Source organism: Ruminococcus sp. 8Y-12, from assembly GCF_058119865.1.
In genome coordinates, this window is sequence record NZ_CM176623.1 from 57,672 (window position 1) to 115,342 (window position 57,671).

Annotated in this window: 51 protein-coding genes (2 of these 51 cut by a window edge); 4 read left to right on the forward strand and 47 right to left on the reverse strand. The window is 46.9% G+C overall.

Annotated features, from left to right (window positions below; all coding sequences use genetic code 11):
- The 24 genes from rplO to proC all read right to left on the reverse strand — a co-directional run.
- Positions 1 to 374, reverse strand: the 5' portion of a protein-coding gene (gene rplO, locus AC0THY_RS00225; protein WP_489992465.1) for a 50S ribosomal protein L15. It extends 67 nt beyond the left edge of the window; the window shows 374 of its 441 coding nt (coding positions 1-374); its start codon is at positions 372 to 374; its stop codon lies off the left edge, out of view.
- 24 nt (positions 375 to 398) lie between these two features.
- Positions 399 to 581, reverse strand: coding sequence for a 50S ribosomal protein L30 (rpmD, locus tag AC0THY_RS00230; protein ID WP_489992466.1), 183 nt, complete (start codon positions 579 to 581; stop codon positions 399 to 401).
- Between the two features lie 14 nt (positions 582 to 595).
- The gene (gene rpsE / locus AC0THY_RS00235) at positions 596 to 1,105 is read right to left on the reverse strand and encodes a 30S ribosomal protein S5 (protein ID WP_489992467.1); all 510 of its coding nucleotides are present in this window, start codon (positions 1,103 to 1,105) and stop codon (positions 596 to 598) included.
- Between the two features lie 17 nt (positions 1,106 to 1,122).
- Entirely contained in the window at positions 1,123 to 1,491 is a 369-nt protein-coding gene (rplR, locus tag AC0THY_RS00240) for a 50S ribosomal protein L18 (protein WP_489992468.1), read from the reverse strand.
- 17 nt (positions 1,492 to 1,508) lie between these two features.
- Positions 1,509 to 2,048, reverse strand: coding sequence for a 50S ribosomal protein L6 (gene rplF / locus AC0THY_RS00245; RefSeq protein WP_489992469.1), 540 nt, complete (start codon positions 2,046 to 2,048; stop codon positions 1,509 to 1,511).
- A 199-nt stretch (positions 2,049 to 2,247) separates the two neighbouring features.
- Positions 2,248 to 2,649 carry a 30S ribosomal protein S8 gene (rpsH, locus tag AC0THY_RS00250; RefSeq protein ID WP_489992470.1) on the reverse strand — a complete coding sequence of 134 codons (402 nt, stop codon included), beginning with the start codon at positions 2,647 to 2,649 and terminating at the stop codon, positions 2,248 to 2,250.
- 145 nt (positions 2,650 to 2,794) lie between these two features.
- Complete coding sequence (locus AC0THY_RS00255; RefSeq protein WP_489992471.1) at positions 2,795 to 2,980, reverse strand: type Z 30S ribosomal protein S14; 186 nt, start codon at positions 2,978 to 2,980, stop codon at positions 2,795 to 2,797.
- A gap of 17 nt (positions 2,981 to 2,997) precedes the next feature.
- Complete coding sequence (rplE, locus tag AC0THY_RS00260; protein ID WP_489992472.1) at positions 2,998 to 3,537, reverse strand: 50S ribosomal protein L5; 540 nt, start codon at positions 3,535 to 3,537, stop codon at positions 2,998 to 3,000.
- Positions 3,538 to 3,563: 26 nt separating this feature from the next.
- Positions 3,564 to 3,875, reverse strand: coding sequence for a 50S ribosomal protein L24 (gene rplX, locus AC0THY_RS00265; RefSeq protein WP_489992473.1), 312 nt, complete (start codon positions 3,873 to 3,875; stop codon positions 3,564 to 3,566).
- Between the two features lie 12 nt (positions 3,876 to 3,887).
- On the reverse strand, positions 3,888 to 4,256 hold the full coding sequence (gene rplN / locus AC0THY_RS00270) for a 50S ribosomal protein L14 (protein ID WP_022350144.1): 369 nt from the start codon (positions 4,254 to 4,256) through the stop codon (positions 3,888 to 3,890).
- A gap of 18 nt (positions 4,257 to 4,274) precedes the next feature.
- Positions 4,275 to 4,529, reverse strand: coding sequence for a 30S ribosomal protein S17 (rpsQ, locus tag AC0THY_RS00275; RefSeq protein ID WP_489992474.1), 255 nt, complete (start codon positions 4,527 to 4,529; stop codon positions 4,275 to 4,277).
- A 76-nt stretch (positions 4,530 to 4,605) separates the two neighbouring features.
- Positions 4,606 to 4,812 (reverse strand): 50S ribosomal protein L29, encoded by a 207-nt coding sequence (gene rpmC / locus AC0THY_RS00280; protein WP_489992475.1) that lies wholly within the window; start codon positions 4,810 to 4,812, stop codon positions 4,606 to 4,608.
- Complete coding sequence (rplP, locus tag AC0THY_RS00285; protein WP_489992476.1) at positions 4,802 to 5,239, reverse strand: 50S ribosomal protein L16; 438 nt, start codon at positions 5,237 to 5,239, stop codon at positions 4,802 to 4,804. Before rplP ends, rpmC begins: the two co-directional genes overlap by 11 nt.
- Positions 5,239 to 5,895, reverse strand: a complete 657-nt coding sequence (gene rpsC, locus AC0THY_RS00290) for a 30S ribosomal protein S3 (RefSeq protein ID WP_489992477.1) — start codon at positions 5,893 to 5,895, stop codon at positions 5,239 to 5,241. Before rpsC ends, rplP begins: the two co-directional genes overlap by 1 nt.
- Before the next feature lie 10 nt (positions 5,896 to 5,905).
- The gene (rplV, locus tag AC0THY_RS00295; RefSeq protein WP_489992478.1) at positions 5,906 to 6,292 is read right to left on the reverse strand and encodes a 50S ribosomal protein L22; all 387 of its coding nucleotides are present in this window, start codon (positions 6,290 to 6,292) and stop codon (positions 5,906 to 5,908) included.
- A 78-nt stretch (positions 6,293 to 6,370) separates the two neighbouring features.
- Positions 6,371 to 6,652 (reverse strand): 30S ribosomal protein S19, encoded by a 282-nt coding sequence (gene rpsS, locus AC0THY_RS00300; RefSeq protein ID WP_489992479.1) that lies wholly within the window; start codon positions 6,650 to 6,652, stop codon positions 6,371 to 6,373.
- Positions 6,653 to 6,692: 40 nt separating this feature from the next.
- Positions 6,693 to 7,532, reverse strand: a complete 840-nt coding sequence (gene rplB / locus AC0THY_RS00305) for a 50S ribosomal protein L2 (RefSeq protein WP_489992480.1) — start codon at positions 7,530 to 7,532, stop codon at positions 6,693 to 6,695.
- A 132-nt stretch (positions 7,533 to 7,664) separates the two neighbouring features.
- Positions 7,665 to 7,964 (reverse strand): 50S ribosomal protein L23, encoded by a 300-nt coding sequence (rplW, locus tag AC0THY_RS00310; protein WP_489992481.1) that lies wholly within the window; start codon positions 7,962 to 7,964, stop codon positions 7,665 to 7,667.
- The gene (gene rplD, locus AC0THY_RS00315) at positions 7,964 to 8,584 is read right to left on the reverse strand and encodes a 50S ribosomal protein L4 (protein WP_489992482.1); all 621 of its coding nucleotides are present in this window, start codon (positions 8,582 to 8,584) and stop codon (positions 7,964 to 7,966) included. Before rplD ends, rplW begins: the two co-directional genes overlap by 1 nt.
- A gap of 26 nt (positions 8,585 to 8,610) precedes the next feature.
- Positions 8,611 to 9,246: a 50S ribosomal protein L3 gene (rplC, locus tag AC0THY_RS00320; RefSeq protein WP_489992483.1), complete on the reverse strand. Its 636-nt coding sequence runs from the start codon at positions 9,244 to 9,246 to the stop codon at positions 8,611 to 8,613.
- 131 nt (positions 9,247 to 9,377) lie between these two features.
- Positions 9,378 to 9,695 (reverse strand): 30S ribosomal protein S10, encoded by a 318-nt coding sequence (gene rpsJ, locus AC0THY_RS00325; protein ID WP_489992484.1) that lies wholly within the window; start codon positions 9,693 to 9,695, stop codon positions 9,378 to 9,380.
- 679 nt (positions 9,696 to 10,374) lie between these two features.
- Positions 10,375 to 11,925: a sodium/proline symporter PutP gene (putP, locus tag AC0THY_RS00330; RefSeq protein ID WP_489992485.1), complete on the reverse strand. Its 1,551-nt coding sequence runs from the start codon at positions 11,923 to 11,925 to the stop codon at positions 10,375 to 10,377.
- 215 nt (positions 11,926 to 12,140) lie between these two features.
- Positions 12,141 to 13,520 carry an aminopeptidase gene (locus tag AC0THY_RS00335; RefSeq protein ID WP_489992486.1) on the reverse strand — a complete coding sequence of 460 codons (1,380 nt, stop codon included), beginning with the start codon at positions 13,518 to 13,520 and terminating at the stop codon, positions 12,141 to 12,143.
- A gap of 12 nt (positions 13,521 to 13,532) precedes the next feature.
- Positions 13,533 to 14,327, reverse strand: a complete 795-nt coding sequence (proC, locus tag AC0THY_RS00340) for a pyrroline-5-carboxylate reductase (RefSeq protein ID WP_489992487.1) — start codon at positions 14,325 to 14,327, stop codon at positions 13,533 to 13,535.
- A gap of 184 nt (positions 14,328 to 14,511) precedes the next feature.
- Here proC and AC0THY_RS00345 point away from each other — a divergent pair, with 184 nt between their 5' ends.
- Together AC0THY_RS00345 and AC0THY_RS00350 are read left to right on the forward strand one after the other, a co-directional pair.
- A complete protein-coding gene (locus AC0THY_RS00345; protein ID WP_489992488.1) occupies positions 14,512 to 15,345 on the forward strand; it encodes a GNAT family N-acetyltransferase in 834 nt (277 codons plus the stop codon).
- A 7-nt stretch (positions 15,346 to 15,352) separates the two neighbouring features.
- Positions 15,353 to 16,213: a class I SAM-dependent methyltransferase gene (locus AC0THY_RS00350; RefSeq protein WP_489992489.1), complete on the forward strand. Its 861-nt coding sequence runs from the start codon at positions 15,353 to 15,355 to the stop codon at positions 16,211 to 16,213.
- Positions 16,214 to 16,327: 114 nt separating this feature from the next.
- Here AC0THY_RS00350 and AC0THY_RS00355 read toward each other — a convergent pair whose 3' ends face one another.
- The 12 genes from AC0THY_RS00355 to AC0THY_RS00410 all read right to left on the reverse strand — a co-directional run bounded on the left by AC0THY_RS00355 (position 16,328) and on the right by AC0THY_RS00410 (position 42,202).
- The gene (locus tag AC0THY_RS00355) at positions 16,328 to 23,176 is read right to left on the reverse strand and encodes a beta-L-arabinofuranosidase domain-containing protein (protein ID WP_489992490.1); all 6,849 of its coding nucleotides are present in this window, start codon (positions 23,174 to 23,176) and stop codon (positions 16,328 to 16,330) included.
- 96 nt (positions 23,177 to 23,272) lie between these two features.
- A complete protein-coding gene (locus AC0THY_RS00360; protein WP_489992491.1) occupies positions 23,273 to 25,372 on the reverse strand; it encodes a glycoside hydrolase family 36 protein in 2,100 nt (699 codons plus the stop codon).
- Between the two features lie 10 nt (positions 25,373 to 25,382).
- Positions 25,383 to 26,252: a carbohydrate ABC transporter permease gene (locus AC0THY_RS00365; RefSeq protein WP_489992492.1), complete on the reverse strand. Its 870-nt coding sequence runs from the start codon at positions 26,250 to 26,252 to the stop codon at positions 25,383 to 25,385.
- On the reverse strand, positions 26,252 to 27,118 hold the full coding sequence (locus AC0THY_RS00370; protein WP_489992493.1) for a carbohydrate ABC transporter permease: 867 nt from the start codon (positions 27,116 to 27,118) through the stop codon (positions 26,252 to 26,254). Before AC0THY_RS00370 ends, AC0THY_RS00365 begins: the two co-directional genes overlap by 1 nt.
- Positions 27,119 to 27,254: 136 nt before the next feature.
- Positions 27,255 to 32,471, reverse strand: coding sequence for a bacterial Ig-like domain-containing protein (locus AC0THY_RS00375; protein WP_489992494.1), 5,217 nt, complete (start codon positions 32,469 to 32,471; stop codon positions 27,255 to 27,257).
- A gap of 23 nt (positions 32,472 to 32,494) precedes the next feature.
- A complete protein-coding gene (locus tag AC0THY_RS00380) occupies positions 32,495 to 33,823 on the reverse strand; it encodes an ABC transporter substrate-binding protein (protein WP_489992495.1) in 1,329 nt (442 codons plus the stop codon).
- A 128-nt stretch (positions 33,824 to 33,951) separates the two neighbouring features.
- Positions 33,952 to 35,214 carry an ABC transporter substrate-binding protein gene (locus AC0THY_RS00385; protein ID WP_489992496.1) on the reverse strand — a complete coding sequence of 421 codons (1,263 nt, stop codon included), beginning with the start codon at positions 35,212 to 35,214 and terminating at the stop codon, positions 33,952 to 33,954.
- The gene (locus tag AC0THY_RS00390) at positions 35,211 to 36,827 is read right to left on the reverse strand and encodes a response regulator transcription factor (RefSeq protein ID WP_489992497.1); all 1,617 of its coding nucleotides are present in this window, start codon (positions 36,825 to 36,827) and stop codon (positions 35,211 to 35,213) included. The genes AC0THY_RS00385 and AC0THY_RS00390 overlap by 4 nt, the downstream gene beginning before the upstream one ends.
- Positions 36,815 to 38,614, reverse strand: coding sequence for a sensor histidine kinase (locus AC0THY_RS00395; RefSeq protein WP_489992498.1), 1,800 nt, complete (start codon positions 38,612 to 38,614; stop codon positions 36,815 to 36,817). The genes AC0THY_RS00390 and AC0THY_RS00395 overlap by 13 nt, the downstream gene beginning before the upstream one ends.
- Before the next feature lie 160 nt (positions 38,615 to 38,774).
- Positions 38,775 to 40,484 (reverse strand): Na/Pi cotransporter family protein, encoded by a 1,710-nt coding sequence (locus tag AC0THY_RS00400; protein WP_489992499.1) that lies wholly within the window; start codon positions 40,482 to 40,484, stop codon positions 38,775 to 38,777.
- 138 nt (positions 40,485 to 40,622) lie between these two features.
- The gene (locus AC0THY_RS00405) at positions 40,623 to 41,273 is read right to left on the reverse strand and encodes a GTP pyrophosphokinase (RefSeq protein ID WP_489992500.1); all 651 of its coding nucleotides are present in this window, start codon (positions 41,271 to 41,273) and stop codon (positions 40,623 to 40,625) included.
- A gap of 80 nt (positions 41,274 to 41,353) precedes the next feature.
- Positions 41,354 to 42,202, reverse strand: coding sequence for a putative manganese transporter (locus AC0THY_RS00410; protein ID WP_489992501.1), 849 nt, complete (start codon positions 42,200 to 42,202; stop codon positions 41,354 to 41,356).
- A gap of 147 nt (positions 42,203 to 42,349) precedes the next feature.
- Between AC0THY_RS00410 and AC0THY_RS00415 the strand changes: the two genes are divergently transcribed.
- Positions 42,350 to 42,889, forward strand: a complete 540-nt coding sequence (locus AC0THY_RS00415) for a manganese efflux pump MntP (protein WP_489992502.1) — start codon at positions 42,350 to 42,352, stop codon at positions 42,887 to 42,889.
- A 29-nt stretch (positions 42,890 to 42,918) separates the two neighbouring features.
- Here AC0THY_RS00415 and AC0THY_RS00420 read toward each other — a convergent pair whose 3' ends face one another.
- Complete coding sequence (locus AC0THY_RS00420; RefSeq protein WP_489992503.1) at positions 42,919 to 43,506, reverse strand: GTP pyrophosphokinase; 588 nt, start codon at positions 43,504 to 43,506, stop codon at positions 42,919 to 42,921.
- 100 nt (positions 43,507 to 43,606) lie between these two features.
- Positions 43,607 to 45,604 (reverse strand): fibronectin type III domain-containing protein, encoded by a 1,998-nt coding sequence (locus AC0THY_RS00425; protein ID WP_489992504.1) that lies wholly within the window; start codon positions 45,602 to 45,604, stop codon positions 43,607 to 43,609.
- A gap of 249 nt (positions 45,605 to 45,853) precedes the next feature.
- Between AC0THY_RS00425 and AC0THY_RS00430 the strand changes: the two genes are divergently transcribed.
- Entirely contained in the window at positions 45,854 to 46,348 is a 495-nt protein-coding gene (locus AC0THY_RS00430; protein ID WP_489992505.1) for an HD domain-containing protein, read from the forward strand.
- An 89-nt stretch (positions 46,349 to 46,437) separates the two neighbouring features.
- Here AC0THY_RS00430 and AC0THY_RS00435 read toward each other — a convergent pair whose 3' ends face one another.
- From AC0THY_RS00435 to AC0THY_RS00475, 9 genes are all read right to left on the reverse strand, one after another.
- Complete coding sequence (locus AC0THY_RS00435) at positions 46,438 to 47,589, reverse strand: KamA family radical SAM protein (RefSeq protein ID WP_489992506.1); 1,152 nt, start codon at positions 47,587 to 47,589, stop codon at positions 46,438 to 46,440.
- A gap of 42 nt (positions 47,590 to 47,631) precedes the next feature.
- Positions 47,632 to 48,456, reverse strand: a complete 825-nt coding sequence (locus AC0THY_RS00440; protein ID WP_489992507.1) for a 4Fe-4S dicluster domain-containing protein — start codon at positions 48,454 to 48,456, stop codon at positions 47,632 to 47,634.
- Between the two features lie 10 nt (positions 48,457 to 48,466).
- Positions 48,467 to 50,392, reverse strand: coding sequence for an endonuclease MutS2 (locus AC0THY_RS00445; RefSeq protein WP_489992508.1), 1,926 nt, complete (start codon positions 50,390 to 50,392; stop codon positions 48,467 to 48,469).
- Between the two features lie 414 nt (positions 50,393 to 50,806).
- Positions 50,807 to 52,012 (reverse strand): erythromycin esterase family protein, encoded by a 1,206-nt coding sequence (locus AC0THY_RS00450; protein WP_489992509.1) that lies wholly within the window; start codon positions 52,010 to 52,012, stop codon positions 50,807 to 50,809.
- Between the two features lie 419 nt (positions 52,013 to 52,431).
- On the reverse strand, positions 52,432 to 53,625 hold the full coding sequence (tuf, locus tag AC0THY_RS00455; protein WP_489992510.1) for an elongation factor Tu: 1,194 nt from the start codon (positions 53,623 to 53,625) through the stop codon (positions 52,432 to 52,434).
- A gap of 138 nt (positions 53,626 to 53,763) precedes the next feature.
- Positions 53,764 to 55,881, reverse strand: a complete 2,118-nt coding sequence (gene fusA / locus AC0THY_RS00460) for an elongation factor G (RefSeq protein ID WP_489992511.1) — start codon at positions 55,879 to 55,881, stop codon at positions 53,764 to 53,766.
- A 41-nt stretch (positions 55,882 to 55,922) separates the two neighbouring features.
- Positions 55,923 to 56,393, reverse strand: coding sequence for a 30S ribosomal protein S7 (rpsG, locus tag AC0THY_RS00465; protein WP_489992512.1), 471 nt, complete (start codon positions 56,391 to 56,393; stop codon positions 55,923 to 55,925).
- Between the two features lie 200 nt (positions 56,394 to 56,593).
- Positions 56,594 to 57,013, reverse strand: a complete 420-nt coding sequence (gene rpsL / locus AC0THY_RS00470) for a 30S ribosomal protein S12 (RefSeq protein WP_489992513.1) — start codon at positions 57,011 to 57,013, stop codon at positions 56,594 to 56,596.
- Between the two features lie 305 nt (positions 57,014 to 57,318).
- On the reverse strand, positions 57,319 to 57,671 hold the 3' portion of the coding sequence (locus AC0THY_RS00475) for a hypothetical protein (protein WP_489992514.1). Its footprint extends 922 nt past the window's final position; the window shows 353 of its 1,275 coding nt (coding positions 923-1,275); the start codon falls outside the window, past its right edge — the gene reads right to left on this strand; its stop codon occupies positions 57,319 to 57,321.

Consider the following 57,671-nt stretch of genomic DNA (forward strand, 5'->3'; position numbering starts at 1 on the left):
GCTTTAACAGTAAGCTTCTTCGTAAGTTCTCCGTTTCCAAGAATCTTTACACCGTCTTTTGGTGCCTTAATTACACCAGTCTCCAGCAGCAGTTCAATGGTAACCTCTGTGTCATTGTCAAACCGCTCCAGAGCGCTTACATTGATTGCCTCAATTTCCAGAGAGTTTCTGTTTGTGAAGCCTCTCTTGGGAAGACGTCTGTATAAAGGCATCTGTCCACCTTCAAAGCCTACTCTTGGTAACCCTGAACGTGCTTTCTGTCCTTTATGTCCTTTACCTGCAGTCTTGCCGTTTCCTGAACCGTGTCCACGTCCTCTTCTGAAATTATCACTGTGCTTTGAGCCTGCAGCCGGCTGTAAATTCGATAAATCCATGTCGACACCTCCTTATCAAATAATTTAGATTTCTTCTACTTTTACTAAATGCTGTACCTGTTTGATCATACCTGTGGTTGCAGCATTGTTGGGAAGCTCAACAGACTTATTCAGCTTCTTCAAACCCAGTGCCTTAACCGTTGCACGATGTTTGGGGATGGCACCGATTGTAGATTTTACTAATGTTACTTTTAATTTATCTGCCATTTTTCAAATCCTCCTTACGCACGGATCTCTTCAACAGATTTTCCACGAAGTCTTGCAACTTCCTCCGGAGATTTGATCTGCTTTAATGCTTCGATTGTTGCGAGAACTACATTCTGCTTGTTGTTAGAGCCCAGAGACTTTGTACGGATATTTTTGATACCAGCCAGCTCACATACGTTACGTGCGGGGCCGCCGGCAATCACTCCGGTACCTTCCGGGGATCTCTTTAACAGTACGCTTGCACCGCCGAATTTTCCGATAAAATCATGAGGGATACTAGCGTTCTCATCTAATGCTACATGGACCAGTCTCTTGGCAGCGTCTTCTTTTCCCTTGCGGATTGCTTCAGGAATTTCTGCAGCTTTGCCAAGGCCTGCGCCAACGTGTCCGTTGCCGTCGCCAACAACGACTAAAGCTGTAAAGCGGAAGTTACGACCACCTTTAACAACCTTTGTTACACGCTTAATTGATACTACTTTTTCATTCAGTTCGAGCTGACTAGCATCAATGATTGAATGTTTCATGTGTTCTTCCTCCTTGTCTAGAATTCAAGACCAGCTTCTCTAGCTGCATCTGCTAATGCTTTAACTTTACCCTGATATATGAAGCCGCCTCTATCAAAGACAACAGTGGTAATACCTTTTTCTAAAGCTTTCTTTGCGATAACTGTTCCTAAATATGCTGCTGCATCAACGTTATTGGTTTTTTCCAGCTCTGCCTTTACATCCTTCTGAAGAGTGCTTGCAGAAACAAGAGTGTTGCCAACTGTATCGTCAATAATTTGAGCATACATATGATTATTACTTCTAAACACAGCCAAGCGGGGTCTTTCAGTAGTGCCACTGAAACGGTTACGCTGTTTTCTGTGCTTATTCACACGAATTTTCGATCTGGATTCTTTTCTAACCATTTTCACACTCTCCTTAATTATTTCTTACCAGTCTTACCAACTTTACGTCTGATCACTTCATCAGCATACTTAATACCCTTGCCCTTGTAAGGCTCCGGTTTTCTCTTCTCTCTGATTTCAGCTGCGTATTGGCCAACTTTTTCTTTACTGATACCCTTTACGGTGATCTTGTTACCATCTACTGAAGTCTCCAGACCTTCCGGATCTGTCATCTCCACTGGATGAGAATAACCAAGAGATAATACTAATTTCTTACCCTGTTTTGCTGCTTTATAACCTACACCGTTTACTTCCAGAACTTTCTGATATCCTTCGCTGACACCAACAACCATGTTGTGGATCAGGGTTCTGGTCAAACCGTGAAGAGATTTCATTTTCTTTAAATCATTCGGTCTTGTGACAATTACCTGGTTGTCTTCTAACTTGATTTCCATTTCAACCGGCAGAGCTCTCTCCAGAGTTCCCTTGCCGCCTTTTACGGTAACTACATTGCCATCCGCAATCGTAACAGTTACACCTGCTGGGATTGCTACCGGCATTCTTCCGATACGTGACATTTTCATGTCCTCCTTACTTAAATTTTCGGAAAGGGGCCTTGCCCTCTCTGTTTTCAGTAACGCTTAACTTTGCTATGTGGGTATGTTCGCTCAACTAAATTCATGCTGCGCTTTCAGCTTGCATTCATTAAGGTTCGCGAACGACCTCGCACTAAGTTCAAACTTCGTCTGCGACTCGTTTTCACTAAGTTGCTTTCGGTCACCATACAAATGCTAGTACTTCTCCGCCGACCTGAAGCTTGCGTGCATCTTTGTCGGTGATTACACCCTGGTTTGTAGAGATGATCGCCACACCCAGTCCACCCAGTACTCTGGGGAGCTCTTCCTTGCTTGCGTATACACGTAAACCTGGTTTAGAGATTCTTTTAAGACCTGTGATGATCTTCTCGTTTTTGTCCGCACCGTATTTCAGTTCAATGCGGATGGTCGTAAAGTTTCCGTCCTCAACGAGATCGTATTTTTTGATGTAACCTTCATTCAAAAGGATATCTGCAATAGCAATTTTCATTTTAGAAGCGGGTACATCTACTGTATCATGTTTAGCAGTATTTGCATTACGAATTCTTGTAAGCATATCTGCGATTGGATCGCTCATTGTCATTTAGGTTGCCTCCTTTTTTCTATGATTCCTTGCTGCGGCTTGCCTTTGGCTTAACGAAATGAAGTTCTGTTCACTTCGTTCACAGAACGGCCTTCTCACTAAATTCAGCCTTCGCTTACGCTCGACTTCATTAAGTGTTCAGTGCCTACCAAGAAGCCTTCTTCACTCCTGGAATCTGTCCTTTATATGCTAACTCACGGAAGCAGATTCTGCAGATTCCGTATTTTCTCAAATATGCATGTGGACGACCACAAATTCTGCAGCGGTTGTATTCTCTTGTGGAGAACTTCTGCGGACGCTGCTGTTTGATTTTCATTGCTGTCTTAGCCATGAAATTTCCCTCCTATACTATTTCGCAAACGGCATGTTGAACTGTGCCAGTAATTCACGTGCTTCTTCGTCGGTGTTGGCAGTGGTAACGAAAATCACGTCCATACCTCTCACCTTGTCTACTTTGTCGTACTCGATTTCAGGGAAAATCAGCTGTTCTTTGATACCCAGAGCATAGTTTCCTCTTCCGTCGAATGCGTTCGGGTTTACACCCCTGAAGTCACGTACACGGGGCAGTGCCAGATTGATCAGACGATCAACAAACTCATACATTCTCTCACCGCGCAGGGTAACTTTACATCCGATTGCCATACCTTCTCTGATTTTGAAGTTAGCCACAGAGTTCTTTGCTTTTGTCAGGACAGCCTTCTGGCCAGCAATGATTTCCATATCCTTTACAGCAGTCTCCAGGGCCTTTGCGTTGTCTTTCGCTTCGCCAACACCCATGTTGATAACCACTTTGTCAATCTTCGGAACCTGCATTACATTTTTATATTCAAATTTCTTCATCATAGCATCTACGATTTCATTCTTGTAAATCTCTTTCAGTCTACTCAACTTGTGCGACCTCCTCTCTTTAATAATTAATCGATCACTTCACCGCTTGCCTTGGCAACGCGGACTTTCTTATCTCCGTCCATCTTGAAGCCTACTCTGGTCACTTTGCCTTTGCAGAGCATCATAACATTGGATATGTCGATATAAGCTTCCTTGTTCACAATTCCGCCCTGCTGATTTCCAGCAGATGGTTTTGTGTGCTTGGTAACCATGTTCACACCTTCCACCAGAACTCGGTGGTTCTTTGTGTCAACAGCGATTACCTTGCCCTCTTTGTCTTTATCTTTTCCGGTGATTACCTTAACTGTATCACCCTTTTTTATCTTCATAGCTGACATTGTAGAACCTCCTTATAATACTTCCGGAGCAAGTGAAACAATTTTCATAAACTGTTTTTCACGAAGCTCTCTGGCTACTGGTCCAAAAATACGAGTTCCTCTCGGAGTCTTGTCATCTTTAATAATTACAGCAGCGTTTTCATCGAACTTGATATAAGAACCGTCTTTACGACGAGCGCCTTTTACTGTACGAACTACTACAGCCTTTACAACATCACCTTTTTTAACAACACCGCCTGGTGTTGCATCTTTAACCGTAGCTACGATCACATCACCGATATTTGCATATCTTCTGGTAGAACCGCCCATAACCCTGATACAGAGGATTTCTTTCGCACCAGTGTTATCAGCTACTTTCAGTCTACTCTCTTGCTGTATCATGCTGATATACCTCCTATACTATCTTGCTTTCTCAACAACTTCAACAAGTCTCCATCTCTTATCCTTGGATAATGGTCTTGTCTCCATCACTTTAACGGTATCGCCCTTGCGGCACTCATTGTTCTCGTCATGTGCTTTTAATTTATATGTCTTCTTTACGATCTTTTTGTAAAGTGGATGTTTTACATGGTCTTCGATTGCAACAACAATTGTCTTATCCATCTTGTCGCTTACGACTTTACCGGTACGGGTTTTTCTAAGATTTCTTTCCACGTCCATTTACTCCTTTCATGGGTTTCCTAGGAATTCCTTGGGTCTTAGGGATCATCCCTCAAGTTTTAAGGATGGCTTACGCCTGCTGAGCCTTTTCAGTAATAACGGTCTGAATACGTGCGATGTTCTTGCGAACCTCTTTAATTCTGCTTGTGTTATCTAACTGATTCGTTGCGTTCTGGAATCTTAAGTTAAAGAGTTCCTTCTTAGCAGCTACTAATTCTTCGTTTAATTCTGCAGCTGATTTTGCCTTTAAATCTTCTACATACTTATTAATTTTCACTGTTATCACCGCCTTCTAAATCTGCGCGAGAAACGATCTTGCATTTACAAGGTAACTTGTGCATAGCAAGACGCAATGCTTCGCGTGCTACTTCCTCCGGTACTCCTGCAAGTTCGAACATTACGCGTCCTGGTTTTACAACTGCTACCCAGTATTCCAATGTTCCTTTACCGGAACCCATACGAGTTTCTGCCGGTTTAGCTGTTACTGGCTTATCCGGGAAAATCTTGATCCAAACCTTACCGCCACGCTTGATATAACGTGTCATGGCAACACGGGCTGCCTCAATCTGGTTTGATTTAATCCAACATGGTTCGGTAGCGACAAGACCATACTCACCGTAGGTAATCTTGTTGCCTCTGGTAGCTTTACCAGCCATGGAACCACGGAACTGTTTACGACGTTTTACTCTCTTTGGCATTAACATTATTTATCGCTCCCTTCCTTTGGTCCTTTAGTTGGAAGTACTTCGCCCTTGTAAATCCATACTTTTACGCCACATTTTCCGTAAGTGGTGTCTGCTTCTGCGAAACCGTAGTCAATGTCTGCACGAAGTGTCTGAAGAGGAATGGTGCCCTCGCTGTAGAACTCGGTACGTGCCATATCTGCACCGCCCAGACGTCCGGAAACGGCTGTCTTGATACCCTTAACGCCAGCCTTCATGGAACGTCCCATGGTAGACTTCATAGCGCGTCGGAAAGATACACGATTCTCAAGCTGCTGTGCAATGTTTTCTGCAACCAGCTGAGCATCCTTATCCGGTCTCTTTACTTCTTTAATATCAATGATCAACTTTTTATCTGTTAATTTCTGAACTTCTGCTTTCACTTTCTCGATCTCTGATCCGCCTTTACCGATAACAACACCCGGTTTTGCGGTATAGATGATCACTTTTACTCTGTCAGAAGCTCTCTCGATTTCAATCTTTGCAACTCCGGCACTGAATAACTTTTTCTTCAGGTATGTTCTGATGTTGTAGTCTTCTACCAAGTAATCAGCGAAAGAGCCTTCAGCATACCATTTTGAATCCCAGTCTTTAATAACACCGACTCTCAGGCCGTGTGGATTAACTTTCTGTCCCATGCTTTACCTCCTATCTTTCATTCAGCACGATGGTGATATGACTCATTCTCTTCTCGATTCTGTAAGCCCTGCCCTGTGCTCTTGGTCTGATTCTCTTCATTGTAGGTCCTTTGTTTGCGTAGCACTCTTCTACATAAAGATTCTCAACATTCATTCCATTGTTATTCTCAGCATTTGCAATTGCCGATTTCAGTAATTTACCTATTAACTCAGAAGCATATCTGGGATTGTAAGTTACAATTCCGAGAGCTGTCTGTACATCTTTACCTCTGATGGCATCTAAAACGTAGCATGCTTTCTGAACAGAAACTCTAGCGTAAGATAACTTAGCTGAGGGTCTTGTGTCCTTGTTAGCATTTCTTTCTCTCTTGATTTGGGATCTATGTCCTTTTGCCATGGGATGAAACCTCCTTTTTCATATTGTCCGCACCTGGAGGGCATCCACAGATACCCATCAGGCCGCAATGTCTAATTTCTAGCGAACGCCAGATTTTTTCTCGTCTTTACCATGTCCTCTGTAGGTTCTGGTTGCTACAAACTCTCCAAGCTTGTGTCCAACCATATCCTCTGTAACATATACCGGAACATGTTTTCTACCGTCATGAACTGCTATTGTATGTCCAACCATCTGTGGAAAGATTGTAGAACGACGGGACCAGGTTTTGATCACCTGCTTGTCGCCTGCTGCGTTCATAGCATCTACCTTTTTCAGTAAGCTTTCATCTGCAAATGGTCCTTTTTTCAGTGAGCGAGCCATAGGTTCTAACCTCCTTATAATCTCTGATTTTGATTAACTGTTAAATCGCTTTACCGTCGCGTCTTCTTACGATCAGCTTGTTAGACTGTTTGTGTTTCTTTCTGGTCTTCAAGCCAAGAGCAGGTTTGCCCCAAGGTGTGCATGGACCCGGACGGCCGATACCTGTCTTACCTTCACCACCACCGTGTGGATGGTCGTTGGGGTTCATAACAGAACCGCGGACAGTAGGTCTGATACCCATGTGACGCTTTCTTCCGGCTTTACCGATGTTGATCAGGCTGTGGTCGCCGTTTCCAACAACACCGATGGTTGCGCGGCAGTTGATCGGAACCATTCTCATCTCACCTGAAGGAAGACGAAGTGTTGCGTACTTTCCTTCTTTTGCCATTAACTGTGCTGCATTTCCTGCAGAACGAACCATCTGTCCGCCCTTTCCAGGATATAATTCAATGTTGTGAACCATAGTACCAACCGGGATCTCGGATAAGGGCAGGCAGTTTCCTACTCTCACCTCAGCCTCCGGTCCGTTCATAACCTTCATGCCATCTTTTAGTCCTTCAGGAGCAAGGATGTATGCCTTCTCGCCGTCTGCGTAGCAGATCAGAGCGATGTTTGCAGTTCTGTTCGGATCATACTCGATACCGACAACAGTTGCAGGGATACCATCTTTCTTTCTCTTGAAGTCAATGATTCTATATTTTCTTCTGGAACCGCCGCCGCGGTGTCTCACTGTGATTTTACCCTGGTTGTTACGTCCAGAGTTTTTCTGAAGGGATACCAGAAGGCTCTTCTCCGGCTCTTTCTTTGTGATCTCAGCAAAGTCAGAACCACTCATCTGTCTTCTGGAAGGTGTATATGGGTTATATGTCTTAATTCCCATTTTTGTTTCTCCTTTCTGTGTCCCAGCCAGGCGGTGCTTAGTGCTATGCCTGTTGGGCGCCTCGAATATTTATTGTCACGCTTTTCGCTGCGTATAGTTTCTTCCGGCCTCAAATCCTGAGGTGCGAAGTTCTTACAGACCCTCGAAGAGTTCGATGTCTTTGGACTCCTCAGTCAGAGTCACAATCGCTTTCTTGGATTTTGCTGTTCTTCCAACGGTCATACCGCGTCTTTTTTTCTTTCCGTCCAGGTTCATGGTATTTACGCTTTTTACCTTTGTACCCTCGAACATCTTTTCAACAGCTTCCTTGATCTGATTCTTTGTCGCTTCCGTATGAACCAGGAAAGTGTATTTCTTCTCAGCCATAGCGTTCATACTCTTCTCAGTAACAACCGGTTTAAGGATTACGTCATAGTACTGAATTGCTGCCATTATGCGTACACCTCCTCAATTGTTGCCACAGCATCCTTTGTCAGAACAACTGTGTTGTATTTTAAGATATCGTAAACATTGATCGTGTTGGTCAGAGCAGTCTTTACATCCGGGATGTTTCTGGCGGATAATACCACCTTCTCATCATTGTCCTTTGTAACTACCAGAGCCTTCTTTAAATTCAGGCTGTCCAGCACATTCTTCATTGCCTTTGTCTTGATCTCGTCAAATTTCAGTTCATCCAGGACAACCAGCTTGTTCTCCTGAACCTTTGCTGTCAGAGCGGACTTAAGAGCCAGTCTTCTCTCTTTCTTGTTCATCTTGAAAGAGTAGTCTCTCGGTACCGGTGCGAATACAACACCGCCGCCCGTCCACTGGGGAGCTCTTGTTGAACCCTGTCTTGCATGACCGGTTCCCTTCTGTCTCCAGGGTTTTCTTCCACCGCCGGAAACTTCAGAACGTGTCTTAGCCTTCTGTGTTCCCTGACGTTTATTTGCAAGCTGGCTTACAACTGCCATGTGTACCAGGTGTTCGTTTACTTCAACACCAAATACGGCATCGTTCAGTTCTATTGTGCCAACTTCTTTGCCTTCCATATTGTAAACAGATACGTTTGCCATCTGTGTGTTCCTCCTTTCACAAAATCCTATTTACCAGATTTTACAGTTTCTTTAATCGTTACTAAAGATTTCTTAGGTCCTGGTACTGCACCCTTTATTAAAAGAAGATTGTTCTCTGCATCTACTTTTACGATCTCCAGATTCTGGATGGTTACTTTCTTGTTACCCATCTGGCCTGGCATCTTTTTACCCTTGAATACCTTGCTGGGATCGGATGCTGCGCCGTTTGAACCTGCGTGACGGTGGAATTTAGAGCCGTGAGCCATAGGTCCTCTGGACTGTCCGTGTCTCTTGATTGCGCCCTGGAATCCTTTACCTTTTGATACTGCAGTTGCGTCGATCTTGTCGCCGGCCTCAAAGATGTCAGCCTTGATCTCCTGAGCCACTGCATACTCAGCCGCATTGTCAAACTTGAACTCTTTTAAAAATCTCTTGTAAGAAACACCAGCTTTGTCAAACTGACCTTTCATAGGCTTGTTCACCAGTTTTTCTCTCTTGTCAACAAAACCTACCTGAACTGCGTCGTAGCCATCATTCTCAACGGTCTTTACCTGTGTTACCACACAGGGACCAGCCTGAAGTACGGTTACTGGAGTCAACACTCCGTCTTCGTTGAAGATTTGAGTCATTCCGACTTTTGTAGCTAAAATCGCTTTCTTCATTGCTTTACCTCCTGTTCTTCTACAGCGGATTACACCGTGTTGTGCAATCATCCTAGTCAAACAGTTAATATAAGTGGAACTTATCGTTACTTCTATATCAACCTTTTAGGATAATTCTCAGTTGCGTCTGCTTATTTGGTTTTCATTTTGATATCGATATATACGCCAGCCGGCATTTCCAGTCTGGACAGAGCATCCACCGTCTTCTGGGTCGGTGTGATGATATCGATCAGTCTCTTATGAGTTCTCTGCTCGAACTGCTCTCTGGAGTCTTTGTATTTGTGTACCGCTCTCAGAATGGTAACTACCTCTTTCTTTGTCGGAAGGGGTACCGGTCCACTCACCTTTGCTCCGTTCTTCTTTACAGTTTCGATGATCTTTTTGGCGGATGCATCAATAAGCTGATGATCGTATGCCTTCAATGTGATTCTCATTACTTGACTTGCCATAAAAAAAGTCGCCTCCTTTTCGCACTTAATTGCAGTACGACAAGCGGTGACTGTACACTCTCCCGTGTGTATCATAAAGTTCCACACGTTGTTTTCCACTCTGCGTCCTGATTTATGGCTTTGGACGTTCATGGTCAGTTATTATTGTACAGTGACTTGTCGCCAGTTTTCATAACTTGACATTCGCTCCACGGAAAACCTGCGGTATGATCCGCAGCAACCTCACGCTTCTACGCTATCAAGGTCACAACACGAAGTATTATAAAGGAAAACCCTCGCATTTGCAAGGGTTTTTCGTTTTTTTTTGTTCTTTTTTCAAAACAATTTTTATGTTGCTGCTGAAGAGGACGCTTCCTCCGGCGCAGGGCGATGCTTCGTGGACGCGTGCAACATTCCGATGAACTATCTGCCAACTACAACTAAGTCGTTCGGGAAAGCCCTCACGACTAAGTTTCCGTAGGCAGAGGATTTCATCTCCACTAAAAACGCACGCCAATTGTCCACGAAGCATCGCCCTGCACCAGAGTAAGCTGTTCCTTTCAGGCCAAAGATGGGGTCTCCCGGGAGATGGTGCCACCCACACGATTTGCAAACAAACTTAGGGAAAATTTGCGGTTCCAGAATACAGTCACCCGGGTGACGTCCGGCTAATACCGCAAATAAAATACCGATTGTTGGCTTACTCAATATTCCTTTTTTTTGCCACATCGTCAAATTCCCTAAGCATCTCCTCGTCAGGAGCCTTGGTCATCAGACTGAACACCACAATCAGCAGCAGGCTGATCGCAAATCCTACCACCAGTGAATACAGCCCTGTAGCTGCCCCCAGTGTCTGGCCTCCGGCCAGCGGTATGTAATCCCAGAGTATTACGGTGGCACCGCCGGATACGATGCCGGCAACGGCTCCCGCCAGATTCGTCCGCTTCCAGAACAGTGATAACACAATGGTGGGTCCAAATGCAGCGCCAAGGCCTGCCCAGGCATTAGATACCAGCCCCATGATACTGCTGTTGGGGTCCAGGGCAATCAGGTAGGCCACTACAGCTACCACGATAACGGTTCCCCGGCTGATCATCAGCACCTTCTTGTCATTGGCCTTGGGGTTGATGACACCCTGATAAATATCCTTGGATGCGGAGGATGCGGTGATCAGCAGCTGGGAATCCGCAGTGGACATGATGGCCGCCAGTATTCCGCAGAGGAAAATACCGCCCACAAAGGGAAGCGCAATATCGCTGGTAAACAGCTTTGTGATCATTTCAATAAACACGTTCTCAGTGGAAACTGCACCTTCACTGCCCAGGATTGCCGGGAACAGGTAAGCTCTTCCGACTACGCCGATCACCACTGCCATTCCCAGGGAGATGGCCACCCAGATAATCGCAATCACTCTGGATTTCTTCAGTTCCTTTTCGCTCTTAACCGCCATAAACCTGGTCAAAATATGGGGCATTCCGCAGTAGCCCAGCCCCCAGCCGATCTGTGAGATAATGTCAACGGCACTGTAGGGCTTTCCTCCGTTGTGGAACAGATTCAGATAGGAGTCCACCCCGCCTGCCACGTCGCTGGCAGCCAGATTGGCGGACAGGTTACTGGGGCCCATCACAAAATATGCTACGATAGGAACCACCAAAAGTCCCACCAGCATCAGCATTCCCTGAATGAAGTCCGTAGTGCAGACTGCCATAAAGCCGCCCATAAAAGTGTAAGCCAGAATTACCGCAGCCCCGATGGTGAGAGCCACTGTATAGTCCATGCCAAACACGCTGGCAAAGAGCTTTCCTCCCGCCGCAAGTGCAGATGCGGTATAAACCAGGAAGAAAATCACGATCACAATAGATGAGATCAATAGCAGAACCTTTTTCTTGTCGTGGAAACGGTTTTCCAGATATTCCGGAAAGGTCACGGAATTGTTAGCCCTGATGGTATACCGTCTCAGTCTGGAGGAAATACAGATCCAGTTGAGTACCGTCCCGATAAACAGTCCGATGGCAATCCAGGCCTGCCCGGTACCCAGCGCGTACACTGCTCCCGGAAGTCCCATGAGCAGCCATCCGCTCATGTCTGAGGCCTGGGCGGAAAGCGCTGCTACCCAGCCGCTAAGTCCCCTGCCTCCCAGGAAAAAATCATCTGCGTTTTTGTTTCTCTTCATATAAAATGCTCCCACAACGAGCATCATACAAAGATACGCCACAAAGGCAATCAAAATCCATACAATGTTAGAACTCATACTCTTCTCCTCTTATCCTTTTTTGTAATATTAGTGTACTGTCCACACATTCACAGTAACATGTATAAATCCATATAAAACCGCCTTTGGCGATGGGATTTATACACTCCTGAATCACCTTCTTACATTCTGTGTAGTGAATGCACAGAACTGTCTGAACATTAACATATCAGTAACACTTTAGCAAATTATAGTGGTGACGTCAAGTTTTATCCTTATATATATTTCAAAAAAGCTACGTAACCTAAAAATGCCTCATACAAATCCACTTTGCTGACAATCTCCCATGGCGCGTGCATATTCAGGACAGCTACTCCGCTGTCGATCACCTCCATACCATAGTTTGCCAGGATATAGGCAATGGTTCCGCCGCCGCCCTGGTCCACCTTTCCCAGCTCTGCGGTCTGGTAAGATACTTTCTGCTCATCCAGCACTCTTCTAATGGCTGCCATAAACTCCGCGTTGGCATCGTTTGAACCGGATTTGCCTCTGGCACCTGTGTACTTGTTGAAGGTGAGTCCTCTCCCGAAATATGCACTGTTGTTCTTTTCCATAACGCTGGGATAGTTGGGATCAAAGGCTGCACTCACGTCTGAGGACAGCATTCTGGAATTGCGCAGGGCCCTTCTGAGCTTCAGCTCACTGTACTGTCCTGCACAGTTCATCACCTCAGCCACCGTATTTTCAAAAAAGCGGGACTGCATACCCGTTGCACCTACGCTGCCAATCTCCTCCTTGTCCACCAATACGCATACACAAGTGCGCTTAGCATTCTCAAGTTCCAGCATAGCCCGGTAGGAGGGATATGCGCATACCCGGTCATCGTGTCCGTAGGACATGATCATACTTTTATCCAGGCCGTAGTCCCTGGCAGGGCCTGCGGGAACAGCCTCCAGCTCCGCTGAGAGAAAATCCTCCTCCTCCACACCGTATTTATCATACAAGAGCTTTAAAATCTGTTTCTTTACCGGCTCTTTCTCCTCGCCCGCAAGGGGGATGCTGCCCACCAGAATGTTCATATCCTCACCCTCAATGACCTTTGCCGCCTTCTTCTCAAGCTGCGTACCTGAGAGATGGATCAGCAGATCAGACACGCCAAATACGGGCTCCGAAGGCTCCTCACCGATGGATACCTTTACTGTACTCCCATCCTTTTTTACCATCACACCGTGAAGCGCCAGGGGCAGGGCAACCCACTGGTACTTCTTGACGCCGCCGTAATAGTGGGTTTCCAGCATTGCCATGTCTGTGTCCTCATAGAGCGGGTTCTGCTTCAAGTCCAGTCTCGGAGAATCAATATGAGCCCCCAGAATGTTCATCCCCTTTTCCATGGGTTCCTCCCCCATGTGGTAGAGGGCCAGAGTTTTGCCCATATTGTTGGCATACACCTTGTCTCCCGGTTTTAGTGTCACCCCGGCGTCAATCACCTGCTGCAGGCTTTGGTACCCGGCTGCCTCGATTTCCCGGACGATCTCCTCCACACATTCCCGCTCTGTCTTTCCAGCAGACAGAAATTGTTTATAGTCCTTCCCAAAGCGAAAGACCTTTTCCCGTCCCGCCTCATCATACTTCTTCCATGCATTCTCACGTTCCATTCCCGCTGCCTCCTACATGCCTTTTCCTTTTCTCACACAGGCCTTCATAGCCTCAATCACGGCGCTGCGGAATCCTTTTTCCTCCAGCACGCGCACTGCCTCGATGGTGGTTCCGCCAGGGGAGCACACCATATCCTTCAGCTCTCCCGGATGTTTCCCTGTCTCCAGCACCATCTTAGCACTTCCTAGTATAGCCTGAGAGGCAAACTTATATGCCTGGGCCCGGGGCATTCCATCTGCAACTGCAGCATCCGCCATGGCTTCGATAAACATAAACACATATGCGGGCGAGCTTCCGCTGACTGACACCACCACATCCAGCAGATGCTCCGCCAGCACCTCTGTCTGTCCACAGCCAGACAAGATCTCGCACACCCGGTTTAACTCCTGTTCCGATACCCGCTCGTTGCAGCAGACTCCGGTAATTCCCTCACCCACAAGCGCGGGCGTATTGGGCATACAGCGGACAAGCTTCATGGGCTTTCCAAAATTCATCTCCAGCCATTCCAAAGTCTTTCCAGGCGCAATGGAAACTACGATCTGGTCTTCTCTGACCGAATCCTTGATTTCCTCAATCACCTGCTGGTAATACTGCGGCTTAACGCCCAAGACCAATATCCCGGACTCCCGCGCCACGGCTCTGTTGTCCGGTTCTGTACAGATTCCGTAGGTCTTCCGCACTTTTTCCAGAGATTCTGCCCGCAAAGTAGATGCAATGATCTCACCTGCGGGGATAAGATTATTTTTCAGGATTCCGCCAACCATGGCTCCTGCCATATTTCCACACCCGATAAAACCTAACTTCATATTATATTGCCTCCTTTGCTAAACTCTATTAACACTTTATCAAATCAAAGAGATATGGTCAAGTTAAGTTTCCACGCGTTTTTTCGACGGCGCAGCCCAGAAATCAGTTGAATCTCCCTGCCTTTTGCCCTATAATAAAGAACAGTATTAAACCCCCAAAGGGTTTCTTAAGCTTGGAGGTGCCATGAAAGACGAAGCTTACATGAAATTAATTGAGGAGATTTCTCTGAACGCCTGGCCGTCCCACAAGATCGAGCTCTATGACGGATGGCTGATCCGTTTTTCCCATAATTACACATACCGTACTAACAGCGTGGAACAGGTGGGCGCCTCATCCATTCCAGTGGAAGAAAAGATCGCCTACTGCGAGGATATGTATTGCAACTTCCACACACCGGCGAACTTTAAAATTAACCCTCTGCTGGACCCGTCCTTTGACCAGCTCCTTGCAGAAAAGGGCTATGATATACGGCACACCACTGAGGTCATGACCATGCCCATGGACAAGTTCCGGCCTTACGGAGCTGTCTCAGCTGAATATGAATATTATGGCCGAAATTCCGGCCTGCCCTCCTTTATCGAATATCCGGAATTCACCATTGTCCAGATGCGCGACAGGATTACGGATGAGTGGATCACCTCCCTATTTCGCTTAAACGGAACCACCAACCCCACCCTGCGCCGGATAGTGCCTTCTATGTTTAAGGCCATTCCTAAGGAGACCATTGTGGCCTTTATTGAGATCGACGGCCGCACAGTTGCATCCGGCCTGGGCATTTTGGACAGAGGGCATATCGGCCTGTACGCCATCTATGTGGATGCCAGCTGCCGTCACAAAAACTTTGCACGGGCCATCTGCTCCGCCATTCTCTCGGAAGCTGAAAAAAAGGGGGCCAGACATGCCTACCTTCAGGTGGTTCAGGGCAATGTGGGAGCCAAACATTTATATGAGACTCTGGGATACCAGAAGTTTTATACCTACTGGTTCCGATCCAAACAATTGACAGAAAGGAAATAAGAATAAAATGTGGATTGCAGATCAATGGAAGGATTATGAGGTGATCGACACCTCAAAGGGAGAAAAGCTGGAACGCTGGGGAGACTACCTCCTGGTACGGCCAGACCCCCAGGTAATCTGGGATACCCCTAAGACACACAGGGGCTGGAAAACGAGGAACGGTCATTACCACCGCAGTAAAAAGGGAGGCGGAGAATGGGAGTTTTTTGACCTGCCACAGCAGTGGACTATCTGTTATAAAACCCTCACCTTCAACCTTAAGCCCTTCAGCTTTAAGCACACAGGGCTCTTTCCGGAGCAGGCCGCCAACTGGGATTGGTTTTCTAAAAAAATCCGCGAGGCAGGGCGGCCTGTGAAAGTGCTGAATCTCTTTGCCTACACCGGAGGAGCTACCCTGGCCTGTGCAGTCGCTGGGGCATCCGTAACCCATGTGGACGCCTCAAAGGGCATGGTGGGGTGGGCCAAGGAAAACGCTCGCTCCTCCGGGCTCTCAGAGGCCCCTATCCGCTGGATCGTGGACGACTGCGTAAAGTTCGTGGAGCGGGAGATCCGCAGGGGTAACCATTACGATGCCATTATCATGGACCCTCCCTCCTACGGAAGAGGCCCCAAGGGGGAGATCTGGAAAATTGAGGACTGCATCCATTCCCTGATCAGGCTGTGCAGCCGGCTCCTCTGTGACCGCCCGCTCTTTTTCCTGGTCAATTCCTATACAACCGGGCTGGCCCCTGCTGTCCTGACCTATATGCTGGCCACGGAGCTTCGCCAATTTCAGGGACATGTGGATTCCCAGGAGGTGGGACTGCCCGTCTCCTCCAACGGTTTGGTCCTTCCCTGCGGGGCATCCGGGCGCTGGTCACAGAACTAATGTATTTTTCTTCGGTTATCATAGGTATTATCACAAAATAATGCTCCCTCCCAGGAGACAAGTTTATATTATTTCTCTTGTCTACCCAGAAGGGAGCATTTTTTTACTCTGTTTTTACTTTACTTTTACCGTTTTCTTCTGACCTTTATTTTTAAATAATTTTGTATATGCCTTCTTCTTGCCCTTTGGTGACTGTATCTTTGCTTTAGATGAGATTCCTTTCAGGGCGCTCTTTCCAACACTGGTCAGAACTTTTGTTTTCAAGTAAATGGTTCTTAATGACTTGCATCCACTGAATGCACTCTTTCCTATCTTTTTCACATTGCTGCCAATTGTAACCTTCCGCAGCCTCTTGTTATTTTTAAAGGCGTTTGCGGAAATGCTGGTAACCTTAAATGTATATCCGTTAATCTTAATGGTGGACGGTATTGTGGCGGTTTTCAAGGTCTTCTTTCTGGGAGATTTTAATTCTACTGTACCGTTCTTCGCAGCTGCCTTTGTCACCTTATAATTATAATTCCCGACTTTCCAGCTGCTGTTCTTTTTCGGTATTTCCCTCTGAATAGTAAACTTCACCACATTCGAAACCGCGCTTCGATAGTTCTGTGTCTCTTCTGCCGTTGCCCTGACATAATAGGTTCCCGCACTCACCGGTGCAGAGATTTCTTTCTTACATGCTTGATCACTGTAATACTTATAGCTTACTTTTGCTGCCTGACCAGTTATGGCAATGATCTGCGGACTCGGTTTTGTCTTTCCGTTGGATACAAATCCGACACATTGAATCGTGATTGCTCCCTCTGCTTTGCCTATTGTAAAGCTCACCGCCGCTGAGGTTGCCGTCATATGTGTTTCTGTCTCCGCCGCTATTCCAATTACGTAGTAGGTTCCCGCATTTACTGGCGCTGCGATTTCCTTTGTACAGGCCTGATCACTGTAATACCTGTACGTTACCGCTGCATCCGAATTCGTTGTTGAAACCACCATGGGAACCGGTTTCTTTGTTCCGGTATACACAAAACCCGCGCAGCTGATGGTCAGGGACCCCAGCTCTTTCTCCGGGGAGGTTACCATAATTATAACCTTAAGCCCTGTAACGATCTCGTAGTTATCTGTATCTGCGGGAGTAAAGCTCACCTTATGCGTATTTTTCCCCACCTCTCCTACCGGAGTCGTTAAGTCTGCTTCAAAATGGAAGCCGTCCGGCAGCTGCAGCTTAACATCATTGAGCGTCTGGCCTGTTTTTGCCGTCAGCTTGATCTCTGAAGTATCCGTGTACGTTGGCTGTGCCTTGGCAATCGTAAATTTTACGGCTGCCGAGGCTGCGCTCGTATGCGTTTCTGTCTCTGCCGCTGTTCCCTTTACGTAGTAGGTTCCTGCATTTACTGGCGCTGTGATTTCCTTCTCGCATGCCTGATCGCTGTAATACTTATACGTTACCGCTGCTCCTGTATTCGTTGTGGAGACAACCTGGGGATTCGGCTTTGTCTTGCCATTGTAGGTAAAGCCATCGCATTTAATGGTCAATTTACCTGCCTCTTTTTCAGCCGGCTTTTCACTGACAATCAACGCCGGAGCGTTTTCTCCTTGATTTGTTACATAAAATCCGGAGATGACTGTCTGCAGACGGAATATCGCGTGCGTGGCATCGGGATCTTTTAAAGCCTGCTTTACCATATCCGTAACATCAAAGGTTTTATTGCCTGTATCATTTGCCGCAATCCATTCATTGCTGAATACAGTGGCTGTGGCGGAATAATCCAAATCCTTCGCGGGATAAGTGGATGCGTTTGTCAGCGTTATCTCATTCAGCGGTTTATCCACTGCAAAAAGTGCCGCTTTTGTCTTTGCTGTTCCCAGATTTCCGTTCACTCTCGACACATTCATGGTAACGGTTGCAGTGATCTTATCCGGGTCCATGGCTTTCCATTCATCCAGAAGTTTAAACGCAAGACATCCTATCCGAGTACTTCCAAGCGGAGAGCCTCCTGTAGCTGTTACACCCTGAATATATGCAGCTGCATGATCCGCGCCCTCGGATGAAGTGCCGCCCGTCATGGCTATTAAATAGGTGCCATCTGTCTCCGTCTGTGCGCCCGAAGCCCCAAATACTACATCCTGATCAATCCAGCGGGCAAAAATAGTCATGTTCTCGTTTACAATGTCATTCGCTTGTACCTGTTTCCCGCCTTCCAGAGAAGTAAACCATCCCTGAAAAACAGAACCCGTCTTTGTGGGAGTCGGCAGTGCTCCTATAGCATTCCCCGATTCAATATCCAGAGATGCAGGCGTTACTTTTCCCCCATTTGGATTCAACGTAACTGTTCGGATCGCCACCTCTGAATTTAATACCCAATGGGCGTAAAGCGTCATATTGCCGGTAACAATTGTCTCTTCGGTAACTTTTTCTCCACCCTCTTTCTCGGTATACCAACCCTGGAACAGGTGATATAACCTCTCCGGTTCGGGCAGTTCGCCGATCTCTGAGCCATCAGCCACATCAAAGGATGTTTTTGAAACCGTTCCCCCATTTGGATCTAAAGATACCGTATATCTGGCCACTGGCGTACCGGATGCCGCTGTCCAAACTGTCATTCTGGTAGAGATACCATCCCCATAGACTCCGCTGTCACCTCTGTTGTTTGACGCATAGTACGGAATCGCCTGTAATTTTGCAGGAACTGTTTCCGTCCCCTTCTTGTACGTGACATCACCCGTTATTTCCATTACGCCTTTCAGTAAATCTGCGTCATAGTCAGCCGTCAGTCTTGCGTCTCTTGGAATCACAAAGTTCCGTGGATCAAACTCATTTTCACTGATTGTCTCTTTGTTGATCTGGGCATTGCCTGCTTTTTCGATCGCGTATACAATTGGCCCTCTCTCGATGGCAATCTTATCTTTGTTTGTCACCACCTTGGGGTTTGCTTCCGTCTTTCTGATCTCCATGGGCATGTCTATGGTGATGACGTCATTCACATCCCATTCTCTGGTAATTGCCACATACCCCTTCTTTGCCTTTTCCGTTACTTCTGTGTCATTAACGCGAATCGTAACCTTCTTATCCTTTTGCTCTTTGACCCAGCCCGGAATACGAATATTCATTGTAAAGCTTTTTTTCTCCTCCGGCTGTACCGTCAGCTTTACCGCACCATTCCACGGGTATTGGGTCTCCTGCTTCAGGCCAACCCTGGTTCCGTCTACATTTACGTGTCCATCACTTCCGATAAATAAGTTAACAAAAACATTATCCTTGTGTGTTGTATAAATGTACTCGCTTAATTTTGCAATTGTCCGCATAAGGTTTGGAGGACAGCATGCACAGTTAAACCAGTCCTGACGCTGTACTCCTCCGTACATTCCTCCGTCAACCACATTCCCTTTCTTGGGTATTTCCAGTTTTGTTGCATAGTAAAATTTGTTTCCTTCAAGATTGGTTCCGACTAAAACGCCGTTATACAGCGCACGCTCCATCACATCCACATACTTTGTATCCTCGTGCACCAGATTCATTCTCTGGTTCCAGTTTGTAAGTGCAATGGAAGCACAGATTTCATTGTAGGAGTCATTATTGGGCAGCTCATAATCCCCGCCAAAGTCCTCTCCGTGGGAGGCCACGCCTATTCCGCCGGTAATGTATGTCTTGCGGTTAGCCACAGAATCCCAGATATTGTCCAGAATGCTCATATATGCTGTTTTATCCGGATCACTGTCCGGCAGCAGCCTTGCCACGTCCGTTGCTCCCGTGTACAAATAAGCCGCGCGCACCGCATGTCCCACTGCATTTGTCTCCTCTGTGAACGGCTTGGCATCCTGGGAGTATTCTCTTACGCCTTCCGTATACCCCCTGTATCCGCTCTCCCTTAACTTATAATCTTCTCCACGTCTGTCGATCAGAAGCTTTGCGGTATCGACATATTTCTGTCCGGCACCTGCACCCTCGTACTCTTCCACTAATTTCGCAAATTTTACAAGGGCAAGCTCTATCTCCTCATGTCCGGGTACCTCATGGCGTGTTCCCTCCGGACCGAAACGCTCTACAACATGATCCGCAAATCTCCTGCCCGCCACATAAAGGCTGTAATCCGGATCACCGATTCCTTCCCTGTACCGCGTATAGGCTACTACGGACTCCAGGAAATGTCCCGCATTATACATCTCGTGATTGTTGAAATTTCTCCAGCGGTGCGTTCCCGGCGCCCTGCCGCCTTCATATGCAGCTGCCCGGAGCGTAAAGTGGGTATTGATATAGCCATCTGCATATTGTACTTTTTCAATCTTTTCGATCCACCGCTGCAAAGTATCTTCCAAGTTCTTTTTCTGCTCTGTGATCTCCGGCTCTGTTTCATCCTGAATCACGGATAGCGTGTAAGAAATAGCCTCCAGCGTTTTATAAATATCCGTATCCTGAAATACCAGGCCGCTGAATGGACTGTAGGGTTCTCCGTTTAACCGTTTTATTGCATTGTCAAAGTTTGGTTCACCACCGGAGGACAGGCCAATTCGGTAAATAGCCGCGTTTAATGAATTCAGCGCATTCACTCTCTGCTTGGGCAGCCAAAATTCATCAGTCAGCTTTATGTTTTCGAATGTCACCGTACTGTTTTCATCCGGTGCAGCCACTTTTTTATTTACAGTAATTTTAGCTGTGGCAGTCAGGTCACTGTTTAATACTTTTCCCGTTACCTCAAATACATTTCCAGCCTTACTGTAAGCACTGGGGTCTATGGGTTCCCATTCTACCGGAACCAGTTTGGAATCGAAGGTCTCGGCAAAATCAAACGATGGATTTGTCGAACTCTTTAGAGAAGGTGTCGGTGTATCAAATGTGATGCCGTTTGCTACAACCGTTTTAGGAAGAATCGGTTCCCTGCCTTCCATAGTTGTGGTTATATAGTCATCAACACTTGTAATTTCGTCTATCTGAACCTCAAAGCTAGTCTCCCTGACCGTCTGGATATCATCTTCTTTGTAGGTCAGCTTCAGATGTAATGTTCCCTTTCCGGTGTCCAGAGCCTTCACCTGAGCCTCCTGCTGATCACTGCCCCCTATAATCTGAAGAATATCCTTTGACTCCTCAGGAACCGACCACTCGTAGTCAAATGTACCGGATAACTCACCTGGCACACTCACTCCATAGTAGCTTGAGACCTCGCTTTTTACCAGCCTGTTCTTTCCTGATATTTTGGCGGATACCATTTCATTTTTTACTTTTTCGCCATAGACTTCCCATTCACCAATCCCGATTCCGCCTCGCTCGGTAGTGCCATCCGGACGGTCGATGTAGAGGCGCAGCTTTGTTGTTTTTACAGGGGTATTGAAGAGCACTCCGTTCCACACCCGGTTATTACCCTGTGTTCCCTCGCCCAGAACACCTACAGTTGAAACCTTTTCGCCGTTTTCATTTGTCATATCCGTAAGCTGTGCCCAGTCGTTTTGGTCATAGTCAAAATACCAAGCCTCGCAGCTCTTTGGATAAAGTACCCCGTCTCCACTGGAGGTACCGGCCTCCAAATCATCTGCCCACCACATGACGCGCATACTTGAGATGTCGTAAGGCTCATCCCAGGTTAAAGTGATTGGCTGCGGATAGGTAAGATCTCCCCCCAATTTCCAGGTGTTCCAGGATGTAGCCGCATTCCCGGCAAGCGACAGATCATTCACCCTTTCGGGCGCTGTGTCTGTGTTTGAATATTCTGCAGTGGCGACAGCCCGTGAAGCGATATTCACTCCATCCGCAATATTGCGCACCGCTTCCTCTCCGTACACTTCCCATTCACCTATTCCGATTCCGCTGTTAACGGTCGCGCCGTCCTGGCGGTCAATCAGCAGACGAAGCTGGTTCGTCTTTATCTTGCTTTTAAATATTACCCCATTCCAGTAACGGTTTTTTTCCTGCGTAAAAGCAGTCTGATCCTCTCCCGCTTCTGCTGCCGTTCCATATTTCACACCCAGGGCATCCACCATGGCGCCTGTTTCATCCACCATACCGGCAGCATCAATCCAGGCTTTTTGGGACAAGTCATAATACTGGACCTGACAGCTTTTGGGGAACATCACTCCGTCTCCGCCGCCTGACGATCCTGGCCCGTCTATGTCATCCGCCCACCACATGAGCTTCATGCTTGAAATTTCATACTCCTTATCCCATTTGATTGTAATCGGGCATGGATATGTATAGCCGTTTAGCTTCCAGGTATTCCAGGTTGTAGAAGCTCCCACGGCTAACTTTCCATCATTGACGTTGGATGGCGATGTGCCGTTATTTGAATATTCAGCTTCTACCTGCCCTTTCAAGGCAATATTTTCACCGACTCCCAAATCTGACGGAGCTTTTCCTCCAAATACCTCCCATTCGCTGATACCGATACCGTTGTCTCCCGTACCGTTGCGTTCTATCAGCAATCGCAGCTTCTTTGTTCTCACCGGCTCCGGAAAGGTTACGACATTCCAGAGCTTATTGCTGCCATTGAGACCATTTCCGTCGCTGGGATTATAAAGGACACCCATGGTATCAACCTGTGCTCCCGCCTCATTTTGCATACCGGTTATTTTAGTCCACTCACCATTGTCATTTAAATATTCCACCTCGCAGGACTTCGGAAACGTAACCCCTTCGCTGCCGGTTATATTTGCATTATCCGCCCACCAGATAATGCGCATTCCGGATACCATGTAATCTACGTCCCACTCCAGCCAAACCGGAGCCGGATATTCCGCGCCCCCTTTTTTCCATGTATTCCATGTGGTCGCAGAACCTGTTGCCAAAATACCGTTGTTTACATTTTTTACATTTGTTCCTGTGTTCGTGTAGTCCGCATAGGCGGTAGCTTTCAGGGCAATATTCTCACCCAGCTCAACTTCTACTTCTGTCTCAGCGGCAGCAACACTGTCCAGACACGCAGCCGGCAGCATTGAAAATACCAGAACTAGGCACATAACAAAAGCAATCACTCTTTTTTTCATTTATCCTTCTCCTTTTTTTAATCTGACGGCCCGGGTCTGTCTCCTTTTCCCTCCCTCTGCCCCTGAATTGCCGGTAATACCTCTTCATAGTAATCTCTACACAAGCCTCAGCGCATACGCGGTAAAGTTCTCTGTGGGCTTGTATCTCAGCACACCCTTTTGAATGGTTATCCGTTCTTTTTGATAACTGTACTCCTCCTCGATCCGCTCCGGTGTTCCCTCGGGAAACTTTATCTCAATTACCTCCGGTACCTCTCCGCCAAATACATGAATCAGCGCGTACGCCTGTCCATTCCTGCCCAGACGCAGTACTCCCTGCCACCCCTCCGGGTGGCGCGCACTTCTGATCTTAGGCCCATACCGGTAGGTCTGGCCATTTTTAATAATCGGAGAAATACTCCGGTAAAATGTCATTCCTCTCTCGATTTGGCCCCATTGCTCTTGAGACAATCCTGTCACATCTCCGGATATACACATTCTGCCCAGAAACGTATTGGCTATGGAATACGTGATTCTCTTCAGAGAATCTTTCTGTCGTATCACCGCCCAGATCTGGCTCTGGCTCGGCAGGATACAGCGGTGAAGATTAGCGGCGATCACAGGTATCTCCTCACACTCATGGGCGTCAGAGAAGGAGGCCATGCTGGTCAGCCCCATCATTACCGGTTCCAGGCGATGCCCTCCGGATGCGCAGTTCTCAAGCACAATACCGGGCACCTCTCTCTTTACCTTCTCCATAAACCGGACCGAAGCCTCCATATTCTGCCGCAGGCCCTCGCCCAAAGATTCCGCACCGTCACAGCCGATTCCTATGGTCTCATTATAGTCTATTTTCATATATCCAAAGCCATATTTTTTCAGTGTTCCGATCACTCTCTCTGTAAGATACTCCTCCACCCAGGGATCACGCATATCCCAGAACCGCCTAAAGTAGCTGGTCAATACCTTTCCATCCTTCTTTAGCAGGTGCTCCGACTCCTGGTAAGCTCTGGACGCGCTCCCCACATTTTCAATTTCAAACCAGATACCCGGTATCATTCCTGCCTCCCGAATGGCTTTTGTAACTGGCTTAAGTCCCTGGGGAAACAGATCCTTAGAGACCTGATAATCTCCCATGCTGATATCCCAGGGAATTCCTTCTTCCTTATACCATCCACAGTCAATCACAAAATAGGTAAAACCTTTTCCCCGGATTGCCTGGAGTATCTCCATAATATTTTCCTGGGACGGGCATCCCCAAGTGGTACAGTATTCATTAAAAACGATGGGAAGCTCCTGCTCCGGTTCCGGGGCCAGCACCGCCGCTTCCTGCGCCGCCTGAGTCAGCCTGCCGCTAAAGAGATCAATAGAATCTGTATGACTAACGCTCACGATAGCTTCCGGTGTGGTAAAACTTGCTCCACTCTCCACTCTCTTCATCCAGTGCCCGAAATCCCTGTCTGCCAACCCTCCGCTGACTGCCAGAGCGTCATCCTTTCGGTAAAGCTCGATCTGCCAGGATGCCGGATGTGCAATCTGTGCTCCCCAGAAAATATGGTTCCTCTTATCCTGAACTGCCACAAAGGGAAAAAACTTATTCACCGGCATGGACCCCACCTGCCCAAACTTCTCACACCGCACCGCATGAGGGTCCCAGGCCGGTTCCAGCTGCAGATCCTCCGCCGGGATAACCTCCAGCCTTCCCTCCTGGCTCCACACACTCCGCAGCCGGTAGATATCCAGCTGTCCCCATCCGTCTCCATCCAGATAGGGGGATATTTCTCCTATAGAAAAGCTCTCAAACATTTCCAGATCCACAGGCACTAGCCCCCTGTTTTCAAATTTGCAGCGGATACGTATATAGGGGGTATCCTTTTTCCAGCTGAGGATATGATGGACCAGGCACCCTCTGTCATCTATCAGGGTGGTGGTGACCACCGTGCCATCTGCCCCCTCCTCCGCCTCCTGTCCGTAAAAGCTCATCCGGCGGACTGTCTCCCCATTTCTCATGGTATTTCCCTGTGCATAGGCTTCCTCATAAATGTCGCCCGCAGCCTTTACCTGTACCATGGAATCCACTTTCATATTTTTTTCTATTTTGTCGGGATAAGGCATATCCGCAGGCAACAGCACCAAACCTATCTTTTGTCTCATCTCATCTGTAACATAGCGGACTGTCATATCCCCCAACACGTATTCCTTAAATAACCTGCTCATCTCATCACTCCTATCCTTTTACGGCTCCCACAGTCATTCCCTTGATAAAATATTTCTGCAAACACATAAACAGAATGGCAATGGGGAGCACGGAAATCACAATAGCCGCCATAGCTGTGGTGTAATCACTGGTCTGTGCGGAGAACAGGGATTGAATGGCCACTGTGAGGGTCTTCAGCTGCTTTTTGCTCACATACAGGCTGGCCAGCAGATAGTCATTCCATATCTGAAAGGCCTGCATGATAATCAGGGTTGCCATAGCTGGCTTCAAAAGAGGAAGTACGATTTTAAAGTAAGTAGAAAACACCGAGCATCCATCTATCCTGGCCGACTCCTCCAGCTCCAGCGGCACCGTGGACATAAAGCTGTTCATCAGAAAAACTCCAAAGGATACGCCAGTGGCTATGTACATAAATATGATTCCAAAGGGCGTGTTCGTCAAGTGAAGTTTATACCCTATGGTATAGATCGGCAAAAACAGCGCCTGGTAGGGAATCAGTATCCCCACAATAAAATAGATGTAACAAAACTTAAAAAACTTCCGTCTGCATCTGGCAATCGCCCAGGCAGTGGTTCCGCATAGCAGCGCCAGTATCACCACGCTGATTGCCGTATACAGAAAGGTGTTGACAAAGGTGGTTCCCATGTTCAGCTTGTCAAACGCTTTCAAATAATTGTCCAGATTAAAGCTTTCAGGCAGAGCAAGGGGACTTGTCAGGTACAATTCCTTTTTGGTTTTGAAAGAATAGTTCAGAATGATAAAAAGGGGAGCCACAAAAATGACTGCCAAAACACTCATAATAATCTGTGTGATCAGTGTACTCTTTGTGTATGGCTGGGCCACAACTTCCTCTTTTTCTTTTTTTCTTCTCTTAAACATTACGCCTGCACCTCCCTCTTTTTCAGTCCCTTCACCTGTATCAGCGCCACCAGCAGCAGTACCGCAACAAGCGTTACGGACATTGCCGAACCGTATCCGTATTGCCTGCCATTGATGGCTGTGGTGTAGGTCTCATAGATAATGGATGTTGATGCCCGTCCTGGCCCTCCCTTTGTGGAAGAAACCAGAAGATCATAGACCTTCAGCGATCCCGTTGTGATTCCCACCACGCAGATGGTGATTGCCGGTGCCAGCATGGGAATAGTTACATTAAAAAATCTTCTGATGGCACCCGCCCCGTCAACCTTTGCGGCCTCATACAGTTCTGAGGGAACTGACTGAAGCCCGGCAAGATAAATTAGCATCCAATAACCGATCCATTGCCAGTTATTGGCGATCAGCAGTCCCGGAAGTACGGTTTTGCCATCTCCGAACAGAGCAAAGTTGATACTTGTTCCCAGCATCTTACTAATCTCCGGCAATACATTTGAGAACATTTTCAGCCACACAAAACCCACAATTACCGCACTGATCAGACACGGTACAAAAAATGCAGTCCGGTAAACTTTCTGGGCCTTTATACCGCTGTCCAGGGCTACTGCAAACAGCAGGGCCGCCACATTCTGAATGATGGTATTGCCTATGGTAAACTTAATGGTAAACCACCATGCAGACCGGAAATCCGCATCCTTAAACAGATCAATATAATTCTGGAATCCCACAAATATTTTTTCCGCCGACATTCCGTCCCAGCTGGTAAAGGAATACCTGAAAGCCAGAAACAGGGGAATAATCAATCCGATGGTAAAGATGATAAATCCCGGCAGTACCAGGCATAAATACTGCCTGAACAATTTTTTTTCCATAACAAAGCCTCCTTGTTTTCTTTTTCTTAAGTATACCTTTTAAGGCGTGTATCCCGTTAGGACAATCATGAAAAAAGGAGTTGCACATTTTTGAAATATGCAACTCCACTTTTACTCTTTTCGTTTTCTAATATACCTATTTCTTTAAGCTCAGTGCCTGCAGGGCGGACCATGGGCTATACACCTTTTTACCCTTCACTGTGCGGTATGCCCTTACCTTCACATAGTAGGTTTTGCCTTTCTTCAAGCCCTTTCTCATATACTTGGTTCTGCTGCCTTTGTTCACTGTTGCCGTCTTATAACCGGACTTCTTTTTCAGAGAATAGCGCACCTGGTATCCGGAGGCACCGGCTACTCTCTTCCAGGTAACAGACATTCCTGTGGTTGTTTTTTTCCGAAGCGTCACAACTGGTTTCTCCAGTTTCACCTTCCCTGCCAGTATATTTGAAAATTTGCTTGTTACTGCCTTGCCTTTCTCTGTCCTGTAAGCTCTGACTTTGTAGTAGTACGTTTTATTAAATTTCTTCTTTTGATCCGTAAATGACAGCGTATTGCCGCCCTTTACTGTCTTCACCTTACGGTAAGTACCGTTTTTAGAAACAGCCCGGTAAATCTGGTAGCCTTCTGCTCCCTCTACTTTTCTCCACCCAATTTGCACGGTGCTGTAGGAACTTCCGGTCACCTTCACAGATGGTTTTACCTGCCTGATATCCTTTGCCTCCACAGCAGATTTTTCTTTCACCGTCAGGCTGACCGAGGCAGTTTTGCCCTGATAGGTTACTGTGATCTGGATGCTTCCAGGCTTTGTGCTGTCAAAGCCGCTGACCTGATAGTCTGTCACAGATTTACTGCTGCCGTCGCTGTAATGAGCGGTAACATAGAGCGTGGACGGGTCGAATTTCTCTCCCTGTTCGTAAATCGTTTTTACTGCCGTTGCTGTGATTCCCTGAAGCTCTGGTGTCGGAACAGGCGCCTCCGCAACCCTCACAGTAAATTCCGCTGTTTTCCCCCGATAGGATACGGCTATGGTCTTGGTTCCCGGAGCACTGAAGTCAAAGTCCCCGATTGTATATTCCCCTGATTCTAAGATCACCGGATCACCGCCCTGGGAGCCATAGGCCCTTACCTCCATACCAGTGATATCCAGGCCTTCGCCCACATAGTAAGTGATCTTAGAAGGAGCTTTGACCTCCAGATTTACAAGTTCATTTAATTTCTCCGCTGCTTTTGCCAGACGTTCCTCCGCCCTGGCTATCTGATCCGCTGAGATTTTTTCTAGTCCGTTAATATAAACTGCATTCAGGAGAGCATCCTGGAATTCATACCAGTCATCCTCTGAGGTGAGTCCCTGACCCTTCTCCTCTGCATAGTCCCCATACTGGCTGCACAGTGTATCCAGTTTTACTTTGTTCTTTGCATTTACCATCTTCTCCACAGCAGTCTGGAGATTGTACTGTGCGTCATTGATCTGAACCATATCCGTAAGTGATGAGGAATCCTGCACCAGTGCCTCCGCAGCCTTATATGCCTGATCAAAAGCATCCCACTCTGTCTTGGGATAGTCTCCCGGATGGTAAGCTTCACAGTCTTTGAGTACGTTTTCCAAAGATGTGGTATCCACCGGTCGGAAGATATTGATATAGCTGACCACTGGTCCCCATTTTGCGTTGTCTGCATGTCCAATCTGTATTTTCAAATCTCCATTCTCATCGGCCGTGACCTGAGTGGAAATCACATAGGGCGCGTCAGAATTGTTGCTTGCCTCAAACTTTTCATATCCGCTCACAACCGTATCGTTTACCACCAGCTTCATTGTTCTGGGGTTCGATGCATTTGTCCATGATCCGGGCACATAAAATCCCAGCTCCGCCTTATACGTTTGCCCCGGTTCCAGCATAAACTGGTAGACAACACCCACATCTGTTGTAGGCTGGTTTCTCGCATACCGGAAGGATTTTCCTTTCGGTGACGTATCTGTCGCCCCATCGTTTTCGCAGGGCCAGGTTTTCTCACCTGTGAGCAGATCGGGGTATTGATTGTTACTCACATATTTATCTACGACGCCCCAGCGTGCTCCAGTTTCAGGGTCCCCACCATAAAATTGGTCTGTCACACTGTTTCTTACTCCAAAGGTGTCTCCCTCACTTAGCGTGGCTGGATTTACATCCCCTGCATTTACTGCATACTCATAATCCTTCTCACGTTGAAGCTCTGTACTTTCCTCAGACACGGTAAAATATGCCTCTACATTTACGGTACTGCGCACGTTTCTCAGAGTATAAATGCCGCCTGCTGCCGACAGACTTTCTGTGATATCCTGGCCATTTGCCACCGCCTGTACCAGTACACAGCCATCGTTCGGAACAAAGGTCAGGCGTACATCTTCGCCGCTGTTTACAGTCTCTTTATCGCTGTCTACAATACCTCCCTCCGTATAGTTTACGTTTACAGCAAAAGAGCTTTCTTCCAAAACCTCCCCTGCTTCGCCGGCCACCCGGTAAAACTCAAATTTATCGAAATTTGGAGTGTAATTTTCAAGTGCTGCATAATCAATATTTTCCGGCCGGTGCGCACTGGTTCCCGGCTTTAACACGCCGTTTGTGATGACTCTGGAGTTGTCATTGTACACCTTTATGGTATTGGTTCCCGCTCTCAAGTTCACGTTAACCACCTGGGGACGGAAGGACTCATCGCTGTAAGTATTTCTGAATACCACCTTCTGCGCCTCCTGGTCATTGACCCGGAAGGATGCAAAGCGTTCCGTCATCTGTGCATTGTAATCGTGTTTTCCGAACAGTTCTCCGTTGGACTGGTACACAACCATCTTGTAGGTTCCGTCCTCCGGCGCCTCCACGGTTAAAGTCAGACTGTTTGCGTCAACTGCCCTTCCCTCATTCTTCTGGCGGCCAAGCCCTAAAATGGTAAAGTCCGGATCCTCCTCCTCTATCAGTTCCACGCCGTTGGCAGCTTTCATGCCAGCCACATAAGAATTCCCTGATGCAAACGTCTTTGTTCCTGTACTCTTTCCGATGGCAGCAGTTCCTGCCAGTGTCCCGTCCTCTGCCTCCACGGATACAACAGGTGTGGACTCCTCTTCCAGGGCAGACACACTCATGCTGTCAAGCTTCACTGCCCCCTCTGTGTCGATATCCACCACATTAACTCCCTTCTGCAGGAATAAATTCTGATAAACAGATCTCCAGGTATTGCCCGCAGCGCTCAGTTCCATGGTTGTGCGCAGGTTATCCAGGTTGACCATATCATTATCCAGATAGATGTTTGCTTTTGCATCCTCCTCTGCCTGATACCGGAGAGCCAGACGATACATTCCATTGTCGGGAACTACCACATTGAAACGGACTCCGCCGCCCTCGACAACGCTGCGTGCCTCCAGTCCGGTGATATATCCCGCAGCTCCATCCCTTTTCGTCGTTAGCTTTGTAGTTTCTCCTTTGATTTCATTGAATTCTCCAAGCTCTGCCTCATAGGTTTTGTCAAATGCAGTATCGTAAGAGGTTTTCCCCTTATAGGTAAGATAAATACAGTCCACAACAGCCTTTCCTTCGCTGTCGCTTCCCTCCACAGTAATCTTGTGATTTCCTGCCGTGAGATAAATATAGGTGCTGTACATATCCTCCATACTCCAGTTTACCGTATTCTGCAATACCATCTCCTCAGCCAGCCCGCCGTCTATGATTAGCTTTTGAACAGCTGTCTTCGGAAAATGATTAGCGGGGTCTGCAGTATTTACTCCTGTGGCTGCCCCATACAGCATATCATAGCGGTAATACCCCTCCTTTGGAGCCTTCACATCAATGGTAAAGCTGTCACCTGTGTTGTGATTCTGTACCTGCTGCCTGTTCGAGCAGGCAAACTGCCAGTCAGCATTCACGATCTTCGCATTCCCCGCAAGGACTCCCTTTTCAGCCTCATACATTTCCTTCCACGTGCTGCTAAGTAACCCTGCATTCTCGTCCTCAGCTGCCTGGGTAACGGTAATGCGGTATGCACTCAAGGCATTCATATCGCTCATAGGTACGCTTACCCTGCCGTCAACCACCTGGACAGCCCCCTCTTTCACCACGTACGGTTCCTCCGCTGTTCCGTGGAAACCGGTAAAATCGGTGGCTTCTACTTTAATATGTACCTTATCTGTATCTTTAAAAGTCCCTGTCCGGTCAATCTGATCCAGGACAATCTCAGAACTTCCGCTCTGTCCGCCAAAGATAACATTGGCGCTCTTTTTATTCTCGTCCAGGGATGCCGCGCCGTAAAAATCAGCCTGGGCTGCCCCTGATGTGGAAACAGGAAGATAATTTCCTGACATATCCCCATACCATTTGTACAGCCACCATGCTCCGTTTCCTTCATTGGTATCTGCAGCCAAGCCATTCAGGTTATTGGACAGATGCCAGAACGGGAGGCAGCCGGCAACCTGATAGTCCTCCCAAAGCCCAATCCATCTCACCAGATTTCCGGGGGAGGCACACTCTGCGCGGTCTGCGTATTCATTGATTACAATTTCTCTCGGCTCAATGCCAAGACTCTTTTCCAGAGACCGATAATGGTTATACTCTCTGTCAAAAATATTATACTGCCAGGTGGACAGATCATGCCAGGATATGATATCGGGAAGGCAGTCATGGTTCTTGCAGAACGTCATATAATCCCTCATCACACCTTCATTGTAAACTGCCAGATTCAGTCCGGCTGTCTTCGGTGGGGCTGTAATACCATTTTCCCTGTAAACCTCTCTCAGTTCCTCCACCATATCCTTCCAGAACCAGTAGAGGCTGTTCCACCCGCTGACCTTATTTCCCTGGTCATCATGATATTCACCGACCCAATTTTCATTCGGTTCATTGTACAGCACCCAAACTGCATCCTCAGCGATCCCCGCCTTAATGCACTCTTCCGCCTGCATCCTGAGAATATCCAGATAATAGTCTGTGCCGGTAAATTCATAGAACCACAGCGCATAGTAATCCGGGACATAAATCTGTATGTGTTTTCCTCCCGCATTCTTAAAGGTATTGGCCATGTCCAGCACATCGCCGTTGGGGTGCTGCATTCCCCTGGGCGCCTTCTGTACTGCTGTGTTAGGCTTTAATGCCGTGATGGTATTCGCAGTGGGCACTTCATCGTCCCCCAGACCGTACAGCCAGCCTGTAGCCCCGTGATAGAGCTCCCTCTTTTCATCCGGAGCCATATTTACGGTCAGTCCCGGGACAGATTCGGCTGCCTGTGCTGTCCCTGCCGGCACAACACCTGCCCCGGGAAGAACCAGGGCAGCTGTCAATATACCTGCGATCCAGCGTTTAATACTGTGTTTTTTTATACTTTGTTTTTTCATACTCTCTCCTTTCGTAAAACATTTTAGTTGGCAGAGCTGGAGTCTGCACGGGCGTCAGATGCTTCCAGACACTCCTCAAACGTAATATCCCCTTGAAGCCATGCTGCAATATCCTTGGCATTCTCTTCCTGGAATCCCCCCCATACCAGCTGGTTGTTTCCTAGAGTTACATCTACGATTCTTCCCGCATCCGCGTATTTGTCGATGTCTTCCTGGCTTGGATTAGCAAAGGTAGGGGTAACATCCTTCAGCATAGAAGCCGTTTTGGTGTAGTCATATATCTCTTGTGCCAGCTCTTTATCTGAGGTGAGCAGATCCAGCACACAGTTTACCGCATCCTGATGTTCCGTCTTGGCGCTTGCCATAACCGTAATATTGGGCTCAAAGATCAGCTTGGAATCACCTGTCTGGTTCGGGAACGGGAAAATTCCAAATTCGAAGCTTTCATCAATATCCAGGAAGTTTTGAATAGACCAGGAACCGGAAACCTTCATGGCTGCTTCACCGTTCACCATCTTTGCGTCACAGTCTGTCTGTTCTGTGGAGAAGGTCTCTTTAAAGGTATTGTCAAAGATCAGCTTGTTGTATTCATATGCAGTCTGCATCTCCTTGCTGTCGGCAAAAGTAACCTTTCCCTCCCGGAATTCATCCCCCCATTCGGGGTTCTTGTTAAACACATCATTCATCGCAAACTGCATGGTGACATTTCCGATGGACCAGGTATCCACCATATGGCTTGCAAAGGGTGTGATCCCCTTGGTATTGCAGTCGTCGATGATTTTCTTCAGCTCTTCCTGTGTCTCAGGTACGTTCCAGCCGTTCTCCTCAAACATTTTTTTGTTATAGTAAACGCCCTGATAAAGCGCATTGTACACAAGCCCATATGTCTTTCCGTCTATAGTCACATTTTCTCTGGCAGCATCCAGTCCCCTGTCGAGATAAGTACTGTCGATCTCACCCAGTACTCCCTGAGGGGCATAGGTAGCGATATCCTGCGCTTTTCCGATCATAATATCCGGAAGTCCCGACTGCATGTACTGCTGCATCTTTGGCTGAAAATCATTTCCCCAGTCTACACATTCCCATTCCAGCGTAATGTTCGGGTACTTCTCTGCCAAGGCTTCATCAATCATATCCTCAATGCCCGCATCTGTAGTGGACTGTCCCGCCAAAACAGTGAGAGTGACGTCCTCTGATACCGGTGCCGCGGTATCTGCCGACTTTCCCTGGGTCTTTGCTCCTTCAGGCGTCGTTCCTGTCGTCTCTACTGTTTGTCCGCTGCCGCATCCCCCCAGCATTGCCGCTGTCATTGTCATTGCCAAAAGCATGCTGATTACTGATTTCCTTTTCATGTACATCCTCCTTTTTCTATCCGGTTATTAGTTGATATGTACATTATACAAATACAACCATGGCAGAATTAGGACAAAACAGAAAAAAAGAGTTGTACATTTTTGAAAACAGGCAATTTGGAAACCTTTTAAAAATAGGAACTGTCATCCCGGTGCTCATCCGCATACCTTAAAACCTCTTTTAAGGAACACTTTCCCCGCAGCCATTCCAAAGCCTGGTCTGCCACTGCACTCTGAAAAGGCCACACCAGCTGGGAATTCCCCACTATAGCCTCCACAATCTCTCCTTTCTCCTCGTACTCCATAATGTCTTCCCAAAGTACATTTGGAAGCCCAGCTTCTACGCCAATAAGCATTGGGAAAGACTGAGTAAAATCCGTGATTTCCGCCGCCAGTTTCTTGTCCTCCAATAAATAGGAAAAAATTTGATCCACCTGTTCACTGTTTTCTGTTCGTGCACTCTTCATAAAGGTGAGGTTCGTCTCTTTTATGAGACGGGAGTCACCTGTCTCATTGGGATAGGGAAAGATACCAAACTCCATCCCTGTATCATACTGGCTGGCAAACTGCATAGACCAGGAACCGGACAGATACATAGCCGCTTCCCCCTGCGCAAACCGGCTGTCACTTTCAAACTGGTTGATGTCCATCGCGTCCGGCCAGGATGCTTCCATGATGTCCCTGTTTTGTAAAAAACACTCTCTGACTGCCCTGTTTCCCGAAAAATTATCCTTTCCTTTGCGAAAATCCTCCCCCCAATCAGGATTTTCCTTAAATACACTGTTCATCAACAGCTGCATTGTCATATTTCCCAGCTTCCAGCTCTCCTGTAAATGGCATGCAAAGGGTATCACCTGATTCATCTCCAGCGTTTTTACGATCTGTTCCAATTCCTTCAAACTGTGCGGAGGCTCTAAATGGTACTGTTTAAACACATTTTTATTGTAGATCACTCCCTGATACCAGGCATTATAAGGGATGCCGTAAACCATGCCATCCACAGTGACGGCATCCAAAGCTGTCTTATTGATCTTATCCCCACACTCCGCCCTTATGGGCCCCAGATTTCCGGTAGAATAATAATTATATACATCCTGGGCTTTTCCAATCATAATATCAGGTATATCCCCTGACGAAAATCTGGCCTGCATCTGCGCATCAAACTGCTCCCCCCAGTCCACGCACTCCCATTCCAGTTTTACCTGGGGAAACGCAGCCTCCACAGCCTCAGTAATCATATCCTCTATGCCAGCATCCGGCGTAGACTGACCGGCCAGTATAGACAGAACAGTCTTTTTCCCTTCTTGAGGGGGCATTTCTTTCTCTTCGCTGACGCATCCCCCTAAAATCGCAGCTGCAGCCAAAACGGCTCCCGTTTTCCAATACTTCATTTTCTCTCCAACATCATACTGCCCCTGTAATCTCTGGGACTTTTGCCAACCATTTTACGAAAGACTCTGCTAAAATATGTATAGTCATCATATCCCACCAGAAATGCAATCTCCGTCAGACTGATCTCCTGCTTTTTCATATACTCCTGCGCCTTCTCTATACGAAGACGTGTGATGTACACCATTACGGTCTCCCCTGTTTCCTGACGGAATATTTTTGAAAAATAAGAGCTCTCCACATTGAACTGCTCTGCCAGGGAAGCCAGGCTCAGTTCCTCAAAATAGTGACTGTTTATGTACTCCACAGCCTTCTTCACTGCATTGCGTATGGAATCCGTGGATGTCTTTTTCACGTAGGGTATGACATACTCCATCATATCTCCAAGGACACTGCACAGGGCAGTGTTGTCCAACAGTTCAATGGTCTTATCCGCCTGTTCCCCCATACTCTCCACAGCTATCACTTCCCCGGGCTGCATATATCCCGCCGCAAATTCAGAAAGAACATTGACGATTTTTTTTACAGTCTGCTTTACCTCCAAATACCCCCATCCGGCTTCCTGGCAGCGGGACAGACCCATGGTTTCAAAAATCAGTTTTTTTAACCCTTCCAGTTTTCCGGCACCCAGAAGGCTCTTCATCTGCTTTTCCTTTTCCTCTGTCAACCGATTCTGGATGGAATCCTTTGTATTTCCGCTGTCTGAAACCAACAGCTCGTTTCCGGACCGGTATCCTCTGTTCATAAGCAAGGCCACTGCCTGAACATAGGCCATATGGATACTGTCCATGGTATAGGTATGCTCACTGATGCAGATAGTAACAGGCGATTTTGCGTGGTTTGACAGGTAAACCAGCAGCTTCTGCCCCCTCTTCTTCAACTCCTGGTTGTCCAGTTCTGACACCACAATAAACTCGTTAGAACGGTAAATATGGTTAAATATAATACTGCCTTCACTGGCAATAATACCTTCTGTCTCTTCTTTCACCGCATAAGAGAGCCGGTTCATATCGTAGCCGTATTCTTCCGCCAACCCTTTCAGGCTGTGAATCTTAATCAGCATCAGGCTTGCACCAGCAAAATCAATGTCACTGTTCATGGTAATCGTAGGGGTAAAGGGGGCCTCCTCCCGCTCCAGCAGGAGACTGAATTCCCTGTCCTGTATCAGTGAGGCTGCTCTTAAGAGCTTCTCCCTCTGCTGGCTTTCCTGTTCCTGCAGGCTCTTTCTCCTGCTGATAAGAACCAATGCCCTGGACAAGGCATTTACCAAGTCAATTTTTGTCACAGGCTTTACCAGATAATTGATGGAGCCGGCTATAAAAGCCTCTTTTACATACTGAAAATCATCATATCCGCTGATTACAAAAGTTACGATATCCGGATATTTCTCCTGTATAATCTTCAGCAGCTCTACGCCGTTTACAAAGGGCATATTGATATCCGTGATCAGAATATCAGGCTGCTCCCCTTGCAGCTTCTTCAGCACGTCCTCCCCGTCCACAGCCGGTTCCATAAATTGCAGGGAATATTTTTCCCACTCAATCATATTTCTTATTTTTTCTCTGGTCCAGTACTCATCGTCTGCAATCAGCACCTTGTACATCACTGTGTCCATTGATTTATTTCCTCCATCCTTACTCTGGGTATCAACAGGGATATCATCGTGCCCTCTTCCACTTTACTCTCAATCTTCATTCCCGCACTCTCTCCATACAGCATTTTGATTCGGGAATAAATGTTTTTCAAACCAATGGAGGTTCCCCCCTCCGGCTCCTCTCCATTCAAAATACTCTCCATTCTCTCCTGGCTGATCCCCACACCATTGTCACAGACCATGATCCTGAGGCATTTCTCATGAGTCTTGGCTTTCACAAGAATTTTTTTAGGTCCTCTTTTATTTTTCAATCCGTGATTCAGAGCATTTTCCACTAAAGGCTGAATCGTTATCCTGGGCAGAGTATCCTGCAGTACCTCCTCGTCAATGTCAAAAAGGTACTCTACATTATCCATCATTCTCACATTCATGACATAGATGTAGTTTTTCAAATGTACAATCTCCTTTGCCACTGTGGATAAGGGATTTTTCATATCCAGGCTGTAACGGAAAATATTGGATAGAGACTGACTCAGACTGCTCACCTGCCTGCAGTTCTGAATCTCTGCAATACTGCTCATGGTATCCAGAGTATTGTACAGAAAGTGGGGATTGATCTGTGCCTGCAAGGCTTTGTACTCTGCCCTGTTCAGCAAGAGCTTTGTCTCATACTCCCGCCGTAACAGTTTATCCATCTCATCCAGCATCTCATTAAACCTCTGTCCAAGTGCCCCTATCTCATCTTGGTTCTTTCGCTGCACCCGAAGCTCGGTCTCCCCACCGCGTATTCGGGTGATGGTATCCATCAGGTTTTCCAGGGGCTTTGTAAGGCTCTTTGACACATAGGTAGTGGCGATAACAGCGGTAATTATCATAATAACGGCAATTAAAATTAAGTTTTTTGTCAGATTCTTCTGGTTTTGGGCTAAAATAGACTGCGGCATCAGGGAATAAGCGCTGAGATTATATTTGTTCTGCGGCACCTGAAAAAACACCCGCTTAGTCACAACTGGCTGCTCTCCTAATTCTTTCCGGCTGTCCTGAACATTCCGAGCAATTTCTTCGTAGTATTTACGATCCGTATCATCCAAACTGCCTATTGATACAATAGGCCTGTCCCCCATAGGCTGCAGCCACATAAAGACCTCATCGCTCAGGCTGTACTTTTCCATGATGGTACGCAGAGCTTTACTGTCCACATCGCACACCAGATAGCCCAGCTTATCCGTCAATTTACTCTTGTTATATATTTTCAACACAAACCGGACGATATCTGTCTCCCTGAAGGTGTTGTAATAGCTGGAAATCAGCATAGCCGTCTGATCAGATTCCACATAATCCTTTACAGCCTTAGCATTATTCTGCTCCCCCTGGCTGGCATAAATATCCGTGGGATAATTGTGCTTTGGCGTAACCGCCCGCCGGTATGTACTGATGATCTGGTGGTCTGATGTATAGAGATAAAGAGCAACCACTCCATCGTCTGTCGTAAAATTCTCTGTCCCCATGCTGTACGCCATGCGATAATTTTCTTCCCTGAGTAAATCTGCCTTCTCCTGCCGCCGCAGACTTTGGAGCAGACCTTTTTCGTTGTACACCTTGATCAGAGAACTCTCAATGCTTTTTACAAACTCACATACATCATTCTGCATATTCTGCAGAGAACTGAAACTGTCTTCCTTCGCCTTATTGTAGATCAGTTTAGTGGATGTACTCTCGAAAAGAATGGTCTGCAAAACTAAAGCCATCAGCGTGATTCCCAGACATAAGCATAAGATTTTCGACCGCATGCTGTGTTCTCTTTTCATAGGGCTCTCCTTCATATCTTACTTTTTAATAAATATAGCACAATTTTCCAACTACTTAAATACAAACTTTTTAACAAGACAAAAAACAGAAGCATCTGTTTTTTAACAGACACTCCTGTTATACCCAATACTTACAGAGTCCATCTCCGTTTTTGTTACGCTATGCCGAAACCGGCACCTGTTCTCCAGCCTCCTCTATACTCTTTTCCAGATTGATTTCCTGTGAAATCATTTCTGCTGCACTGATGCAGTTATTGTTCATTCGCTCCAACGCGTGAAGTACAGTGGTAAAGGCTACGGTAAATTCCGGACTGCACTTTCCCTTTTTTAGTCGGCTCATATGATTTTTCATCAGACGAGCCTCCACGGAGAGGACCTCTCTCTTTCGGTCCAGAGTGTATTCCACAGACTCCCTGTTTCCCTCCTGGAGGGCAAATCCGCAATTGTCCACCATGGTGGCAATGGCTGTCAGGCTATCCTCAATCTCCCTCACCGCATCTTTGGAAAACTTTGATCCCTTCTCCCGCTTCATTTCCGCCACATTGGCAATATCCACACTGCTGGTTCCTATTCGGGCCAATTCATTCATGACATACATATAAGCCACCGTCTCTTTGGCCTGTTCCTCTGTCAGTGATCCCTCTGACATCAGCATGGAAAGACGCTGCACAGATTTTTCCTGTACGCTCTCCACATCCTGGGCTGCTGCTTTGACCCTCAGCAATGCCTCCGGATCTCTCTCCACAAATGCGGCCTTGGTGTCACTGATTACCTTGCAGACGCTCCCCGCCATGTGCACCACTTCCTTACGGATCAGATGCAGTGCAAATACCGGGCGGTTCAACATGTTGGAATCGATAAAAATTGGCTCTCCCGCTCTGTTTTCGTTCTCGTCCTTACCTGGAACAATCTTCATAACAATCTTTACCATGAGCCAGATCAGAGGCAGCCAGATTAGTGTATTAGCAATATTAAAGGAGGTATGCGCATTGGCTATCTGTCTGGAGATTACATCAATCTCGCTCCCTTGAGGCGATATCCACTGTACAAAACGTGCAAACCAGGGGATGATCATCAAAAATACGATACTTCCTGTAATGTTAAATACACTGTGGGCAACTGCGGTCCTCTTAGCGTTCTTTGACTGCCCTACACTTGCCAGCAATGCGGTAATGGTAGTACCAATGTTGTCCCCCAGAAGGATCGGAATAGCTCCGGCCAGACCAATCACACTGGTCACTCCATCAGGTCCGGGCTGCATGGCAAAGTTCTGCAGCACAGCAATGGTGGCGCTGCTGCTCTGTACCACCAGTGTCATCAGTGTTCCCACCAGCACGCCCAGTACCGGGATATCGGATACACGGGCAATCATTTCTATAAACACGGGGCTGGAAGCCAGAGGTTTCATTACATTACCCATGGTAGTGATTCCCACAAAGAGCAGACCAAATGCGAAGATAGTCTGCCCCACATTTTTCGCAAACTCTTTTTTTGAAAAGAAATAAATTACAAAACCTACAAACACAATTGGCCATATAAAATCGTCTATTTTAAAAGCAATAATCTGTGCTGTCATCGTGGTGCCGATATTGGCTCCCAGTATGACAGAGATTGCCTGGGGCAGTGACATCAGGCCTGCGCTCACAAAGCCGATTACCATGACTGTGGTAGCACTGCTACTCTGAAGTACAGCCGTCACCAGAGCTCCGGCCAGTACACCCATGACGGGATTCTTTGTCAGAATGCCCAGGATGGTCTTCATTCTCTCCCCCGCGGCCTTCTGAAGCCCTTCGCTCATCATATTCATACCAAAAATAAATACTGCAAGTCCACCCAATAACCCAGAGATAACCTGAAATGTCTCGCTCATCTTCTTCTCCCTTTATCCTTTTTTACGTGTGATACGTACGCACAAATCCTGTCCGTACAGTATGTCCAATGTAACATTCCTACGTAAAATTCATATGGGAGTTTTGTAAAATCTATGTAAAGTTTTTTTTGTAACTGTTCAACAGGTCTGCGCATTTCTTATTTTTTCACGAATCCTGTGCATCTCATTGTCTACAGAAGCGACCGTATCCGCACACTTTTGCAAATCGTGGTAAATATGGTCCACATCCCTCAGCCCCTTTTTATACCTAAGCTCGTGATCGAGTCTGGCCCATGCATCCATAGCCACAGTCCGGATCTGTATTTCTACTCTTACCCGGTCCCCCTCTCCTCCCAGCCCGGTTGTCATGGCCGCAATCAGGTGCAGGCTTCGGTATCCGGTGGTCTTGGGTTTTCGGATAAAGTCCTTTCTCTTTATTATCGTCAGTTTTTCCCATGTTTCCAATTCGCGAGCCACAGAATACACATCCTCCTGGTAACAGCATACCACGCATACACCGGCAAGATCATTTAAATGTTTTTCCGCTGCTTTTATGGTCACAGGCTTTCCTTTTCTCTTCAGTTTCTCTGCTGTACTCTCTGCTGTCTTTATTCTAGACGTTATGAACGTGATGCTCCTATGTTCCCCTGCCCTCTCCTGTCTCTCCGTAATTCCTCTTAGCGCCTTCTCTACCTGGCGGATTGCGTACTCATATTTCAGCAGAAAGCAGTCCCTGTTCATCTCTGTCTTTAGCTCATCCAAAGACATTTTCTGTTTCTTTTTCTTCATACTTTTACATTACACCAGAGTGTCCAGCACTTTCTACCATCTCTCTTTAAATCTTTTTTAAATCTGTGTAAAGTAATCTGTCACCTCATGGCAATCTCAAGCAGAATCCCTGCCGCTGCCGAAATTCCATACAAAAGGCCCAGAATCTTAAAGTTCTCTTTTTTATTCCTGTTCATCTTAAAAAGCACCACAAGGCCGATCCCTGCGCCGGTACAAAGACCGGAGATCACGGACGCAAAGCTGATGGCCCCGCTCAGATACAGCTCAGTAAGGATCACTGAGGCGGCACAGTTGGGAATCATGCCGATGACACCGGCAATCAGCGGCTGGAACAGGGAATCGCCCAGCAGATATGCGGAGAGTCCTTCCACCCCCAGCACTTGAATAGCCAGGTTCAGGATCAGCGTAAATACCAGGATATAGACGAATATGCGCAGTGTATGGTTGAGGGCCGCCTTTGCCACACTCCCTTTTTTGTGGTTATGGCATCCGCAGTCCGCACAAATTTGATCCATGTCTTTCTTATTCTGCTTTGCCGGTGGAAAAATAAGGTCAATGAGATAACCCGCTGCCAGGGCAATGGCCACCTTGGCCGCTATAATTGTAAAGATGCTCTCCCCCTGTCCCGGATGTCCCATGAGAATCAGCAATGCCTCATCTGAGGTTGCTAAAAATACGGAAAGCAATGTTCCCATGGTGATGACGCCGCCTGAGTAGAGGTTCGCCGCCACCACGGAAAAACCGCACTGGGGAATACAGCCAAGCAGGGCTCCCACGGCCGGACCTGCTTTTCCCACCTTTCCCAGCGCCCGGTTCATCTTGTCCCCGGAATAATGTTCAAGCAGTTCCAAAATAAAAAATGCGGCCAGTAAAAAAGGCAACATTTTGATACAGTCTAAAAGGGTATCTGCCAATACTTCCAAAAGCATATTTTTTCTCCTATTTTTGGTCTGTTTCTGATTATAACACAGATTCTATAGAAAATACCACCTCACATCTTTTTCTTTTTTGAATAAAATAATGTGTAGTGAGGGTTACTGTTCACATGTCCACAGTAACTAGTGAGGTGATTATATATGTCAATATTATTTGCGCTTCTGATCGGAATCGCTGTGAATCTCGACAACCTGATTATCGGGATGAATGTAAGCCTTCGCGGTCAGAAACTTTCCCTGACGCAAAATCTGATCATCGGCGGAACCACAGGCGTGTGTGCATTTCTCTCCACCCTGGCCGCCCGATTGATTACTGGAAATTTTCTCGTATATACCAATATTGTCGGCTCCCTGATTATGATATTCTTCGGGCTTTACTGTCTCTGGCAGTGCCGCGATTCAGACAGTGCTCCGGAAATCTTCGAAAATCCGGACCTAAAAGACATTTTCTTCCTAAGCGGCGTGCTGGCCGTCAACTGCATTCCCCCTTCCTTCAGTGCGGGCGTTATGAACCTGTCACCTCTGTGGATAGGCGCATCCTCAATGACCTTTTCCTGTCTCAGCATGTGGATCAGCGGGCGTATGGGACAGCGGCTCCTGCGCTGCCGTTTCTTCTCCCTCCTGGCACCGGCTTCCGCGATCCTGCTGATTCTCATAGGTATCGGTGAACTTCTGTTTTAACTGCAGACATTTTAAAAGCTCAGAGTCATTCAGACTACTGAGCTTTTAAAACGTTCTTCAATTTCCTCCAGGCTCCTGGCGCATTCCAGCAGCTCTTTTGCCACCTCCTGCTTATCCGCCCGGTTTTTTTTATAATTTATACGGTGCTCCATACTGGCCCAAAAATCCATCGAAATGGTCCGAAACTGTATCTCCACCGGAAAATATTCCATCACATCCAGATAGTAGACTGGCACTCCCACCACCATATGATAGCTGCGGTAACCGTTGGGCTTGGGATTGGATATATAATCCCTCTCCTTGATGACAATCAAGTCCATCTGCTTTTTCACAAGTTCCGCAAGGTTGTAGATATCCTCAACAAAGTAGCAGATTACCCGTATCCCCGCTATATCCATCAGATGATCCTTGGCATTTTGAAGACTGTCCGTCAAATCCCGGCGTACCAGCTTTCCCTCAATGCTCTTTTTCTTTTTAATTCTATGCTGCATATTGTGTATTGGACAACTGGCATCTTTATCGTAAAGATTTTTATCCAGCATTGACAGCCTGGTCAGCAGGATTTCGTTTGCATCGTGATACGGTCCAATCAACTCGTAATACTGCTCATTTGTCATATAATCCCTCCTTTTTGCACATATTTATCGTAAAAGATAAATATGTACAATTTGTGAGGGTTATGTGTCTGCAATCTTAAGTCTTTCTAAAGGCTTTCTCTTACTTTGCTTTTGTGGATTTTGATCCGGATAATCCGGAGTACAAATCCGCACCCACAGCGTTTGGTCTGTATGCCTTGACTTTAAAGTAATATTTCTTTTTAGATTTCAGCTTTTTGCTTATAAAACCAGTCTTGTTTGTGGATCCAACCAGTGTATAACCGCTCTTACTCTTTGTAGAACGGTATATATAATATCTGGTAGCTCCATCCACCTTTTTCCAGGATACGGTTATCTGCCCTTTCTTTTTGCTCTTTACAGAGATAGTGGGCTTTTTCAGGGAATCATTCAAAGTGATACTGGCTGGTTTGCCTATCAGGGAACTGCTATAGCTCTCATACTTATCCCCGTCCTCATCGATCTTCTGTCCATTTGATTTGAACGCCTGCACGTAGTAATAGTAGCGTACCCCCTGCTGAGGTCCCTCATTGATGATATAGTAATCATTTGCATTGCTTCCCCACTTATACTCTCTCCGGGTGTCCGTCACACTTGTGGACTTGATCTGGTTGGTAGACCCGCCCGCTGCGCCTTCTGGTATTCGAACAGTTTCACCCATACCGTTGTAGCTGTCCAGGTCCTTATTGTAAGGACTCAATATTCTGGAGCGGTATACCCTATAATACGCAGCTCCCGGAACAGCTCCCCAGCTCACATTCACACCGGTATTCCCCGCGGCAGCGGAAACCTTGACTCCACCCGGCTTGGGGACAGAGTGGTTTGTCGTTGAAACCTGAAGATAGTAAGAGTAGTTATCTCCATTATATGCACAGATGCGGTAATCGGACTGTTCACCCACCGCTGATTTCGGGAATGTGTAAGAGACTGCTGTGGACTTTAACTTGGTTACCTGTGTCCAGATTTCTGAATTGGGATCTTTTTTCTCCACCAAAAATCCATCTGCACCGATTATCTTTTTCCATCTGAGTGTCACACTCCCGTCTTTGTTGTTGACCGTTGTTGCAGAGAATGATCCAAAGTCCAGTGTGGCGCTGTCTGTGTCGGATATAGTAAGAGAACGGACTGTTTTTTTCTTACTCTTAACATCCTTATAGGCAACAATTTTGTAGGTATAAGACTCTCCCGGCGTCAGCTTCTTGTCTGTATAGGAGGTCGCGGAACTTTTTTTAATGGTTTTTACCAGTTTAAAGCCTGTAAAACCACGGGAAGCCCCACCCTCCACGGTGCTGTCTATGCTGCTGCCCACGGAGCGGTATATTTCATATCCACTGGCTCCTGATACCTTTTTCCAGGTCAGCTTAACGCTTTTGCTGCTCACCGGAGCGGCCCTAAGCTCCATATCCCTGCCCCAGGTTGTTGCACTGAAGTAGGTCCATTTGCCATAGCTTGTCTTTTTATTCTCCCGATTGTAAACATATGCACGAATCTTATACCGGTAGAGCTGCGAGGCCTTTAGTCCACTGTCCTTAAAGACGAAATCGCTGATCTTAGCCACCTTTTTATAAGACCCGCTTCCTGTTGCCCGGTAAATCTCATAGCCTGTCACGCTCTCATCATTTACCATCCGAAGGGAAAGGCTGGTACTTCCCACGATCTTGTCCCCTATCCGTACATCCGGAACCTTTGCCTGGTAGGTGATTGTGCTGGAATAAGGTCCATAGATATTTCTCCAGTCATACTGTGTGTCAATCTCATCCCTGATATAGGCCCGGATATAGTACGTCTTTCCTGCCTCCAGGCCGTACAGGTACATCTCATTGCCATCGGATGCGGAAGAATAGTCCGTAAAATCATTGTCGGGAAAATCAGGCTTTGTGGACCACTCCACATACATTCTCATGTCACCGCTGAGCCGGTTCTGCCATCTCACATAGGGTGATCCTCCCCTTACCTGAAGGGTGAGCCCTGTCACTGACTGAACCCCCGCATCCACCTGCGGATGGTAGGACCTGGATGCAGCCGCAGTCAATGGCTCTCCTAAAAGCATAATACCTGTCAAAGCTGCCGCAAAAACTCTAAGTAATTTTCTGTTCTTCATAACTCATACTCCTTTCGTTCTTATATATCTATCTTACTCTCTGGTCTGCCTTTTGTCTACATTATTTGTCATATTTTGCAATAATTTACATTCTATTAGAACATATCAAACACTTTGTTCAAAATGATCTTTATTAAATAGTTACTCTTTTTTCTATATTTTTAATAATTATCTCACAATATTCCATTGACAATCTCACGTTCCATCCTTCATACTATAGATACAAAACATGAAAGGATGTGATTGCCGATGGATATTACCATTGCAGCGGACATTGACCCAGAGTTTTTAGAAATTGTGCAGCACATATTGGCCGATGCCGAATTTAAGAAATTGAACTTATATCGGCAGCACCTGAAGACTACACGCCTGATGCATAGCATCAACGTTTCCTATATTTCATGGAAGCTGGCGAAAAAGTTCCACTGGGACGCCCGGACAGCGGCTCGTGCCGGATTGCTTCACGATTTCTTCCTATATGACTTCAAAGATAAGCAGCCCACAGAAGAGATGCAGGCTTTCTACCACCCAAAGGTAGCAGCCTACAACAGTGCAGACCGCTTTGGAATTACAGAAAAAGAATGTAGGGCTATTTTATCTCATATGTTTCCTCTGGGTCCATTGCCCGCCTGCAGAGAAGCCTGGCTGATCAGCTTTACGGATAAGCTCTGTGCCACCGTTGAACTGATGAAGTTCCCCATCGCCCTGGCAAGGCAGGGCCGGGTTATGGTCAGCCCCGCTTGACAAACGACAGTCTTCTGTCGCTTACGGAAGTATGTACAAAAAGAGACAACAGTTTCATCAGACTGTTGTCTCTTCATTTTTTAAAGATACTATTCCTCAATATCCAGCCAGCATTGGCCTGGTGAAACTTCCTGTGTAAAGATCCGGCCAGCATTCTTCAGATCCTTTGCCTGATGGTACTTAAAGAGCATTTGGCCTCCTTCCATCTCCCCCAGAATCTCGATTTTTCCAGTCACGTGGGAAAGGACATAGCGCAGCCCCTTTCCCTGACCGCTCTGCAGCTGCTTTGCGCCCTCTACGATCCGGTATGCCTCGTGAAGTGGTACCTGAAACTGGCTGTGCACTCCGGTTACCGGTCTGCACTGGAAGATATAGTAAGGGATTACCCCTATAGAAGTAAGGCCGCGCAATAGGGCTCCCAGCACTTCCGGTGTGTCATTCACTCCCCTCAGAAGCACCGTCTGGTTTCTCACCACAATCCCCGCACGCATCAGCAATCTGACCGCTTCCGCCGCCTCTGCGGTAATCTCTCTGGGGTGGTTGAACTGGGTAACTACATAGATCTGCTTTTTCCTTCCATATTCCTCCAGCATAGCCACCAGCCCCGGATCTGTGGTAATTCTCTGGGGAAGTACTACCGGAGTGCGCGTCCCGAACCGAATTAAGTCTATATGTGGGATCGCGGTAAACTCTTCCAGATATTTTTGGATGGTCTCAGATGAGTTTAAAAAAGCATCCCCGCCTGAGATCAAAACATTGCTGATCTTGGTGTGTTCTTTTACATAACGTACCATGTCATCAATGTGTTGAGCTATCTCCTCCTCAGACAGCCCTACCAGGCGCTTCCGAAAACAGTGCCTGCAGTACATGGCGCACTTGTTTGTGGAGAGAATCAGTACCGTTGGCGCATATTTATGCTGCATGCCATTCATAACTGTATTGTCATGCTCACCGCTGGTATCAAAGTCCCCTCCGTTTTTCAGCTCAACCTTGTCCGGGATACACATTTTCCGAATGGGGTCCTCCGAATCCTCGAAATCAATCAAGGAAAGGTAGTAAGGATTTACGTACATGGGAAACATCTCCTGAATTCTGCACAGTTCAGACAGATCTTTCCTGTCAATGCCTAATACCCCTGCAAGCTCTGTAATATCTTCTATCCCCTGATCCAACAATTTCTTCCAATCTGTCATAGTATCCCTTCCTTCTCCTTTTTGTTTAAAGCAAAGATTCAGTTCCATTATAACAAACTGTTGTCGAAATTGCACATTTTTTCGGTATTTTTAACTTTTTTCAAGATAAAATGTACTTGGCTCTTTTCTCACCGATATCAAGTTGGACTCGAGCCTGTCAACCAATGCCTGGTGGGCAGGTGAAGTCACCTGACGTGCTCCCAAAGGACATTTCTTCACACACGCAAAACAGTTGATGCATTTGGCTGCATCTGTTTCTCTTGGCGCCGCCTCAGAGATCGCCTCTACAGGACAGACCGCGACACAGGCTGCGCAGCCTATGCAGTTTTCCTCCCCCTTTGGGTGATAACCCGGCCGCTTTCTCTCCCGGTAAGGGTGATTTCCCGGTACCTTCAGGTCCCCTTGCCGGGGTATATCTCCCTCTAACACCTCCTTGATCCCATCTATGAATTTCTTTATGCTTTCCCTGTCCGCCTCATCCGGCCTCCCAGCGCCGATTCTGGAAGAATACGTATGCGGAGCAATCCATGCCCCGGCTGCGATGCCGATCAGCCCATTTTGCTCACAGATTTCCTTTTCCTCCAACAGAGCATCCTCAAACTCCCTGTTTCCATAACTTACTGTAAAAACCGCAGGAGTATTCTCTCCTCTTATTCTCTCAAAAATGCCTCCTTTCACATCCGGCAGCCTCCCCGCATACACAGGAGCTCCCAGAATCACCAGTTCTTCCCCGCTAAACACATATTCTTGGTTTCGGTTCTGGGGAACCGTCAGATCAATCACCTCATACTCCGCGCAGAGGCCCTTGGCGATTGCCTTTACATAGTTCTCTGTACCGCTTGTGGGACTAAAATAGACAGCTGTCACCTTTTTAATATTCAAATTCTCCACCTTCTTTCTCTTGTTTAGTTTCATTATAGGTTCCTCAGCCGGGGCTGTCAATTCGTATCTCCAGCCCCTCCTGATGCCGTTTTCCCATCTTATGCCTGGCTTTTCTGTTTTCCACTGAATCGAAGATGATTGAAAAATCATAGTCTTCAGGATAGAGCTGGGATGCCGAGACCTTGAGCCTCAGCCTCTTTTGGTTGACAGAAAGCTTTTCCCCTTTCACCTGTACCAGCACATTTCCCCTCTCATCAGCCGGATTTACTACAATCCCAATTTGTTTTTCGGGCAGAACCGTCACACTGTCCCCTCTGCCAAACCGCTGTTTCATCTCCAGTGTCTCCACCCCTTTGACAGCCCGTCGGATACAAGGTGCTGACACTTTCTTTAGCTTTTGCTCCCCTGTCTCTATCTTCAGAGATGCCACTACCTCATTTGACTTCTCCCCGTAGGCTTCCCTTGCTGCTGTCCTGAGCATTTCTGACGGGAATCCCAACTGTTTTGCAATATACAGAGCGCAGCTCTCCCCTGCCTCTCCTACTCTCAGCCTGTACAGCGGCCGCAGGCTCTCCCTGTCAAACTCCATCCTGGCATTTTGGACCTCCGGACAGCGGTTGGCATATTCCTTGATCTCAGGATAATGAGTGGTTACCAGAAACAGGGCCTGACTCTTTCTAAGCTCATCCAATATGGCGGCCGCTATCCCCATCCCCTCTGCAGGGTCTGTGCCAGAGCCCAGCTCATCCAAGACCACCAGACTCTCCCGTCCGGCTCTTTTCAGGATATCCAAAACATTTTTAATATGCGCAGAAAATGTGGACAGGTTGTCCGCAATGTTCTGCCCGTCACCGATATCACAGAGAATCTGGTTTCTCATGGCGATATCTGCCTCCTCGCAGGGTACATGGAGACCTGAGCAGGCCATGGCACACATAAGGGCAACGGTCTTGATTGCAACGGTCTTTCCCCCTGTGTTTGGCCCTGTGATGATCACGCCGCGGACTCCCCTTCCAATTTCAAAGTCCAATGGGATACATGCCTTGGCCTCCAGCATCGGATGTCTCGCTTTTTGGATGCGCATGAAACCCTCCAGATTGATCCTGGGCTCTACCGCCTTCATCTGGAGGCTCAACTTCCCCTTCGCAAAGATAAAATCCAGTTTCTCTATTACCCTAATATCCTCCCTCAGCAAATGCTCGGATTCCGCTGCCATATTCGTCAGCGTATAGAGAATGCGCCTCTCCTCGCTGTCCTCCTCCAGCCGGCTGATCTCCAGCTCCTCGCGCAGACCTGCCACACTCTCAGGCTCCATAAACAGCGTATTTCCAGTGGAAGATTTGTCCACCACAGCTCCTTTCACCCTCCCTCTGTATTCTCTGCGCACCGGGATACAGAGCCTTCCGTTTCGCGTCACCACAAAGGAGTCGCTGAGAAACGCCTTGTTTCCCCTCAAAGCCTGTTCCGCTTTCTCTGCTATCTTTTCCTCCGCTGTAGCTATCCGTCTGCGCACATCCCTAAGATAGGGGGAGGCATAGTCATCCACTCTTGTTCCCCGGATGCAGCGCTCAATCTCATCCCCAAGCTCCGGCGGCAGGTCGAGATTCTCCTCATAATAGGCGATTCCTATCTGACTCTCCACTCCCTTTTTAAGATAACTTTTAAGTCTCCTGACCGCATTCAGAAATAGGCCCAGATGTTCCAAATGCTCCGCAAGAAGCATCTCACCCCTCACTGCCCTCTCCAAATATTCCTCCACATGTTCCATGGACGGCAGCGGCGGTGTGCCTGCCAGCTCCAGCATCGCTCTGGCCTGGGTAGTTTGCTCCTGGCCCTTTCTCAAAGCTGTCTCAGACATCATGGGCTCCATCTCCCTAATCTGCTTTTTTGACTTTAGCGTAATTGCACATTCAGCCAGTTTTTGTGTGATTTCATAATAGCCCAATTGTTCTAATGATTTACAATACATGTTATTCTCCTTCTCAAACCACTGCCCCCCGGCAAAGCAAAAACTCTGTATTAACAACAAACAAAAAATGCAGGTATACGCACTACGCCCTTTTCCGGGTATACGATACCTGCACTAAATGTCTGTGCAATAAAAAAGCACAGCGCTCACAGCCATGCTTTTCACATACTCTCCTAAATCTATATCAGAGGTGTATAAAAGGGTTCGTAAGGCGTATATATTGATCCGCAGAGCGCACCAATAACAGGGCACACGGGTATAGATCCTCCCCGGCTGTCCTGGCAGTTATTTTATTTACCTGCAATCTCCATTACAAAAACCCTTAACAAAAAGACACCTCATTTCACTCAACTATTTTTGTTTCTGTTTCCCTTGCATTATAAACATTCTTCACCTGTCTGTCAACCAAAACTTTTAAGGAGCGTACTTCTCACACTCCCCTATGTCCTCAAGCACTACCAATTTCTGAAAATAATCACAAGTGCCGCCCTTATTATTTCTCACACTCTGCTGTGTCATGAGATAGTTCTTCTCCTTAAAGGGGCTGTCCTCCCCGTTTAAGCTGTAGAAACGATCCCGCGTTTGATCAATCGCATCATAGTGGAAGTAGTCCTCTTTGTCATTGGAATAGATATAAAACAGAGAACACACCTGTCCCGCAACTGGGGAATCTTCCCCATTCATAAGGTTTGCCAACCGTGTCACAGGCATCTCTGAGTATGTAAAACATTCTGACTGAAAGATGTGTTCGGAGCCCAGTTGTCCAAAAAATTTCCCCTCAGGGTACAAGCTCCTGAAGAATATAAAATTTCTCATCATGGCATCCTCGCGGATTTGCCAACTGTTTGTGTCCCCCAAATCTTGATCCCTTTTTTCATAAAATGCTTCCGCAGTACGGATATTCTCCAAAACCTGCCTAACCCACACAATCTCATCTCCAAAATAGGAAACACATACCGCAGGACTTTTTTCCAATGCTTCCGCAAGGAGATGCCAGCTGTTCTCTTCCAGATTGGCAATCGCTGCCATAGCCTCCCGCAGTTCTTTCGGAACCTGCTTGTCTTGTGGAAGTATTTCTGCAAGTCCCTCAAGCCCCAGGGCGGGCACATGCTCGATATCAAGGCCAAGAACATGGATTTTCTGTTCCTCCTCCTGCCCCTGGTTGTAGGACCAAAGCCACCTCCAGAACTCCGCTTCCTCCTGCACCCAGGCAGCGGTCCCTTCAATCCTATCCATATAGTCTTTAAGCAGCCTCTCCTCACCTGTCTCCAGGTAACGCTCCATAAGAAGTCCATTTCCCACCCCCATCTCTGCCAGCAGGAAACGGACACCAGCTTTATCATGAAAATACTCCAAAAATGCCTTCTTTGCCGTATAGCTCTTTTTCCTGCCATGGCTTTCTCCAGACAGATAAACCTGGTAGAGATCTCTGTCCGAAAACAGATTTTCAGGTATCCCAAGGCCATCCACCTGCAAATGCAGAGGGGATTGGTTGGCCTCTATATATTCCTTCACCGCGCCGGGAAGAACCTGACTGCAGCCAGCTATGTATAGCGCAATTGATGCAAGACACATATATACAACTGCTTTTCTAAAATATTTTCCCATCTGTTTCCCCATCTTACCTGTCTCTCTGTATTGCGCACAGCGCCCTATCTCTTTACTGTTTGTGATCCTAGTGAAAGAGCAGCCCGGTCACTGTCACAAGGAAGAGCATTGGTGTCATCATAATCCCCCTGGACAGCACCACTGTGGCGTTCCTCACATAGATTATGGTCTCACAGATGAGGAACGGAAGTTCTGTCTCAAACCAGTAGAGCAAAAGTGTCAGGAGGGATAAAATGGTAACCGGACTCAGGAATTTCTAACGCGGAACTTTTCTTGACCCCAGTACAACCCCCGGGCGAATAAAAAACAAGGGCAAACATGACATTGTTTCAATCCACGCTCTCCGCCCTCCACTGACGTTGATCTTCTTTCAAGATAAAAGGCTTCCGAGGAATAAACCCCAGAAGCCTTAATTTTATTGTATGGAAAAATTACTCGATAACAGTAGCAACACGGCCTGATCCAACAGTACGTCCACCCTCGCGGATAGCGAATGTAAGACCCTGCTCCATAGCGATCGGATGGATCAGCTCGATGGTCATCTCTACGTTGTCACCAGGCATGCACATCTCTGTGCCTTCCGGCAGAGTGATTACACCAGTAACATCCGTTGTACGGAAGTAGAACTGAGGTCTGTAGTTGTTGAAGAACGGAGTATGACGTCCACCCTCGTCTTTTGTCAGAACGTATACCTGAGCGGTGAATTTGGTATGGCAGGTTACGCTGCCTGGTTTTGAAAGAACCTGTCCTCTTTCGATTTCAGTTCTCTGAACACCACGAAGCAGAGCTCCGATGTTATCACCAGCCTGAGCCTCATCCAGAAGCTTACGGAACATCTCGATACCAGTTACAACAGTCTTACGTGTCTCTTCTTTGATACCAACGATCTCAACTTCCTCGTTTACATGCAGAACACCACGCTCAACACGTCCGGTAGCAACAGTACCACGACCTGTGATTGTGAAAACATCCTCTACAGGCATCAGGAACGGCTGATCGGTAGCACGCTTCGGATCAGGAATCCAGCTGTCAACTGCAGCCATCAGCTCCATGATCTTGTCGCCCCACTCGCTGCTGGGATCTTCCAGAGCTTTCAGAGCAGAACCCTGGATGATCGGTGTGTCATCGCCCGGGAACTCATACTCGCTGAGCAGCTCACGGATCTCCATGTCAACCAGCTCAAGCAGCTCTTCGTCATCAACCATATCACATTTATTCATGAAAACTACAATGTAAGGTACACCTACCTGACGGGACAGAAGGATGTGCTCCTTTGTCTGAGCCATAACACCGTCAGTAGCGGCAACAACCAGGATAGCTCCGTCCATCTGTGCAGCACCTGTGATCATGTTCTTTACATAGTCAGCATGCCCTGGGCAGTCAACGTGTGCGTAATGTCTGTTGTCTGTCTCATACTCAACGTGAGCAGTTGAGATAGTGATACCACGCTCTCTCTCTTCCGGAGCTTTGTCAATGTTTTCGAAATCTACAGCAGCATTTCCAGCAACTCTCTCAGAAAGAGTCTTTGTAATAGCAGCCGTTAAAGTTGTTTTACCATGGTCTACGTGTCCGATGGTACCAATATTACAATGCGGTTTTGTTCTTTCAAATTTAGCTTTAGCCATTTTGAATGTCCTCCTTGATAAATATGTGCCTTTCCGGCTTTTTTTTGTTTTTATTTCCAACACTAGGCTATCTTTGATTATATTTCAAATCAAAGATATTTTCAAGCCTAATTTTGCGAAAATCCTATGATTTCCTGATTATTTTGCCTTTGCGCTGAGCACCTTTTCCTGTACTGACTTGGGAACCGGCTCGTACTTCTCAAAGAACATGGAGTAGTTACCGCGTCCCTGTGTCTTTGAACGCAAATCTGTGGAATATCCGAACATCTCAGCCAGAGGCACGTAACCACGAACCAGCTTTCCGCCTCCGATGTCATCCATACCCTCGATACGACCACGGCGTGAATTGATATCACCGATAACATCACCCATGTAATCTTCCGGCATCGTTACTTCCACCTTCATGATCGGCTCAAGCAGGATAGGATCACCCTTTTTCATAGCATCTTTGAAGGCCATAGAACCTGCAATGTGGAATGCCATTTCACTTGAATCGACTTCATGGTAGGAACCGTCATATACGTTTGCGTGTACGCCTAGTACCGGGAATCCTCCCAGGATACCAGCCTTGGAAGCTTCCTCAATACCCTGACCGACTGCCGGGATGTATTCCTTCGGAATCGCACCACCCACAACGGTAGACTCAAACTTGAAGGTTTCTTCTCCATTCGGGTCCATTGGTTTGAAGATAACTTTACAGTGACCGTACTGTCCACGTCCACCGGACTGCTTCGCGTACTTACTGTCAACCGTAACTTCTTTTGTAAAGGTTTCTTTGTAAGCAACCTGCGGTGCACCTACGTTAGCCTCTACCTTAAACTCACGCAGAAGTCTGTCTACAATAATCTCTAAGTGGAGCTCACCCATACCTGCAATGATGGTCTGGCCTGTCTCATGGTCCGTATGAGCACGGAAGGTAGGATCTTCTTCTGCTAGTTTAGCGAGAGCCTCACCCATCTTGCCCTGTCCGGCCTTTGTCTTGGGCTCAATAGCCAGCTCGATAACCGGCTCTGGGAACTCCATAGACTCCAGGATAACCGGATGCTGATCATCACAGATGGTGTCGCCGGTTGCTGTCAATTTAAAACCAACAGCAGCTGCAATATCACCTGAGTATACTCTGTCAAGCTCCTGTCTCTTGTTGGCATGCATCTGAAGGATACGGCCAACACGCTCTTTCTTTCCCTTTGTGGAGTTCAGGACATAAGAGCCGGAGTTCAGGGTGCCTGAATATACACGGAAGAAAGCCAGTTTTCCAACAAACGGGTCTGCCATGATCTTGAATGCCAAAGCTGCAAACGGTTCTTCGTCAGAAGAATGTCTTACAACCTCATTGCCATCCAGATCGGTTCCCTGAATAGCGGGAACATCCACAGGTGAAGGCATAAACTCAATAATTGCATCCAGAAGCTTCTGAACACCTTTGTTTCTGTATGCAGTACCGCAGCATACCGGAACTGCTGTACACTCACAGGTTCCTTTTCTCAGGGCTGCCTTCAGAGCCTCCACAGACGGTTCTTCCCCTTCCAGGTACTCCATCATCAGGTCATCGTCCAGCTCACAGATCTTCTCAATCAGATCTGTGCGGTACAGTTCTGCATCATCCTTCATATCTTCCGGGATATCTTCTATAGAGATATCATCGCCCTTGTCATCATTGTAGATATATGCTTTCATTTCAAACAGGTCGATGATGCCCTTAAATTCATCTTCTTTACCGATTGGCAGCTGAATACAGATTGCATTCTTGCCCAATCGGGTGCGGATCTGCTCTACAGCTCCGTAAAAATCTGCACCTAAAATGTCCATCTTGTTGATGAAAGCCATTCTCGGTACATTGTAGGTGTCAGCCTGACGCCATACATTCTCAGACTGCGGTTCCACACCGCCCTTTGCGCAGAAAACGCCTACAGCGCCGTCAAGTACACGCAGGGAACGCTCAACCTCTACCGTAAAGTCAACATGGCCCGGTGTGTCAATAATATTGATACGGTGCTCCAGTGCTCCTGGCTTTGACATACAGTTTTCCTGCAGAGTCCAGTGACATGTAGTAGCGGCTGAAGTAATGGTAATACCCCTCTCCTGTTCCTGCTCCATCCAGTCCATGGTTGCAGTACCTTCGTGAGTATCACCGATTTTATAGTTTACACCAGTATAATATAGAATACGCTCCGTTGTGGTAGTTTTACCAGCATCGATATGAGCCATAATACCAATATTTCTGGTTCTCTCTAATGGATATTCTCTTCCAGCCAAGGTTTTTTCCTCCTAATATAGTCCAAACATGCTCTACGCAATTAGAAGCGATAATGTGCGAAAGCTTTGTTTGCCTCTGCCATTTTGTGCATGTCTTCTTTTTTCTTCACAGATGCACCTGTATTGTTTGATGCATCTAAGATTTCGTTTGCCAGTCTCTCTTCCATGGTCTTCTCGCCTCTTTTGCGTGAGAACATGGTCAGCCAGCGCAGAGCCAGAGCCTGACGTCTGTCAGCTCTTACCTCGATAGGTACCTGGTAGGTAGCTCCACCGATACGTCTTGCCTTTACTTCCAGTAATGGCATAATGTTATTCATTGCCTCTTCAAATACTTCGATAGCTGGCTTGTCAGCTTTCGCAGACACTCTATCAAATGCTCCATAAACAATCTTCTGGGCTACGCCCTTCTTACCATCTAACATAATGTTATTGATAAGCTTGGTAACCACTTTGTTGTTGTACAATGGATCTGCTAATACGTCTCTTTTTTGAGTATGTCCTTTACGTGGCACGGTACTTCCCTCCTTAATTATAGTTGCGATAAAATCGCTTGATTAAATCATCGGTACTCACAATGTGTCGTTCTATTGTGTGCATGCTAGGACTTCTATAATCAACCTGCAACCACCTGGTGAATATAAAATCCGGCACAACCTAGTTCTGTTAGTGATACGATTAAAATAATTAGCTCTGAGCCTGTTATATACGCTTTTTATTTAGCGTCTTTCGGTCTCTTGGCTCCGTATTTGGAACGAGCCTGTCTTCTCTTGGCAACACCTGCTGTATCCAGTGTTCCGCGAACGATATGATATCTGGTACCTGGTAAGTCCTTTACCCTGCCACCGCGGATCAGTACAACACTATGCTCCTGAAGATTATGGCCTTCACCCGGAATGTAGCTTGTAACCTCGATTCCGTTTGAAAGACGAACTCTGGCGATCTTTCTGAGCGCTGAGTTAGGCTTCTTCGGGGTAGCGGTCTTTACTGCTGTACACACACCTCTCTTCTGTGGTGCGGATTCGTTTGTGCTTCTCTTCTTTAAGGAGTTAAATCCTTTTTGCAGAGCCGGTGCAGTAGATTTCTTTTCAGATGTCTGACGGCCTTTTCTTACTAACTGATTAAATGTTGGCATTTCTTTCACCTCCTGTTAGAATGTGGTTGCTGAAAAAGTTTTATTTGATATGCGCATAAAAATGAAATGTACTTTCACGCACACTTCATCATTATACTGTTCAGCATTACCCATGTCAAGGCCTTTTCTGAGGGATTTCTCGTACTTTTTGTATTTTTTTCCGTATTTCTTAAATATTTCCGCCGCCTCTCAAGTATTCCTCTGTTTTGTAATAGTATACATGGAATTTTAAAAATGCTTAACTTATTCAAAAGCAGCCCTGCTCCCAATAAAAGATAGGCAACAGAGCTGCTTATAATTAAAAACTACATCCAGACACTACTGCTGTAACTGAAAGGACCGTAATACTTTTTCTTACCTATCTTCACATAAGCACGCACCTTTACACAATAATACCGGTTCTTCTTAAGTTTTTTCAAGATATAAGATCTCTTTTTGGTCGTTATTTTTTTAAATGTTCTAAAGTTTGAGCTGTACCATATCTGATATCCGCTGGCTCCAGACGATTTGCTAAACGCCACCTTGCCCTTTCTGTTTCCCAGCCTGCGTACTGTTTTAAGTATCGGACTTTTTGGCACAATCACAAAATTTTTTGTTTTTGTCCCACTGTAATCTCCGATTCCCTGGATTACAATGGATGCCTTTCCAGGTTTCCTAT

Bases quoted from the DNA above. Each gene is read 5' to 3' on its own strand.
- rplB (WP_489992480.1), bottom strand. From the start codon at position 7,532: ATGGGAATTAAGACATATAACCCATATACACCTTCCAGAAGACAGATG.
- AC0THY_RS00335 (WP_489992486.1), bottom strand. From the start codon at position 13,520: ATGGAACGTGAGAATGCATGGAAGAAGTATGATGAGGCGGGACGGGAA.
- rplN (WP_022350144.1), bottom strand. From the start codon at position 4,256: ATGATACAGCAAGAGAGTAGACTGAAAGTAGCTGATAACACTGGTGCG.
- rplF (WP_489992469.1), bottom strand. From the start codon at position 2,048: ATGTCACGTATCGGAAGAATGCCGGTAGCAATCCCAGCAGGTGTAACT.
- AC0THY_RS00405 (WP_489992500.1), bottom strand. From the start codon at position 41,273: ATGAAGAAAAAGAAACAGAAAATGTCTTTGGATGAGCTAAAGACAGAG.
- AC0THY_RS00440 (WP_489992507.1), bottom strand. From the start codon at position 48,456: ATGAAACTAAACAAGAGAAAGAAGGTGGAGAATTTGAATATTAAAAAG.
- AC0THY_RS00255 (WP_489992471.1), bottom strand. From the start codon at position 2,980: ATGGCTAAGACAGCAATGAAAATCAAACAGCAGCGTCCGCAGAAGTTC.
- AC0THY_RS00390 (WP_489992497.1), bottom strand. From the start codon at position 36,827: ATGGACACAGTGATGTACAAGGTGCTGATTGCAGACGATGAGTACTGG.
- AC0THY_RS00435 (WP_489992506.1), bottom strand. From the start codon at position 47,589: ATGGAACTGAATCTTTGCTTTAAACAAAAAGGAGAAGGAAGGGATACT.
- putP (WP_489992485.1), bottom strand. From the start codon at position 11,925: ATGAGTTCTAACATTGTATGGATTTTGATTGCCTTTGTGGCGTATCTT.
- AC0THY_RS00445 (WP_489992508.1), bottom strand. From the start codon at position 50,392: ATGTATTGTAAATCATTAGAACAATTGGGCTATTATGAAATCACACAA.
- rplC (WP_489992483.1), bottom strand. From the start codon at position 9,246: ATGAAGAAAGCGATTTTAGCTACAAAAGTCGGAATGACTCAAATCTTC.
- AC0THY_RS00360 (WP_489992491.1), bottom strand. From the start codon at position 25,372: ATGAGCAGGTTATTTAAGGAATACGTGTTGGGGGATATGACAGTCCGC.
- AC0THY_RS00350 (WP_489992489.1), top strand. From the start codon at position 15,353: ATGTGGATTGCAGATCAATGGAAGGATTATGAGGTGATCGACACCTCA.
- rplD (WP_489992482.1), bottom strand. From the start codon at position 8,584: ATGGCAAACGTATCTGTTTACAATATGGAAGGCAAAGAAGTTGGCACA.
- rplV (WP_489992478.1), bottom strand. From the start codon at position 6,292: ATGGCAAAAGGACATAGATCCCAAATCAAGAGAGAAAGAAATGCTAAC.
- AC0THY_RS00355 (WP_489992490.1), bottom strand. From the start codon at position 23,176: ATGAAAAAAAGAGTGATTGCTTTTGTTATGTGCCTAGTTCTGGTATTT.
- rpsS (WP_489992479.1), bottom strand. From the start codon at position 6,652: ATGGCTCGCTCACTGAAAAAAGGACCATTTGCAGATGAAAGCTTACTG.
- AC0THY_RS00430 (WP_489992505.1), top strand. From the start codon at position 45,854: ATGGATATTACCATTGCAGCGGACATTGACCCAGAGTTTTTAGAAATT.
- AC0THY_RS00375 (WP_489992494.1), bottom strand. From the start codon at position 32,471: ATGAAAAAACAAAGTATAAAAAAACACAGTATTAAACGCTGGATCGCA.
- AC0THY_RS00395 (WP_489992498.1), bottom strand. From the start codon at position 38,614: ATGAAAAGAGAACACAGCATGCGGTCGAAAATCTTATGCTTATGTCTG.
- rplP (WP_489992476.1), bottom strand. From the start codon at position 5,239: ATGTTAATGCCAAAGAGAGTAAAACGTCGTAAACAGTTCCGTGGTTCC.
- rpmD (WP_489992466.1), bottom strand. From the start codon at position 581: ATGGCAGATAAATTAAAAGTAACATTAGTAAAATCTACAATCGGTGCC.
- AC0THY_RS00420 (WP_489992503.1), bottom strand. From the start codon at position 43,506: ATGACAAATGAGCAGTATTACGAGTTGATTGGACCGTATCACGATGCA.
- tuf (WP_489992510.1), bottom strand. From the start codon at position 53,625: ATGGCTAAAGCTAAATTTGAAAGAACAAAACCGCATTGTAATATTGGT.
- AC0THY_RS00370 (WP_489992493.1), bottom strand. From the start codon at position 27,118: ATGGAAAAAAAATTGTTCAGGCAGTATTTATGCCTGGTACTGCCGGGA.
- rpsE (WP_489992467.1), bottom strand. From the start codon at position 1,105: ATGAAACATTCAATCATTGATGCTAGTCAGCTCGAACTGAATGAAAAA.
- AC0THY_RS00400 (WP_489992499.1), bottom strand. From the start codon at position 40,484: ATGAGCGAGACATTTCAGGTTATCTCTGGGTTATTGGGTGGACTTGCA.
- AC0THY_RS00450 (WP_489992509.1), bottom strand. From the start codon at position 52,012: ATGGGGAAACAGATGGGAAAATATTTTAGAAAAGCAGTTGTATATATG.
- AC0THY_RS00410 (WP_489992501.1), bottom strand. From the start codon at position 42,202: ATGCTTTTGGAAGTATTGGCAGATACCCTTTTAGACTGTATCAAAATG.
- rpsH (WP_489992470.1), bottom strand. From the start codon at position 2,649: ATGACAATGAGCGATCCAATCGCAGATATGCTTACAAGAATTCGTAAT.
- rpsJ (WP_489992484.1), bottom strand. From the start codon at position 9,695: ATGGCAAGTCAAGTAATGAGAATCACATTGAAGGCATACGATCATCAG.
- rpsL (WP_489992513.1), bottom strand. From the start codon at position 57,013: ATGCCAACATTTAATCAGTTAGTAAGAAAAGGCCGTCAGACATCTGAA.
- AC0THY_RS00425 (WP_489992504.1), bottom strand. From the start codon at position 45,604: ATGAAGAACAGAAAATTACTTAGAGTTTTTGCGGCAGCTTTGACAGGT.
- rplW (WP_489992481.1), bottom strand. From the start codon at position 7,964: ATGGCAGCAATTCAGTACTATGACGTAATCCTTAAACCGGTTGTTACT.
- AC0THY_RS00385 (WP_489992496.1), bottom strand. From the start codon at position 35,214: ATGAAGTATTGGAAAACGGGAGCCGTTTTGGCTGCAGCTGCGATTTTA.
- rplX (WP_489992473.1), bottom strand. From the start codon at position 3,875: ATGTCAGCTATGAAGATAAAAAAGGGTGATACAGTTAAGGTAATCACC.
- proC (WP_489992487.1), bottom strand. From the start codon at position 14,327: ATGAAGTTAGGTTTTATCGGGTGTGGAAATATGGCAGGAGCCATGGTT.
- AC0THY_RS00365 (WP_489992492.1), bottom strand. From the start codon at position 26,252: ATGTTTAAGAGAAGAAAAAAAGAAAAAGAGGAAGTTGTGGCCCAGCCA.
- rpsC (WP_489992477.1), bottom strand. From the start codon at position 5,895: ATGGGACAGAAAGTTAATCCACACGGCCTGAGAGTCGGTGTTATTAAA.
- AC0THY_RS00380 (WP_489992495.1), bottom strand. From the start codon at position 33,823: ATGAAAAGGAAATCAGTAATCAGCATGCTTTTGGCAATGACAATGACA.
- AC0THY_RS00415 (WP_489992502.1), top strand. From the start codon at position 42,350: ATGTCAATATTATTTGCGCTTCTGATCGGAATCGCTGTGAATCTCGAC.
- AC0THY_RS00345 (WP_489992488.1), top strand. From the start codon at position 14,512: ATGAAAGACGAAGCTTACATGAAATTAATTGAGGAGATTTCTCTGAAC.
- rplR (WP_489992468.1), bottom strand. From the start codon at position 1,491: ATGGTTAGAAAAGAATCCAGATCGAAAATTCGTGTGAATAAGCACAGA.